Source organism: Curtobacterium sp. Leaf261, assembly GCF_001422205.1.
Taxonomy (GTDB): Bacteria; Actinomycetota; Actinomycetes; order Actinomycetales; family Microbacteriaceae; genus Curtobacterium.
In genome coordinates, this window is sequence record NZ_LMMJ01000008.1 from 1 (window position 1) to 55,283 (window position 55,283).

At 70.8% G+C, this 55,283-nt stretch carries 57 protein-coding genes (1 of these 57 running past the window's edge); 33 read left to right on the forward strand and 24 right to left on the reverse strand.

The genetic code is table 11. The features are described 5' to 3' along the window. Positions 1 to 278 precede the first annotated feature (278 nt). Entirely contained in the window at positions 279 to 695 is a 417-nt protein-coding gene (locus tag ASF23_RS08235; RefSeq protein WP_055953046.1) for a VOC family protein, read from the forward strand. A gap of 54 nt (positions 696 to 749) precedes the next feature. Further along, complete coding sequence (locus ASF23_RS08240; RefSeq protein ID WP_082473950.1) at positions 750 to 1,709, forward strand: amidase domain-containing protein; 960 nt, start codon at positions 750 to 752, stop codon at positions 1,707 to 1,709. Positions 1,710 to 1,924: 215 nt separating this feature from the next. Here the strand turns inward: ASF23_RS08240 and ASF23_RS08245 are convergent, their stop codons facing one another. Further along, positions 1,925 to 3,187, reverse strand: coding sequence for a hypothetical protein (locus tag ASF23_RS08245; protein ID WP_235510833.1), 1,263 nt, complete (start codon positions 3,185 to 3,187; stop codon positions 1,925 to 1,927). A 314-nt stretch (positions 3,188 to 3,501) separates the two neighbouring features. Between ASF23_RS08245 and ASF23_RS08250 the strand changes: the two genes are divergently transcribed. Together ASF23_RS08250 and ASF23_RS08255 are read left to right on the forward strand one after the other, a co-directional pair. Beyond that, complete coding sequence (locus ASF23_RS08250; RefSeq protein WP_055951714.1) at positions 3,502 to 4,359, forward strand: hypothetical protein; 858 nt, start codon at positions 3,502 to 3,504, stop codon at positions 4,357 to 4,359. A gap of 66 nt (positions 4,360 to 4,425) precedes the next feature. After that, positions 4,426 to 5,865 (forward strand): maltokinase N-terminal cap-like domain-containing protein, encoded by a 1,440-nt coding sequence (locus tag ASF23_RS08255; RefSeq protein ID WP_055951717.1) that lies wholly within the window; start codon positions 4,426 to 4,428, stop codon positions 5,863 to 5,865. A 24-nt stretch (positions 5,866 to 5,889) separates the two neighbouring features. On the opposite strand, the gene ASF23_RS08260 is transcribed toward ASF23_RS08255, so the two are convergent. Further along, positions 5,890 to 6,423 (reverse strand): DUF2510 domain-containing protein, encoded by a 534-nt coding sequence (locus ASF23_RS08260; RefSeq protein ID WP_055951720.1) that lies wholly within the window; start codon positions 6,421 to 6,423, stop codon positions 5,890 to 5,892. Between the two features lie 216 nt (positions 6,424 to 6,639). Then, positions 6,640 to 7,683: an LLM class flavin-dependent oxidoreductase gene (locus tag ASF23_RS08265; protein WP_055951721.1), complete on the reverse strand. Its 1,044-nt coding sequence runs from the start codon at positions 7,681 to 7,683 to the stop codon at positions 6,640 to 6,642. A gap of 68 nt (positions 7,684 to 7,751) precedes the next feature. On the opposite strand from ASF23_RS08265, the gene ASF23_RS08270 reads away from it, so the two are divergent. From ASF23_RS08270 to ASF23_RS17810, 3 genes are all read left to right on the forward strand, one after another. Beyond that, complete coding sequence (locus ASF23_RS08270; protein ID WP_162236739.1) at positions 7,752 to 8,456, forward strand: GAP family protein; 705 nt, start codon at positions 7,752 to 7,754, stop codon at positions 8,454 to 8,456. A gap of 65 nt (positions 8,457 to 8,521) precedes the next feature. After that, complete coding sequence (locus ASF23_RS08275; protein ID WP_055951727.1) at positions 8,522 to 8,881, forward strand: TraR/DksA family transcriptional regulator; 360 nt, start codon at positions 8,522 to 8,524, stop codon at positions 8,879 to 8,881. Positions 8,882 to 9,102: 221 nt separating this feature from the next. Continuing rightward, complete coding sequence (locus ASF23_RS17810) at positions 9,103 to 9,552, forward strand: TIGR02611 family protein (RefSeq protein ID WP_082473953.1); 450 nt, start codon at positions 9,103 to 9,105, stop codon at positions 9,550 to 9,552. Positions 9,553 to 9,703: 151 nt separating this feature from the next. Here the strand turns inward: ASF23_RS17810 and ASF23_RS08285 are convergent, their stop codons facing one another. Next, entirely contained in the window at positions 9,704 to 10,948 is a 1,245-nt protein-coding gene (locus ASF23_RS08285) for an MFS transporter (RefSeq protein WP_055951731.1), read from the reverse strand. A 115-nt stretch (positions 10,949 to 11,063) separates the two neighbouring features. Here ASF23_RS08285 and ASF23_RS08290 point away from each other — a divergent pair, with 115 nt between their 5' ends. Then, positions 11,064 to 11,495 (forward strand): ArsR/SmtB family transcription factor, encoded by a 432-nt coding sequence (locus ASF23_RS08290; RefSeq protein ID WP_200919329.1) that lies wholly within the window; start codon positions 11,064 to 11,066, stop codon positions 11,493 to 11,495. Then, the gene (locus ASF23_RS08295) at positions 11,492 to 13,048 is read left to right on the forward strand and encodes a DUF7059 domain-containing protein (protein ID WP_055951734.1); all 1,557 of its coding nucleotides are present in this window, start codon (positions 11,492 to 11,494) and stop codon (positions 13,046 to 13,048) included. The genes ASF23_RS08290 and ASF23_RS08295 overlap by 4 nt, the downstream gene beginning before the upstream one ends. A gap of 97 nt (positions 13,049 to 13,145) precedes the next feature. Here the strand turns inward: ASF23_RS08295 and ASF23_RS08300 are convergent, their stop codons facing one another. Both ASF23_RS08300 and ASF23_RS08305 read right to left on the reverse strand, forming a co-directional pair. Then, complete coding sequence (locus ASF23_RS08300) at positions 13,146 to 14,006, reverse strand: NAD-dependent epimerase/dehydratase family protein (protein WP_055951737.1); 861 nt, start codon at positions 14,004 to 14,006, stop codon at positions 13,146 to 13,148. Positions 14,007 to 14,607: 601 nt separating this feature from the next. Then, on the reverse strand, positions 14,608 to 15,651 hold the full coding sequence (locus ASF23_RS08305; protein WP_055951740.1) for an LLM class flavin-dependent oxidoreductase: 1,044 nt from the start codon (positions 15,649 to 15,651) through the stop codon (positions 14,608 to 14,610). 207 nt (positions 15,652 to 15,858) lie between these two features. Between ASF23_RS08305 and ASF23_RS08310 the strand changes: the two genes are divergently transcribed. The 3 genes from ASF23_RS08310 (at position 15,859) to ASF23_RS08320 (ending at position 19,229) form a co-directional block, all read left to right on the forward strand. After that, on the forward strand, positions 15,859 to 18,462 hold the full coding sequence (locus ASF23_RS08310; RefSeq protein ID WP_055951743.1) for a DEAD/DEAH box helicase: 2,604 nt from the start codon (positions 15,859 to 15,861) through the stop codon (positions 18,460 to 18,462). A gap of 35 nt (positions 18,463 to 18,497) precedes the next feature. Next, a complete protein-coding gene (locus ASF23_RS08315; RefSeq protein WP_055951746.1) occupies positions 18,498 to 18,914 on the forward strand; it encodes a GNAT family N-acetyltransferase in 417 nt (138 codons plus the stop codon). 63 nt (positions 18,915 to 18,977) lie between these two features. Next, positions 18,978 to 19,229 (forward strand): DUF6458 family protein, encoded by a 252-nt coding sequence (locus ASF23_RS08320; protein ID WP_055951749.1) that lies wholly within the window; start codon positions 18,978 to 18,980, stop codon positions 19,227 to 19,229. A 37-nt stretch (positions 19,230 to 19,266) separates the two neighbouring features. On the opposite strand, the gene ASF23_RS08325 is transcribed toward ASF23_RS08320, so the two are convergent. Beyond that, entirely contained in the window at positions 19,267 to 19,791 is a 525-nt protein-coding gene (locus ASF23_RS08325; protein WP_055951753.1) for a ribonuclease H family protein, read from the reverse strand. A gap of 173 nt (positions 19,792 to 19,964) precedes the next feature. Here ASF23_RS08325 and ASF23_RS08330 point away from each other — a divergent pair, with 173 nt between their 5' ends. Next, positions 19,965 to 20,279 carry a hypothetical protein gene (locus tag ASF23_RS08330; protein ID WP_156364385.1) on the forward strand — a complete coding sequence of 105 codons (315 nt, stop codon included), beginning with the start codon at positions 19,965 to 19,967 and terminating at the stop codon, positions 20,277 to 20,279. Positions 20,280 to 20,396: 117 nt separating this feature from the next. On the opposite strand, the gene ASF23_RS08335 is transcribed toward ASF23_RS08330, so the two are convergent. Together ASF23_RS08335 and ASF23_RS08340 are read right to left on the reverse strand one after the other, a co-directional pair. Next, entirely contained in the window at positions 20,397 to 21,230 is an 834-nt protein-coding gene (locus ASF23_RS08335) for an aldo/keto reductase (RefSeq protein WP_055953053.1), read from the reverse strand. Positions 21,231 to 21,375: 145 nt separating this feature from the next. After that, complete coding sequence (locus ASF23_RS08340) at positions 21,376 to 22,584, reverse strand: MFS transporter (protein ID WP_055951759.1); 1,209 nt, start codon at positions 22,582 to 22,584, stop codon at positions 21,376 to 21,378. Positions 22,585 to 23,049: 465 nt separating this feature from the next. Between ASF23_RS08340 and nrdH the strand changes: the two genes are divergently transcribed. From nrdH to nrdF, 4 genes are all read left to right on the forward strand, one after another. Next, positions 23,050 to 23,283 carry a glutaredoxin-like protein NrdH gene (gene nrdH, locus ASF23_RS08345; RefSeq protein ID WP_055951762.1) on the forward strand — a complete coding sequence of 78 codons (234 nt, stop codon included), beginning with the start codon at positions 23,050 to 23,052 and terminating at the stop codon, positions 23,281 to 23,283. Positions 23,284 to 23,416: 133 nt separating this feature from the next. After that, entirely contained in the window at positions 23,417 to 23,833 is a 417-nt protein-coding gene (gene nrdI, locus ASF23_RS08350; RefSeq protein WP_055951766.1) for a class Ib ribonucleoside-diphosphate reductase assembly flavoprotein NrdI, read from the forward strand. Positions 23,834 to 23,850: 17 nt separating this feature from the next. Next, positions 23,851 to 25,956, forward strand: coding sequence for a class 1b ribonucleoside-diphosphate reductase subunit alpha (gene nrdE, locus ASF23_RS08355; RefSeq protein WP_055951769.1), 2,106 nt, complete (start codon positions 23,851 to 23,853; stop codon positions 25,954 to 25,956). A gap of 140 nt (positions 25,957 to 26,096) precedes the next feature. Then, on the forward strand, positions 26,097 to 27,098 hold the full coding sequence (gene nrdF / locus ASF23_RS08360; protein ID WP_055951772.1) for a class 1b ribonucleoside-diphosphate reductase subunit beta: 1,002 nt from the start codon (positions 26,097 to 26,099) through the stop codon (positions 27,096 to 27,098). A 110-nt stretch (positions 27,099 to 27,208) separates the two neighbouring features. On the opposite strand, the gene ASF23_RS08365 is transcribed toward nrdF, so the two are convergent. Beyond that, positions 27,209 to 27,772, reverse strand: coding sequence for a TetR/AcrR family transcriptional regulator (locus tag ASF23_RS08365; RefSeq protein WP_055951774.1), 564 nt, complete (start codon positions 27,770 to 27,772; stop codon positions 27,209 to 27,211). A gap of 88 nt (positions 27,773 to 27,860) precedes the next feature. Between ASF23_RS08365 and ASF23_RS08370 the strand changes: the two genes are divergently transcribed. Both ASF23_RS08370 and ASF23_RS18280 read left to right on the forward strand, forming a co-directional pair. Beyond that, on the forward strand, positions 27,861 to 29,105 hold the full coding sequence (locus ASF23_RS08370) for an MFS transporter (RefSeq protein WP_055951778.1): 1,245 nt from the start codon (positions 27,861 to 27,863) through the stop codon (positions 29,103 to 29,105). Between the two features lie 45 nt (positions 29,106 to 29,150). Next, positions 29,151 to 29,378: a hypothetical protein gene (locus tag ASF23_RS18280; protein ID WP_055951781.1), complete on the forward strand. Its 228-nt coding sequence runs from the start codon at positions 29,151 to 29,153 to the stop codon at positions 29,376 to 29,378. A 7-nt stretch (positions 29,379 to 29,385) separates the two neighbouring features. On the opposite strand, the gene ASF23_RS08380 is transcribed toward ASF23_RS18280, so the two are convergent. From ASF23_RS08380 to ASF23_RS08390, 3 genes are all read right to left on the reverse strand, one after another. Beyond that, positions 29,386 to 30,060: a dihydrofolate reductase family protein gene (locus tag ASF23_RS08380; RefSeq protein WP_055951784.1), complete on the reverse strand. Its 675-nt coding sequence runs from the start codon at positions 30,058 to 30,060 to the stop codon at positions 29,386 to 29,388. 139 nt (positions 30,061 to 30,199) lie between these two features. After that, a complete protein-coding gene (locus tag ASF23_RS08385) occupies positions 30,200 to 30,679 on the reverse strand; it encodes a hypothetical protein (RefSeq protein ID WP_156364389.1) in 480 nt (159 codons plus the stop codon). A 173-nt stretch (positions 30,680 to 30,852) separates the two neighbouring features. Further along, on the reverse strand, positions 30,853 to 31,410 hold the full coding sequence (locus tag ASF23_RS08390) for an AAA family ATPase (protein WP_055951789.1): 558 nt from the start codon (positions 31,408 to 31,410) through the stop codon (positions 30,853 to 30,855). 104 nt (positions 31,411 to 31,514) lie between these two features. Between ASF23_RS08390 and hisD the strand changes: the two genes are divergently transcribed. From hisD to ASF23_RS08405, 3 genes are all read left to right on the forward strand, one after another. After that, positions 31,515 to 32,855 carry a histidinol dehydrogenase gene (hisD, locus tag ASF23_RS08395; RefSeq protein WP_055951793.1) on the forward strand — a complete coding sequence of 447 codons (1,341 nt, stop codon included), beginning with the start codon at positions 31,515 to 31,517 and terminating at the stop codon, positions 32,853 to 32,855. A 92-nt stretch (positions 32,856 to 32,947) separates the two neighbouring features. Further along, positions 32,948 to 34,483, forward strand: coding sequence for an APC family permease (locus ASF23_RS08400; RefSeq protein WP_055951796.1), 1,536 nt, complete (start codon positions 32,948 to 32,950; stop codon positions 34,481 to 34,483). After that, positions 34,480 to 35,295: a nitrilase-related carbon-nitrogen hydrolase gene (locus ASF23_RS08405; RefSeq protein WP_055951799.1), complete on the forward strand. Its 816-nt coding sequence runs from the start codon at positions 34,480 to 34,482 to the stop codon at positions 35,293 to 35,295. The genes ASF23_RS08400 and ASF23_RS08405 overlap by 4 nt, the downstream gene beginning before the upstream one ends. A gap of 104 nt (positions 35,296 to 35,399) precedes the next feature. On the opposite strand, the gene ASF23_RS08410 is transcribed toward ASF23_RS08405, so the two are convergent. The 4 genes from ASF23_RS08410 to ASF23_RS08425 form a co-directional block, all read right to left on the reverse strand. Beyond that, complete coding sequence (locus tag ASF23_RS08410) at positions 35,400 to 36,293, reverse strand: LysR family transcriptional regulator (RefSeq protein ID WP_055951801.1); 894 nt, start codon at positions 36,291 to 36,293, stop codon at positions 35,400 to 35,402. 81 nt (positions 36,294 to 36,374) lie between these two features. Further along, entirely contained in the window at positions 36,375 to 36,878 is a 504-nt protein-coding gene (locus ASF23_RS08415; protein WP_200919330.1) for an RbsD/FucU family protein, read from the reverse strand. 67 nt (positions 36,879 to 36,945) lie between these two features. Then, a complete protein-coding gene (locus ASF23_RS08420) occupies positions 36,946 to 37,326 on the reverse strand; it encodes a YsnF/AvaK domain-containing protein (protein ID WP_055951803.1) in 381 nt (126 codons plus the stop codon). A gap of 3 nt (positions 37,327 to 37,329) precedes the next feature. Beyond that, the gene (locus ASF23_RS08425; protein WP_055951806.1) at positions 37,330 to 38,172 is read right to left on the reverse strand and encodes a DUF2382 domain-containing protein; all 843 of its coding nucleotides are present in this window, start codon (positions 38,170 to 38,172) and stop codon (positions 37,330 to 37,332) included. Between the two features lie 264 nt (positions 38,173 to 38,436). On the opposite strand from ASF23_RS08425, the gene ASF23_RS08430 reads away from it, so the two are divergent. The 3 genes from ASF23_RS08430 to ASF23_RS08440 all read left to right on the forward strand — a co-directional run bounded on the left by ASF23_RS08430 (position 38,437) and on the right by ASF23_RS08440 (position 41,606). Next, a complete protein-coding gene (locus ASF23_RS08430) occupies positions 38,437 to 39,111 on the forward strand; it encodes a TetR/AcrR family transcriptional regulator C-terminal domain-containing protein (protein WP_235510834.1) in 675 nt (224 codons plus the stop codon). Between the two features lie 71 nt (positions 39,112 to 39,182). Further along, positions 39,183 to 40,061 carry a PHP domain-containing protein gene (locus tag ASF23_RS08435; protein ID WP_235510835.1) on the forward strand — a complete coding sequence of 293 codons (879 nt, stop codon included), beginning with the start codon at positions 39,183 to 39,185 and terminating at the stop codon, positions 40,059 to 40,061. A gap of 57 nt (positions 40,062 to 40,118) precedes the next feature. Next, positions 40,119 to 41,606, forward strand: coding sequence for a mannitol dehydrogenase family protein (locus tag ASF23_RS08440; RefSeq protein ID WP_055951814.1), 1,488 nt, complete (start codon positions 40,119 to 40,121; stop codon positions 41,604 to 41,606). A 102-nt stretch (positions 41,607 to 41,708) separates the two neighbouring features. Here ASF23_RS08440 and ASF23_RS08445 read toward each other — a convergent pair whose 3' ends face one another. The 3 genes from ASF23_RS08445 to ASF23_RS08455 are packed head-to-tail and all read right to left on the reverse strand — an operon-like array spanning position 41,709 to position 44,688. Then, positions 41,709 to 42,980 (reverse strand): ABC transporter permease, encoded by a 1,272-nt coding sequence (locus ASF23_RS08445; RefSeq protein ID WP_055951816.1) that lies wholly within the window; start codon positions 42,978 to 42,980, stop codon positions 41,709 to 41,711. Further along, positions 42,977 to 43,687, reverse strand: a complete 711-nt coding sequence (locus ASF23_RS08450) for an ABC transporter ATP-binding protein (protein WP_055951819.1) — start codon at positions 43,685 to 43,687, stop codon at positions 42,977 to 42,979. Before ASF23_RS08450 ends, ASF23_RS08445 begins: the two co-directional genes overlap by 4 nt. After that, positions 43,684 to 44,688 carry a hypothetical protein gene (locus tag ASF23_RS08455; protein ID WP_156364391.1) on the reverse strand — a complete coding sequence of 335 codons (1,005 nt, stop codon included), beginning with the start codon at positions 44,686 to 44,688 and terminating at the stop codon, positions 43,684 to 43,686. The genes ASF23_RS08450 and ASF23_RS08455 overlap by 4 nt, the downstream gene beginning before the upstream one ends. Positions 44,689 to 44,935: 247 nt before the next feature. On the opposite strand from ASF23_RS08455, the gene ASF23_RS08460 reads away from it, so the two are divergent. The 4 genes from ASF23_RS08460 to ASF23_RS08475 all read left to right on the forward strand — a co-directional run bounded on the left by ASF23_RS08460 (position 44,936) and on the right by ASF23_RS08475 (position 49,291). Then, positions 44,936 to 45,871 carry a sugar phosphate isomerase/epimerase family protein gene (locus ASF23_RS08460; RefSeq protein ID WP_055951825.1) on the forward strand — a complete coding sequence of 312 codons (936 nt, stop codon included), beginning with the start codon at positions 44,936 to 44,938 and terminating at the stop codon, positions 45,869 to 45,871. A gap of 12 nt (positions 45,872 to 45,883) precedes the next feature. After that, entirely contained in the window at positions 45,884 to 46,951 is a 1,068-nt protein-coding gene (locus tag ASF23_RS08465) for a 3-hydroxyacyl-CoA dehydrogenase family protein (RefSeq protein WP_082473955.1), read from the forward strand. After that, positions 46,948 to 47,715, forward strand: a complete 768-nt coding sequence (locus ASF23_RS08470) for an SDR family NAD(P)-dependent oxidoreductase (protein WP_055951827.1) — start codon at positions 46,948 to 46,950, stop codon at positions 47,713 to 47,715. The genes ASF23_RS08465 and ASF23_RS08470 overlap by 4 nt, the downstream gene beginning before the upstream one ends. A gap of 226 nt (positions 47,716 to 47,941) precedes the next feature. After that, a complete protein-coding gene (locus tag ASF23_RS08475; protein ID WP_055951830.1) occupies positions 47,942 to 49,291 on the forward strand; it encodes an MFS transporter in 1,350 nt (449 codons plus the stop codon). Between the two features lie 51 nt (positions 49,292 to 49,342). Here ASF23_RS08475 and ASF23_RS08480 read toward each other — a convergent pair whose 3' ends face one another. After that, positions 49,343 to 50,062, reverse strand: coding sequence for a GntR family transcriptional regulator (locus tag ASF23_RS08480; protein WP_055951833.1), 720 nt, complete (start codon positions 50,060 to 50,062; stop codon positions 49,343 to 49,345). 123 nt (positions 50,063 to 50,185) lie between these two features. On the opposite strand from ASF23_RS08480, the gene ASF23_RS08485 reads away from it, so the two are divergent. Further along, positions 50,186 to 50,662: a hypothetical protein gene (locus tag ASF23_RS08485; protein WP_055951836.1), complete on the forward strand. Its 477-nt coding sequence runs from the start codon at positions 50,186 to 50,188 to the stop codon at positions 50,660 to 50,662. On the opposite strand, the gene ASF23_RS08490 is transcribed toward ASF23_RS08485, so the two are convergent. Next, the gene (locus tag ASF23_RS08490) at positions 50,659 to 51,540 is read right to left on the reverse strand and encodes an aminoglycoside phosphotransferase family protein (RefSeq protein WP_055951839.1); all 882 of its coding nucleotides are present in this window, start codon (positions 51,538 to 51,540) and stop codon (positions 50,659 to 50,661) included. The genes ASF23_RS08485 and ASF23_RS08490 overlap by 4 nt on opposite strands. A gap of 68 nt (positions 51,541 to 51,608) precedes the next feature. Here ASF23_RS08490 and ASF23_RS08495 point away from each other — a divergent pair, with 68 nt between their 5' ends. Continuing rightward, entirely contained in the window at positions 51,609 to 52,259 is a 651-nt protein-coding gene (locus tag ASF23_RS08495; RefSeq protein ID WP_055951840.1) for a GNAT family N-acetyltransferase, read from the forward strand. 59 nt (positions 52,260 to 52,318) lie between these two features. Beyond that, positions 52,319 to 52,828 carry a hypothetical protein gene (locus ASF23_RS08500; RefSeq protein WP_055951843.1) on the forward strand — a complete coding sequence of 170 codons (510 nt, stop codon included), beginning with the start codon at positions 52,319 to 52,321 and terminating at the stop codon, positions 52,826 to 52,828. A gap of 163 nt (positions 52,829 to 52,991) precedes the next feature. On the opposite strand, the gene ASF23_RS08505 is transcribed toward ASF23_RS08500, so the two are convergent. After that, positions 52,992 to 53,408: a MarR family winged helix-turn-helix transcriptional regulator gene (locus ASF23_RS08505; RefSeq protein WP_055951846.1), complete on the reverse strand. Its 417-nt coding sequence runs from the start codon at positions 53,406 to 53,408 to the stop codon at positions 52,992 to 52,994. A gap of 66 nt (positions 53,409 to 53,474) precedes the next feature. Between ASF23_RS08505 and ASF23_RS08510 the strand changes: the two genes are divergently transcribed. After that, positions 53,475 to 54,431 (forward strand): quinone oxidoreductase family protein, encoded by a 957-nt coding sequence (locus tag ASF23_RS08510; RefSeq protein ID WP_055951849.1) that lies wholly within the window; start codon positions 53,475 to 53,477, stop codon positions 54,429 to 54,431. 8 nt (positions 54,432 to 54,439) lie between these two features. Here the strand turns inward: ASF23_RS08510 and ASF23_RS18285 are convergent, their stop codons facing one another. Continuing rightward, on the reverse strand, positions 54,440 to 55,283 hold the 3' portion of the coding sequence (locus ASF23_RS18285) for a hypothetical protein (protein WP_156364393.1). Its footprint extends 65 nt past the window's final position; 844 of the gene's 909 nt are visible here — the last part of the coding sequence; its start codon lies beyond the right edge, outside the window — the gene reads right to left on this strand; its stop codon occupies positions 54,440 to 54,442.

Consider the following 55,283-nt stretch of genomic DNA (forward strand, 5'->3'; position numbering starts at 1 on the left):
TTCCTGGTGGGTGTTCGGGGTGTTTGCCCGATGTACAAGTCATTCGGCACCCCCTCCGGAATGGTTTGGAGGGACTTCACCCCGTTACCCGACCGTGACCCACACCAGGGCCCGCCGCCCCGTACCGAACCCGCCACCCGGGCGCGAACCCGCCGACCCGCACCGAACCCGCCGATCACGCCGCCGGGCATCGTGTGCTCGCCGCGGGTCTGTCACCATGGTCGCGACGACGGCGGGACCGCTCGGCCTCGTCCGTGACCACGACGAAGGAGTCGATGATGCCCACGACACTGAACCCCTACCTCGGGTTCCGCGACACCGCCAGGACCGCGCTGGAGTTCTACCACTCGGTCTTCGGCGGCGAGCTGACCCTGAGCACGTTCGGCGACCTCCACGCGAGCGAGGATCCCGCCGAGCAGGACAAGATCATGCACGGGCAGCTCCGCACGGCCGGCGGTCTCGTGCTCATGGCGTCTGACACCCCGAGCGGCATGGGACTCCGCGAGGGCAGCAGCATCTCGGTCTCGCTGAGCGGTGAGGACGAGCCCGAGCTGCGGCGGTACTGGGATGGTCTCTCGGCGGGCGCGACGATCATCGAGCCGCTGACGGCAGCGCCGTGGGGCGACCAGTTCGGCATGCTGACGGACACGCACGGTGTGACGTGGCTCGTGAACATCACCCAGTCCGCGGCCTGACACCGCGGGGCGAGGGGTGATTCCCCCGGCGTGATCGCTTACCCTGGCTGAGCCATGACTCCTCCCGCACCCCTGACGCGCCGCACCTTGTTCTCCCTCGCCGGTGTCGCCGGCATCGGCCTCGCGGTCGCCGCGTGCTCGTCCGGCGACGGTGCGGACGGTGGGAAGGGCAGCGCCAAGGACGCCGGCGCGACGGACACGGCCACGGGCGGGTCGACCTCGACCTCGACCTCGACCCCGAAGGCCGGAGCGACGGCGGACACGCCGTCCACGAAGAAGATCGAGCCCGCAACGGTGCCGCTCGCCGGTGGCACGACGGTGACCATCAGCGGAACCGGTCTCGCCGCCGTGACGGCCGTGACCGTCGGGGGCGTTGCGGCGACCGACGTCCAGGCGTCCGACGCCACGGTTGCCTTCACGCTTCCGCACCAGGCCACCTACACACCGGGCGACGCCGACGTGGCGCTGGTCGGGTCGGGCGGCGACACCCTCACGACGTCCAAGCTCGCCTACGCCGTGCAGACCGACGTCGACCGGCAGCTGCAGTACGCCATGCAGTACGTGAAGGACTACAACCTCGCGGGCTACGGCGACATGAACCCGATCGGGGGCGACTGCGCGAACTTCGTCTCGCAGACGCTCATCGCCCGCGGGTGGCAGCAGCGCTCGGACTGGTACAGCCGGAACGCGGGGGCACAGCACTCCACGACATGGACCTACTGCCCGTCGATGGACCCGTGGCTCATCGCGAACGCAGCGACGTTCGGCCTGACCCGCAGGACGCTCGAGGACCGCGACAAGGTCAAGATCGGCGACATCGTGATGTGGGACTGGAACCACAACGGCTCGCCCGACCACGTGACGATCGTGTCCGAGGTGACGAAGGACGCGTCCGGCAAGGTCCTCATCCGGTCCGCGAGCCACAACGAGGACGGCCCGTACCGCGACCTCGACGAGATGATCACGGTGCAGCACCCCGGTGGGACGGCCTGGTTCCACACCTTCGACGCCTGAGGGGTCTGACGCGGGCCCGGCCGGCGGTGCTCTGACACCAGTGCAGGCGCATCGCACCGCTGATCACCATGGGTGCCATGCGTCAGGACCGGTGCCATGCGCAAGGACTGGTGCTATGCGTCCGGACTGGTGCCATGCGCAAGGACTGGTGCCATGCGCAAGGACCGGTGCCATGCGCAAGGACTGGTGCCATGCGCAAGGACCGGCCCCCGGCCTCACGGGTACCCCAGGAACCACAGGAACACGATCGCCACCGGCTGCAGGACGATCCCGACGGCGATCCACCCGACCGTCCGCCGCTGCGTCCGCACGAAGGCGTCCGACCCGAGCAGCGGTGCCATCGGCAGGAGCAGCCGGGCCAGGCTCTGTTGCGGCAGGAACACCGCCACGAGGTAGAGGCCGTAGCCCGCGACGAACCCCAGCACGTCCGGCCCGACCGCGCGGACACTCCGCCGCGTCAGGAACACCACGAAGCCGGCGAGCACCACGACCACGAGCACGATCCCCGCGACGCCGAGCCACCGACCGGCCATCACGAACCACGGCGTCAGCGGCGCGAACTCCCGCCGCCCGACGAACCCGACCCACCACGACAGCTCCGTCGCGAGGTAGGCGTCCGACCTCCCGGTGACGGCGCCGGCGACGAACGGCCACGCGAGTCCAGCGGCTGCGACGACGAGTCCCGATGCCGCGACGCCGATGCGGGAGGACCAAGGGAACACCGGCCCACCCCGGGCGTCCCGGACCCACCGCACGACGAGGTGCACCGCGAGGGCGACCGCCAGCGCGAGGATCCCCGGACGCGTGAACGCCGCCGTCACGCCGAGCAGTGTCACGAGCCAGTACCGCTGGCGGACGAGCGCGAGCAGGGCGCCGAACACGAGGAGCAGGAACATGCTCTCGGCGTACGAGACCTGCAGCAGGAACCCGAGCGGTCCGAACGCGAACAGTGCGACACCGCGGAGCGCACGCCGCGAGCAGCCCGTCACCCGGATGAGTCGGTGGAGGAGCACGCACGCGCCGGCCCCGCAGAGCAGCGCGACGAGGAAGCCGGCCACCCAGAACGAGAGCCCGGACGTCATCAGGGCGCGGACGACCCACGGGAACACCGGGAGGAACGCCCACGCGTTCGGCCGGACGTTCCCGTCGGCATCCACCGGGAGCGAGCGCGGGTACCCCGCAGTGGCGATCGTCCGGTACTGCCAGGCGTCCCACGAGCCGCTGAAGGTGAAGAACGTCGGGTCGGTCCGGTGGCTCGCGAACGTCCAGCCGCTCGCGGTCGCGACGACGAACATCGTCGCGAGGAACAGCGTGCTGACGAGTCGGGAACCGAGCCACACCAGGAGCGGGGCGGTCCACCCGCTGTGTCGTCCCTCCAGACCGATCCTGAGTCGACGGACGGCGCGACGCGCCTGGCGGACCGGTCTGGAGGCACGACCCGCGTCGTCGACGCGTCCGTCGGTCGGAGCGATGGTCACCGATCAGCCGTTCGCGGACCTGTGGCTGGCCGCGGCGAGGTCCTCGAGGCGGTGCGGCACGGACGTCAGTCTCGCACAGCGTCGGCGGGCGTTCCGGACCGTCGGGTGCGGGTCCGCGCAAGAACCCGACGTCCCCCTTGTGAGGGGTGTCGGCGGGCGGATACGTTCCTCACAATCGCCCGGAGCGCCACCCACGAACCGGTCGAGATCACGAACGAGAACTCGTGTCGGACCACCCATCCGGCACGCGGCGATCCGGCTCCGCCGGATGGTCGTTCCCGGAACGTCGCCCACCCATGAGGAACCCGAATCCCATGATCCCAGTCGACGATCGGCTGCGCCCGCGCGCGCTCGCCGGTCAGCCACGCCCGCTCCCCGTCCGACCGACACCACCCGCAGTCCCGCTCTCCGCCCCGCCCGGACCCGAACCGGTCGGGATCGGGACGCTCCCGACGCGGAGGCTCGCACCCGTGCGCCTCGTCGTCGAGGGCCTCGCACCGGTCGCCGCCCACCCGCGCATCAGCGTCGTCGACGGTCCGGGAGCACTCGCCCGAGCGGTCGCACTGGCCGCCGACGGTCTCGAGGTGCTCGTCATCGGCGATCGTCCCGAGCCGCTCGACCCGCGGGCGTCCGACGTCGTCGGGTTCGCGGCAGCCGCGGCGTCCGGGCGACTGCGCTGGACGCACTCGCTCGAGCAGGCGATCGCCTTCGCCGACGTGCACTTCGTGACCGCGGGCGGGACGACGGTCACCGGCGGTGCACGCGCTGGCGGGGTCGCGGCCGCCGCCGTCGCCGCCGAACTACGGTCCACCGTGCTCGACCTGGTCGCACGCGCCACCCGACGCACCCTGGTCGTCGGCTGCTCGGCGGTGCCGGTCGGGACCGCCGCCGACCTCGCGTCCATGGTGTCGACCGCTGCGCCGGTGCGCTCCGGCGTGGAGCTCGCCTGGGTCCCCGAGGCGACCGCGGTCGACCGGGCTGGTCGTGCCGACGGTCTGACCTTCGGGGTCGGGTCCCGCTGGGCCGAGGCGCAGCTCCGTGCCGTGTTCCGCCGACGCCTCGACGCGGGCACCCCGGTCGTCGTCACGGACCTCGAGACGGTGGAGCTCGCGGCCGCCGTCGGGTGGCGGGCGTTCCAGGACGGGACGAACGCGCTGCGCCGGAACGGCTGAGGCGCTACCGTCGCCGGTGCCGGGTCGCTCGGCCGGGGCAGAGGCCACGCGCGTACGATCCGCGGCATGAGCGCTGATGCCCGGACGCCCGGTCCGACCACCGACCAGAACCCCGACACCGCCGCCACAGCGAGGGCCGAGCAGATCGTGGCCTCGTGGATGTCCGGTCAGCGCTGGTACGCCGCGAAGGGCCTCGACCCCGCGCTCCGCGTGATCGACGCCGTCGAGGAGACCATCCAGGACGACGATGCCGACGTCCGCGTGCTCACGTGGCTCGTCATCGACGACGCTCCGGCCGTCCCCGTCCTGTACCAGGTCCCCTTCACGATCCGCACCGCCCCCGTGGACGCTCTGGCCCACGCACTCATCGCCACGGACGACGACCGTTGGCTCTACGACGGCCCGCACGACCCCGCCTACGCGCGGTGGCTCCTCGGGACGATCGCCGACGCACGGTCCCTCGACGGCACGGCGGTCGCCGGGACCCCCATGCACGTCGACGGTCAGGCGTTCATCGAGCCGGGCGCCGTGCGCACGGCCAAGGTGCTCCGCGGCGAGCAGTCGAACACCTCGATCATCTGCGAGGTCGACGGGCCCGCCGTGCCACGGGTCATCGTCAAGGTCTTCCGGGTGCTGCACCACGGGGAGAACCCCGACGTCACGACGCAGGCAGCGCTCTCCGCCGGAGGTTCGCTGCGCGTGCCGAAGTCGGTCGGGGCACTCGCGGGCTCCTGGAGCGACGTCGGTCGGAGCGAGGGCACGGCGCACGGGCACCTCGCGTTCGCGCAGGAGTTCCTGCCCGGCCTCGACGACGCGTGGCGGGTGGCACTCGCGGCGGCGACCGACGGGGTGGAGTTCACCGATCAGGCCCGGGCGCTCGGTGCGGCCGTGGCCGAGGTCCACGCGACGCTCGCCACGGCGCTCCCGACGGTTGAGGCCGGCCCGGACGAGGTCGGCTCGATGCTCGGGTCCATGCGGCAGCGGCTCGACACGGCGGCCACCGAGGTCCCCGCGATCGCGGAGCACGCCGACGCCGTCCGCGCCCTCTACGCCATGACCGAGGAGCTCGACTGGCCCCGGCTGCAGCGCATCCACGGGGACCTGCACCTCGGGCAGGCGCTGCTGTCGCCGGAGCGCGGCTGGATCCTGCTCGACTTCGAGGGCGAGCCGCTCCGCCCGATGCCCGAGCGGTCCCGCCCCGACGTCCCGCTCCGCGACGTCGCCGGCATGCTCCGCTCGTTCGACTACGTCGCCGGGGCCCTCGCGCACGCCGACGAGCCGGTGGACTCGGGGTCGTGGGCGCACGACGCTCGGCAGGCGTTCCTCGACGGGTACGTCGCTGCGTCGGGGGAGGACCTCCGGGCGGCACGGGCGCTCCTCGACGCCTTCGAGGTCGACAAGGCCGTGTACGAAGCCGTGTACGAGGCCCGGAACCGGCCGGACTGGGTCGGCATCCCGGTCGCGGCGGTCGGCAGGCTCGTGGACCGGAGCGCGCCCGCCGCATGACCCGGCTGGGCGGGGCGCGCCCCCCTAGATGCCGGCGTACTGGTGCAGCAGGTGCCCGAACGCCGTCATGAAGACGAGCCCGGTGGTGACCGCGAGCACGAGCGCCGACACCGCGATGCTCCGACCGACGATCCGCCACGACCCGGTGCCGTTCGGCCGGGCGATCCCGACGACGGCGAGCAGGACGGCGAGGACGCTGAACATGCCGATGGGGTTGACGACCGCGGAGAGCAGCGCAACGACGAGGGATCCCCAGCCGAACAGGCAGAAGCGTCGGACCCCGGACGTCTGACCGGCGACGATGCTCGCGCCGGTGTTCACGGCGGTCGACGCGGCGACCCCGGTCCCGCACGCCCACGCGGCGGTCGCGACGGCAGCGGGCCGGACGGAGAACTGCGGCTCGGCGTGCGTCTCGTGCGCCTCGCCCTGTCCGGGGGCCGACGATCGGGCGGCACTCGGTGCGGGTTGCGTCGCGCTGCCCCACGTGCGCCCGTCCCACCACCGCAGACGGCGGGTGTCCTGCGGATCGGGGAAGAAGCCGGCGGCCGGCAGTGTCACGACGGTCTCCTGTGCTCGGGGCTGATGGGTCTCTCCGAGGCTACGCAGCACCGGGGGACGACCACAGTCCCAGCACGGGTGTCGGCACAAGGGGGGACCCCGGTTGACCCCTCGCAGTTGCGATGCGAACGGGGTGCGGACACGAGCAGTGCCCATCCGTCGGCAGCGCGGGCTGCGGCGACGGACGGGCACCGGTCATCGGACGGGAGGCGCGGCTCAGCCCACCGGGGCCGGCTCCCGGTCCCAGCCCAGTTCCGCACCGACGGCCCTGACGCCGGCGAGGAGCCGCGCGTTGAAGTCCACGCCGAGCTGGTTCGGCACCGTGATGAGCACGGTGTCCGCCGCCGCGACCGCGGCGTCCGTCGCGAGCTGCTCGACGAGCTGCTCCGGCTCGCCGATGTAGCTCCGCCCGAACCGGGCGAGCCCGCCGTCGAGGTGTCCGACCTGGTCCTGACCCTCGACCTGCGCGCGGACCCCGAAGTAGTGGCGCGACTCGTCGTCGGTGATCGGGATGATGCTGCGGCTCACGCTGACCCGGGGCGTCCGCTCCCACCCGGACTCGGCCCACACCCGACGGAAGCGCTCGATCTGCTCGAGCTGGAGCTGGTCGAACGGCACGCCGGTGTCCTCGGTGAGGAGCGTCGACGACATCAGGTTCATGCCCTGCTCGGCGGTCCACTCCGCCGTGGCGCGGGTCCCTGCGCCCCACCAGATGCGCTCGCCGAGGCCGTCGGACAACGGGGACATCGGGAGCACGCCGTCGCGTCCGGTCATCTGCGGGTTGGCGGCCGCGATCCCCGCGCCGTCGATCGCCTGGCGGAAGAGGGCGGTGTGCTGCCGGGCCATGTCGGCATCGGTCTCTCCGGGCGCGGGGACGTACCCGAACGCCTCGTACCCGGCCAGCGAGGTCTCGGGTGACCCCCGGCTCACGCCGAGCTGCAGCCGTCCGTCGGCGATGAGGTCCGTCATCGCGGCCTCCTCCGCCATGTACAGGGGGTTCTCGTAGCGCATGTCGATCACGCCGGTGCCGATCTCGATCCGCGAGGTCCTGGCCGCGACGGCGGCGAGCAACGGGAACGGCGAGGCCTGCTGCGGCGCGAAGTGGTGGACGCGGAAGTAGGCGCCGTCGATGCCGATCTCCTCGGCGGCGACGGCGAGGTCGATCGCCTGGGTCAGCGACTCGCGGGCGGACCGCACGCGGGAGCCGGGGACGTTCTGCCAGTGCCCGAAGGAGAGGAAGCCGATCTTGGTCATGTTCATGCGAACGCACTGACGCGGTGGTGCATTCCGTCTCGCCGCGCGTGCCGCGATGCACGATGCGGGATACGGTGAGCGCGGGACGAGAGGGCTGGGCTGTGGACGGTGGTGCGCTGATCGGCACGCTCCTCCCGACGGGGGTCGCCGTGACCCTCAGCCCGCTGCCGATCGCCGCGGTGGTCATGCTGCTCCTCTCAGCGAACGGGCATCGATCGGCCGTGGCCTTCGCCTGGGGATGGGTGACCGGGATCGTCCTCGGGGTGCTCGTCCTCGCGGTGGCGGCCGAGGCGCTCCCGTCGCCCGACGCCACGGGCCACGATCCGGTCAGCGGAGTCCTCACGATCGTGTCCGGCGTCGTCCTCCTGGTCCTCGCCGCGTGGCAGTGGACCCGGCGGAGACTGCCGGACGGTCGGCCCGCGAGTGCGCGCTGGGTACGGGTCCTCGACGGCATCGGCGTCCGTCGGGCAGCGCTCCTCGGGGTGCTGTCCGTCGTCGCCAACCCGAAGAACCTCGTCCTGTCCCTCGCCGCCGGCGTGGCGATCGGCGAGTCTCGCGACGGTGTCCCGGACATCGTCGTCGCGATCGTCGTGTACGTGCTCGTCGGCGCCGTCGCGATCGTGGTCCCCGTGGCCGCCGTCGCGATCGCCCCGGTGCGGAGCGCGAGGCCGCTCGACCTGGTCCGTCGGGCGCTGCTCCGGCACGGCGTCGTGGTCCTGGTCGTCGTCCTCGTGGTGCTCGGCGTCGTCGAGGTCGTCGAGGGCCTCCGTCAGGTCTGAGGGCCCCGGTCAGGTCTGAGGCCCGCCGTCAGGTCTGACCGTGGCGCCGCGCGTAGCCTGCCGGGATGACATCGGCGGAGGACGGGACCGGGTTCGACCCCCGGGCGGCACTGCTGGCCGAACGCGCGCGGACCACGAGGCTCCTCGCCGACGTCGGCCAGAGCATGCGCGACGTCAGCGATGCCCGCGACGGCGCGAACGTCGACGACGAGCACGATCCCGAGGGCGCGACGCTCGCGTACGAGCGGGGTTCCCTCGGCGCGGTCCGTGACGACGCGGTGGAACGTCTCGCCGCGGTGGACGCCGCGCTGACCCGGCTCGACGAGGGACGGTACGGGCGGTGCTTCGTCGACGGTGAGCCGATTCCCGAGGCCCGGCTCGAGGCCAAACCGTGGGCGACGACCTGCATCGTGCACGCCGCCTGAGCCCTCGACGCCCGGGGCGCGACGCCCGGGGCTCGGGACGAGCGCTGCTCGCGTGGACGACAGCTACGCGGTCCGCCGCACGTGCAGCAGTCGTTGGGACGTGCACGACCGAGCACGGGGCGGGCCGCGGCGGTCGACGGGCGGTGATCCGTGCCTCCCGGCCGGTGGATGGTCAGCGGCATCGCCGCTGTTTCCCAGCCGGTGTTCCTACGCTCGGGCGCATGGACGACGACCGGACCGAGCGCGAGCGGACCGCCGGGTCCGACGCGCCCGCCACCTCGCCCGACCAGGAACGGGCCGCCGGACCGCACCGGCGGTTCCGCTGGTTCCACGACGCCCGCGCCTGGATCCGCGCCCGCCCGCACGTGCACCTGCCCTACCGGATCCTCGTCGGGATCGTCGGTGGACTCGTCATCATCATCGGCCTCATCCTCGTGCCGCTCCCCGGGCCCGGATGGCTCGTGGTGTTCATCGGCCTGACGATCCTCGCGAGCGAGTTCGCGTTCTTCCACCGCATCTCGACCTGGCTCCGCGCTCGGCTGCACCGCTTCTGGGACTGGGTCCGTCAGCACGGGTCGGCCCGTATGCGCGCGGCGGCCGACCGGGGCAAGGACTCGGTCGACGACGCCCACGCGGATGCCAACCGGTCGCTCGGCACACAGACGCGCTGACGGGGCGCCAGGCGGGCCGGACCCACGGACGGGCCGGACCCACGGACGGGCCGGACCCACGGACGGGCCGGACCCACGGACGGACCGGACCCACAGGAGGGCCGGACCCCCGGCAGGGCTGGATCGGACGGGCCTGCTCAGACAGCCCTGCTCAGACGGTCCGGATCGACCCCGATGCAGTGCACTCGAGGCGCTCCGCAGCGACCTCCTCGATCGCGGCCGCGCGGCGCGACCCGAGCTGCATGACGAGGGCGACCGCCGCGGCGACGACCACGAACGCCCCGTAGCCCACGACGACCGGGACGAGGCCGACCGTCGGCTCGAACAGTCCGGCCACGACGCTCGGCACACCGAACGCCAGGTAGCTCACCACGTAGATCGTCGACAGGATCCCCGCGCGGTGGGTCGGAGCGGCCGTCGCCAGCAGCATCCGGAGCGCGGCCTGGAACCCAGCGCCGAAGCCGACACCAGCGATGACGGTACCGACGACGAGGCCCGGGAGCGACGCCGTGACGACGAAGGCCAGCGTCACGACGGGCCCGACGACGAGCGCGACGAGGCCGATCAGCATGCCGCGTCGGGCGTCCATCCGCTGGATCGCGAGGCCGGTGAGAGCACCGGCACCCGTGAAGACCCCGATGAGCGCACCCGCACCGAAGTGGTTCGTCACGCCGAACACGCCCCCGAGCACCGACGGCACGAGGGACAGGTAGAGCCCGCCGAGCGCCCAGCTCGACACGAGCGCACCGGCGACGCTCCGGAACAACGGCCGGGAGGCCCGGGGCAGGCTGATCGTCGGAGCCAGCGACCGCAGGGCGCCCGGGCGGCGCTGCACGCGTTCCGGGACGACCACCAGGGCTGCGGCCACCAGCACGAGCAGCGACCCGAACACCAGGTACACGAGTCGTTCCGGCAGCGGACCCCACTCGACGAACGCGCCGCTCGACATCGCGCCGACCGCGAGGGCGATCGGCGGCGTGACCCCGTTCAGCACGGACGCGAGACCCGGATGCCGCTCGAGTGAGTGGTCGAGCAGCGCTGCGCCGAGGGTGCCGAGCAGCAGCCCGACGGAGACGCCCTGCACGATCCGCGCGACGATGAGCGAGCCGAGGCCGTCCGCCACCGAGAAGAGCCCCATCGCGGCGACGACCCCGACGGCTCCGGCGAACAGCACGGGCTTCCGGCCGACGTGGTCCGAGAGGGACCCAGCAGTCAACAGGCTGGCGAGCAGTCCGAGCACGTAGATCGCGAACACCCCGGTGAGCATGATCGGGGTGAGATGCCACTCCGCCGCGTACACCGGGTAGATCGGCGAGGGGACGGCGGACGACGCGACGGACACCAGGAGCATCGCGGCGATGATCCAGAACCCGGCGACGGAACGGGAAGACTGCATGGCGATCCCTCTCGGTTGACTGGCGCCTCGGATGCGCTGTACGGGTTCATTCGTACAGCACCTGTCAGTACGACGCAAGTCGTACAAGGTGTCCGATCGTGGTACCGTCCCGTACATGTCGGAGATCCTGCCGCAGCCGGCCCGCGACGAGCTCGAGCTGCCCGTCGTCATGGCGGCCCTGTCCGACCCGATCCGGCTGACGATCCTGCACCGGTACCTGGTCGACGGCGGGGGTGCGGAGATCGCGTGCGGATGGGTCGGCATCGACCGCCCGAAGTCGACGCTCACCCACCACTTCCGCACGCTGCGCGAGGCCGGACTCCTCGAGCAGCGCGTGCACGGGCTCGAGCGCCGCGGACGGATCCGGACCGAGGACGTCAGCGCCCGCTTCCCGGGGCTCATCGACATGGTGCTCGACTGGGACGTCCCCGCGGGCGTGCTGCTCGACGAGCTGCCGGCGACCCCGGTCCCCGTGGCACAGGTCCCGACGGCCGTGGCCTCGACGGCCGTGGCCTCGACGGCGCCGGCGCCGGCCGCCGCCCGATGATCCCGATCATCCCCGACGCGGACGTCGCGCGCGCCCTGGCGGCCGACCTCGACGCGGCGGGCTACACCGTCGAGGCGGTCGACGCGCTCTGGGGGAGCGACGCCGCCGACGCCCTCCACCGCGGCACCCGGGTCCCAGCGGTCCGCGAGCTCGACGCGCGACTCGTCGGCGGCCTGCCCTCACCCGTCGCGACACTCGCCCGACTCTTCCTGCTCGGTCTCCCGGCCGATCTGACGGACGCGGCCACGGCCCTCCCGTCCGTCGGCGTGCCGGCGCTCGTCGATGCCGGTCTCGTCTCCGTCGAGGGAGGGGACGTCCGGCCGAACGTCGACCTCCGTCCCTACGCGTACGTCGACGACGCCGGCGCCGGGAGCTGGTGGGTCATGTCCGACCTCGGGGAGCTCGCCCTCGGACGGGCGCTCGGCGAGGAGCACGTGCTCGGCATCGGCGGCGCGTCGATGACCCTGAGCGGACTGATGGTGCCCGTGCCGGTCCGACGGGTCCTCGACCTCGGGACGGGCTGCGGCATCCAGGCGATGCACGCGAGTCGGTTCGCCGAGACCGTCGTGGCGACCGACATCTCGGCGCGGGCACTCGACATCGCCCGGTTCAACGTGGCGATGAACGGCATCGAGAACGTCGAGTTCCGGCTCGGGTCGCTCTACGAGCCGGTCGCGGGGGAGCGGTTCGACCGCATCGTGTCGAACCCGCCGTTCGTGATCACCCCGCGGCGGGACGGCGTCCCGGCGTACGAGTACCGCGACGGCGGCATGGTCGGCGACGCGCTCGTCGAGACGGTGCTCACCGGGCTCGCCGCGCACCTGGAACCCGGTGGGACGGCGCAGCTCCTCGGCAACTGGGAGCACCGGTGGGGCCGGGAGGGGCTCGACCGTGTGGCGTCCTGGTTCGGGGAGCGGCCCGACGACGGACCGGCGCTCGACGTGTGGGTGGTCGAGCGGGAGCGCCAGGACCCCGCGACCTACGCCGAGACGTGGATCCGCGACGGAGGGACCCGCCAGGGCACACCCGCGTTCGAGGAGCTCGTCGGCTACTGGCTCGACGACTTCGCCGAGCGGCACGTGCTCGGCGTCGGGTTCGGGTACGTCGTGGTGCGACGTCCAGCCTCCGACGGACTGACGACGACCCGGCGGTTCGAGCGTGTGCCGGAGTCGCTCGGGTCGAACCCCGCGGGCCTCGGGGCGACGGTCGCGCGGACCCTCGACGCCATCGACTGGCTCCGGTCGCACGACGATGCGGCGCTGGACCGGGCGCACCTCGTGGTCGCCGGCGACGTCACCGAGGAACGGCACTACTGGCCGGGCAACGACGACCCGACGGTGATCACGCTCGTGCAGGGCGGGGGCTTCGGCCGACGCGTGGACGCCGACACGGCACTCGCCGCGTTCGTCGGGGCCTGCGACGGGGACCTCGGCGTCGGCGCGATCGTCGGCGCGATCGCCCAGCTGTTGCGCGTCGACGAGGACGCGCTCGCGGCGGAGCTCCGGCCGCGCATCCGCGAGCTCCTCACCGACGGCCTGCTCCGCCCGGCGTAGCCCTTCCTTCCGCAAAACACGAGGTTGGCCGCTCCTCGCAGGGAAATACCTCTGCGAGGAGCGGCCAACCTGGTGTTCTGCGGGCGGGCCGGGACTGCTACCGGCCGTCGCGCCAGCTGTACTGCGGGGCGTACCCGAGGAGCTCGCGCGCCTTCTCGCTCGACAGGAGGCTGGACACGCCGTCGATCGCGGCGTTCCGGGGCACGTCGGGCAGGAACCGGTCGGCGAGCTCGATCGTGGGCGTGTCCATGACGGTGTCCGGGCTCGCGATGATGAACGCCTCGAAGCCCGTGAGGTCGCTCTCCACCGCACGTCGAACGGCCTGGGCGCCGTCCCGCGAGTCGATGTACGACCACAGGTTGAACGTCTTCGCCTCGGGGGTGGCGTCCCACGGGAACGCCGGGTAGTCCGTCTCGTCCATCACGTTCGAGAACCGCAGACCGATCATCTTGAGCTGCGGGTCCCACTGCGTGAAGTGGCGGGCCATCTCCTCCTCAACGGCCTTGCCGAGGGAGTACGACGACTTCGGGCGGACCGCGAAGTCCTCGTCGACGGGGATGTAGGGCGGGTGGTGTTCACCCATCGGGATGCCGAGGAGGGTCTCGCTCGACGCCCACACGACGTTCTGGATCCGGGCCGCCCGTGCCGCGTGGAACACGTTGATCGACGCCGTGACGTTGTTCGTGATGAGCGCGACGTCGGGGATCTGGCCGGGTGCCGGCACGGCGGCGAGGTGCACGACCGCGTCGACCCGGTCGTACCGGTCGTCGACCCCGAGCAGGCAGTTCAGCACCTGCCCGTAGTCGGTGAGGTCGGTCCGGACGAACGCGACGCCGTCCGGCAGGTCGGGGGAGGGGACCCGGTCCAGCAGGACCACGTCGTACCCGGAGCTCGCGAACTCGCGCACCACGGCCCTCCCGAGCTTGCCGCTGCCACCGGTCACCACTACGCGCGTCATCGCGCCTCCTCGTATCGATTCGGGTCCGCGGCCATCGGCCGCCCCATCATCATGCTCGGTCACGGCCGTCCGCGCGGGAACCCGCATGCATGACCCCCGAACGGGGTACAAAGCTGCGGATTCGCGCGAAAACGGGGGACCCTCGGACTGGGACGCTGTTTTCGATGCGTTCGCACTCGCTACGATGGACGATGTGCCTGTCGGCTGGTTACCGACGACACGCGCGCCACGTCAGAGTCGGGCGGCGCGCGCTGCAGCCTCCTGATCCGGCTGTCGGTGCCCCACCCGTCTCGGTGCGTCCCGATGCGCCCCCGCGGTATCCGCGGGGGCGCATCCCCATGTTCGGCGGTCGTCCCGTCGACCCGAACCGGCGCCCTGCGCACCTGACGCGAGCATTCCCGACACGCGTCGGGTGACAAACAGACCGGTTGGTGCGACGATGGTCGGACCATCCCGTCGGGATCAGGGACGGGATGGTCGCGCGGCGAGTGGCGGGGGACTCACCACACCCCGCCCCGCCGGGCGTCCTCCGCCTCGGCCGGTGCGACACCGGGGCCTCGCCTCGGCCGGTGCGACACCGGGGCCGCAGGGCCGCAGACGGTCAGTGCGCGGGGCTCCAGCCGAGTTCCGGTGCGATCTTCTCCGCGATCGTCGTGAGGATCCGACGGTGTGACTCCGCGTCGCCGTTGGCAGGCAGGGTGATCACCAGCTGGTCCGTCGCCGCGACCGCAGGATCCGCACGCAGCGCGTCGACGATGGTCGCCGGATCGCCGGAGAGCACCTTGCTGAACCGGAACGGCGGGTTCCCCGAGAGCGGCCTCCCCTCGTCGTCCATGCCTGCGGCGTAGCTCTCGATGAACTCGCGGTGCGTCTCGTGGTCCTCGGCGGTCTCGAGCGGCACGACGATCCGTCCGACCGCGACCCGCCCACGCCTCGCTCCAGCCGGGTCCGGGGCGCCGTGCACCTCGGCCCATCGCTGTCGGTACGCACGGATCTGGTCGGCCTGCGCCTCTGCGAACGGCGCTCCGGTGTCCTCGGTGTTGAGGGTCGACATGTGGATGTTCAGGCCGCGCTCCGCCGTGCGGACCGCGGTGCCCCTGCTCCCGCCGCCCCACCACACCCGGTCGAGGAGCCCGGCGCTGTGCGGCTCGACGAACAGGTCCTTGCCGGCCGGGATGCTCTCGTAGCCCGAGCCGGAACTGCCGAGGGTGTCGCCGCGGAGTGCCTCGAGCAGGCGCTCGCCGCGCGCCTCGGCCTCCTCGCGGAAGGGGCGGTCGACGGCGCCGAACAGCGGGTCGAGGACGGGTCCGGACTGCGGGATGCCCGTGCTGATGCCGAGTGCGACCCGGCCGCCGCTCAGCAGGTCGACCGTGGCGGCGTCCTCGGCGAGCCGGATCGGGTCCTCGTACCGCATGCCGAGGACCGCCGTCCCGAAGCCGATGCGCGACGTCCGCTGGGACGCCGCCGCGAAGAACGTCATCGGGCTCGTCAGGAACGGCTCGAAGTGGCGGCCGCGCACCCACCCGGTCCGGAACCCGAGTTGCTCGGCGTGCTCGAACAGCCGGATGCCGTCCTCGAGGGCGGCGGCGGAGCCGTCGCGCCCGCCGTGGTTCGGGACGAACGAGAGGAAGCCGAGTTCGAGCATGCCGTCATCCTAGCGAGCGTTTCGTTGCGTACGCATGGAAGTGCCGGACCCGACGTGCGTCGGACGGGAGGGACGGGTCGGCCCCGCACCGTGCCTCCCGTCCGTCTCCCGGTCACCCCGGCACCGCACGTTCGGGCGGTTCCGACGGCGTCGTCCCGCTCGTTCGTGCAGTTCGGCAGAACTGCGGCCTGCGAGGATGGATGCACCATGACCGACTCCGCCGCTGCCCCGCTCGCCGCCGCCCTCCCACCCGCGGGCGACCCCGACGCGGTCTACCTGGCCTTCGCGGAGTGGGCGGCGGAGTCCGGGCGTCCGCTCTACCCCGCACAGGACGAAGCCGTCATCGAGCTCGTCTCCGGCGCGAACGTCGTCCTCAGCACGCCGACCGGCACGGGCAAGAGCCTCGTCGCGGCCGGGGCACACTTCGCCGCGATGGCCGAGGGCAAGCGCTCGTTCTACACGGCCCCGATCAAGGCCCTGGTGTCGGAGAAGTTCTTCCAGCTCGTCGAGCTGTTCGGCCCCGCGAACGTCGGCATGGTCACGGGGGACTCCGCGGTGAACGCCGATGCCCCGATCATCTGCTGCACGGCCGAGATCCTCGCGAACCTGGCACTCCGCGAGGGTCCGTCCGCGGACGTCGACGTCGTCGTGATGGACGAGTTCCACTTCTACGGCGACCAGGACCGCGGCTGGGCGTGGCAGGTGCCGCTGCTCATCCTCGATCGAGCGCAGTTCCTCCTCATGTCGGCGACCCTCGGCGACGTCACGACCATCGCCGACGACCTGTCCGAGCGGACCGGGCGACCGACCGCGCGCGTGACCGGGGTGTCCCGCCCCGTGCCGCTCGACTACGAGTACGTGACGACCCCCGTGCAGGAGACCGTCGAGTCGCTCCTCAGCGACGGCAAGCGGCCGATCTACATCGTGCACTTCGCCCAGGCCGCGGCACTCGAGCGGGCGCAGTCCCTGACGAGCATCACCATCGCGTCCCGTGAGCGCCGCGACGACATCGGTGCCGCGATCGCCGGGTTCCGGTTCTCGGCGGGGTTCGGCCAGACGCTCAACCGGCTCGTCCGGGCGGGCATCGGCGTGCACCACGCGGGGATGCTGCCGAAGTACCGCCGCCTCGTCGAGCAGCTCGCCCAGCGGGGACTCCTGCCGGTCATCTGCGGGACGGACACCCTGGGTGTCGGGATCAACGTGCCGATCCGCACCGTGCTCCTGACCGGTCTGACGAAGTACGACGGCATGCGGATGCGACAGCTCGGGGCGCGTGAGTTCCACCAGATCGCCGGTCGTGCCGGGCGTGCCGGGTACGACACCGAGGGCACGGTCGTCGCCGAGGCGCCGGAGCACGACATCGAGAACGCACGGGCGGTCGCGAAGGCCGGCGACGACCCGAAGAAGAAGAAGAACATCAAGCGGAAGCGGGCTCCGGAGGGGTTCGTGTCCTGGGGGCAGCCGTCGTTCGAGCGGCTCATCGGTGCCGAACCGGAGCCGCTCGTGTCGCACCTCACGATGACGCACGCGATGGTGCTGTCCGTGATCGCACGTGGCGGCGACGTGTTCGAGAACGTCCGGTCCCTCGTGTTCGAGAACCACGAACCCCGCGCGCGGCAGCTCGCGCTCGCGCGACGTGCGCTCGAGATCGGACGGACGCTGCTGACCGCAGGCGTGATCGAGCGGGTGCCCGGGGCCGCGTCCGGTACGGACGGTCCCGTCCGGACGGCACTGCCGGGAGGCACGGGGCCGGCTCCGACGGTCCGGCTCACGATGGACCTGCCGGCCAACTTCGCACTCAACCAGCCGCTCTCGCCGTTCGCGTTCGCCGCCTTCGAACTCCTCGACCCTGAGTCGCCGTCCTACGCGCTCGACATGGTGTCGATCGTCGAGTCCACGCTGGACGACCCCCGGCAGATCATCGGTGCCCAGCAGTTCAAGGAGCGCGGCGAGGCCGTGGCTCGGATGAAGCAGGAGGGAATCGAGTACGAGGAGCGGATGGAGCTGCTCGAGGACGTCACGCACCCCAAGCCGCTCGACGAGCTCCTGACCGCGGCGTACGAGGCCTACGCCGCGGAACAGCCCTGGGTCCTCGACTTCCGCCTGTCGCCGAAGTCCGTCGTCCGCGACATGTACGAGCGTGCGATGACCTTCGGCGAGTTCGTGAAGTTCTACGGGCTCACCCGGTCCGAGGGGCTCGTGCTCCGCTACCTGTCCGACGCGTACCGGACCATGCGGCAGACGATCCCGTCGGAGTCACGGTCGGACGAGCTCGACGACCTCATCGAGTGGCTCGGCGAGCTCGTCCGGCAGGTCGACTCGTCGCTCGTCGACGAATGGGAGGCGATGATCTCCGGGGCCGGTTCCGTCGCCGGACCGGACGAGACCGAGATCCTCCCGCCGGCACCGCCACGGCTCACCTCGAACGTCCGGGCCTTCCGGGTGCTCGTCCGCAACGAGCTGTTCCGCCGGGTGCAGCTCGCCGCGCTCGACGACGTGGAGGCACTCGGCGCACTCGACAGCGAGGCGGGGTTCGACGCGGACGCATGGGACACCGTGCTCGAGGAGTACTACGCCGAGCACGACACCATCGGCACGGACGCCGATGCCCGGTCGATGCAGTACCTGATCCTCACCGAGTCGGGCCGGACGTGGCACGCGCGGCAGATCTTCGCGGATCCGTCGGACGACAAGGACTTCGGCATCATCGCGTCGATCGACCTCGACGCGTCGGACGAGGCGGGGGAGGCCGTCGTGCACGTCCGCGAGATCGGCCGGTTCGACGGGTGGACCGAGGTCGACGTCGACTGAGCGGGTGCACGCTCGCGGGCCGCTAGCGTTGGCGGATGCCCTGGGACGTCCTGCACGATGGTCCGCTCGAGCGCGCTGAGCTGCTCGACCTCTACGCGTCGGTCGGATGGTCCGCGTACACCCGCGATCCGGAGCTGCTGGTCCGCGCGCTCGACGGTTCCTCGGCGGTGTTCACGGTCCGCGATGGTGACGTGCTCGTCGGCCTCGCTCGGGTCCTGACCGACGGGGCGACGATCGTGTACCTCCAGGACGTGCTCGTCCGCCCGTCGCACCATCGTCGTGGCGTCGGCGCCAGGCTCGTCGACGCGGTCCTCGCGGAGTACTCCCACGTCCGTCAGCTGGTGCTGATCACCGACGCCGAGCCGGGGCAGCGGTCGTTCTACGAGTCGCGCGGCCTCGTCGAGGTGCACGATGCGGACCCGGCCCTGCGGGCGTTCGTCCGGCTCGGGTGAACTGACCGGCCCTCGATCTGCCGCGACGTGTACCGTCCTGAGCAGTCTTCGAAGGGACTCCCCATGCGCATCGGCTCCAGCATCGCCCTCATCGTGATCGGCGCGATCGTCGCGTTCGCCCTCGACATCCAGGTCTCCGGCATCGACCTCCGCCTCATCGGGTACATCCTGATGGCCGCGGGCATCGTGCTCCTCATCATCAGCCTCGCCGTCGGGTTCGGCGGCCGCCGGACCTCCACCACGACGCGCTCGGGCATCGACCCGGCGTCCGGTGAGCAGATCACGCGCCAGGAACGCCGCGACGGCACCTACTGATCGCGCTGGCGAGGCTGTGGTCCTCGCCTGGGGTTGATCAGAACAGGGTTGCCGGCGGCGGGGTCGGTGCTGCCGGTTCTGCAGGTTCGCTGACCTCGACGCCCGGCCACCCGGGACCGCTCGGAACCTCGGTGCGCTGCTGGTACGCGGTCGCTGCTCCGCGTGCCCGGACGTCGGCGGCCTCGTTCATCTCGTGGCCGACGTGTCCGCGGACCCACTCGAACCGGACCTGACGACCCTGGAGCTCGGCGTCGAGCTCCTTGATGATCTCGACGTTCAGCACCGGCTTGCCGTCGGCCTTCCGCCAGCCCTTGCGCTTCCAGCCGGCGAGCCACTCGGTGCACGCCTTGATCGCGTACTGGCTGTCGCAGAGGATGTGCAGGGGTTCGCCGGTGTCCTTCGTGGCGCGGAGGAGCTGCAGCACCGCCGTGAGCTCGCCCTGGTTGTTCGTGGCGTTCGGCCAGCCGCCGGCAGCCCAGCGGTCGTCGTCCACGTACCAGGCCCAGCCTGCGGGGCCGGGGTTGCCGAGGGCGGATCCGTCAGCGGCGGCAAGGATCGTCACGGAGTACCTCCAGGTGTTCGCGAGTGCCGGACAACGGTACCGGACCCCACGGAGTGGAGATCGCCGATGCCGGCCGGCTGTGGACGAGACTCCCCGTCGCCGCCATGGACGCAGCTGTGAACCAGGACCTGCCGAGCGCATACCGTCCAGGCAAGACCGACGAGAGGACCACCATGACCGACGAACGAGGACCCGCCGAGCGCCTGCAGGACGCAGCCACGGAGCACGACCCGCACGGCGAGAGCGCCACGGAGCAGCGCGAGGACGCCACGAGCTACAGCCCGTCGAGCGAGCGGGAGACCGAGGCCTCGCAGACCCTGCAGCGTGACGACGACGACCTCAGCGCCGACGGCATCGACCCCTCGCGGGTGGTCGCGGCACCCGGCACGGGCGGCGCGGACGACGCCGGTGACGTCGAGCCGGAGCCCGGGGACCTCAACCTGCCGTGGCAGTCCGAGTCCGACCGCGAGGACACCGCCCGCTCCTGAGGCCGGGTCCGACCGGTTCGCTGACCAGTCCGACCGGTTCTGCCCCAGGGGGCGTCATCTGTGCCAGGGAGTCCCTGGGCCAGTTGACGCTCCCTGGGGCAGGACCGATCCGGGCCCCTACGACACCTCGTCCGGGTGCGACCCCGTCCGGTCGCCCGTCTCCAGCTCGGCGATGGCGTCGATGTCGTCCACGGAGAGCTCGAACCCGGCGACGTCGATGTTCTCCGCGATGCGCGAGGGCGTCACGGACTTCGGCAGCACGACGACCCCCTGCTGCACGTTCCAGCGCACGAGCACCTGGGCGACCGAGACGCCGTGCCGGTGGGCGATGCGCTCGAGCACCGGCTCCGCCACGAGCCGCCCCCGACCGAGCGGCGACCACGCCGAGGTGACGATCCCGAGGGTGGCGTGGAACTCCATCAGCGAGCGCTGCGGCAGCCACGGGTGCCGTTCGACCTGGTTCACGACCGGCACGACCCCGGTCTCGTCGACGAGCCGCTGCAGGTGCGGGACCTGGAAGTTCGAGACGCCGATCGAGGTCGCGCGCCCCTCCTCGTACAGCCGACCGAGCGCACGCCATGTGTCGACGTAGCGGTCGTTCGCGGCGGCGGGCCAGTGGATGAGGTACAGGTCGACCCGATCGAGGCCGAGCCGATCGAGCGATCCGTCGAACGCCCGCAGTGTCTCGTCCTGACCCTGGTGCGTGTTCCACACCTTGGTGGTGACGAACAGCTCGTCGCGCGGTACTCCGGACGCCCGGACCGCACGGCCGACCCCGGCCTCGTTCCCGTACATCTCGGCGGTGTCGACGTGGCGGTAGCCGCTCGCGATCGCCGTCTGCACCGCGGTCTCGGCCGACTCGTCGTCGACCTTGTAGACACCGAACCCGATCGACGGGATCGCCCCGCCGTCGAGGAGCGCGACCGACGGGACTGCGGTGGGATCGACCATGTCCCCATGCTGCCGTGCCGCGGCGGCCTGCGCACGCCGACCCGTGCCTCCCGTCCGGCAGGCGGTCGCGACCGCACCGGTTCGGGACACCCGGTCGTGTTCGTTCGTGGGCCCGATGTCCCGAACCGGTGGGGGAGGCCGGGTGTCAGGTGGTGGGGATGTTCACCGGCTCGGTGTCTGGGATCGGGCTCGCGTCACGCCCTCGGAGGTCGGGCAGCCAGCGCCGCGCACCGAACGGCACCACCACGCCGATGAGTGCCGCTGCCGCTGCCACCAGGAGTCCACCGGTGGGGCCGTTCGCGTCGATGAGGAACCCGGCGAACGCGGACCCGAGTGCGGCGCCCATGAGCTGGCCGGTCCCCATCCAGCCGTACGCCTCCGCCGTGTCGCTGAACTTGACCGTTGCGGAGACCGACCCGAACATCACCGCGAGCGCCGGAGCGATCCCGACGCCGGCGATGACGAGCGCGAAGCTCAGCCAGAAGAAGCCGGTGTTGCCGGTCGCCAGGACGAGGCCGACGAACACGACGCCCATCCGGAGCCACAGTGCGTTCGGGGTGATCGGACGGTGGCCGAACGTGAGTCCGCCCGCGAGCGAGCCGATCGCGAAGACGGCGAGCACGATGCCGGCGTTCGGGCTGCCTTCGCCGAAGACGCTCGTGACCGCCGCCTCGACCGCGGCACACGCCCCGATGAGCAGGAAGCCGGTGAAGGTGGTGACGAGGACGGCCGGGCGGCGGAGCACCACGCCGAACCGCCGCTTGGACCGGGGGATGCGCACCCGGCCGAGCTCGGGGGAGGCGATGAACCACACGCCGCCGATGAGCAGGAACACCATCGCGAGGACGATCGCCTGGACGGTGCCGATCTGGGTGGCCACGAACGTGGTGATGACCGGGCCCGCGACCCAGATGAGCTCCTGCGCGGACGCGTCGAGGGAGAACAGGGGCGTCAGCTGCCCGGACGTCACCATCTTCGGGTAGATCGTCCGGACCGCGGGCTGGACGGGCGGCACCGCGAGGCCCCCGACGAACCCGATGACGATGTACAGCCAGAGCGGCATGAGCACGAACGCGATGACGCCCATGGTCACGAAGGCCACGACGCTCGTCAGGATGAGGACCGGGCGCATGCCCCACTGCCCCATCCAGCGGCTCGTCAGCGGCCCCGAGATCGCCTGCCCGATGCTCGACACCGCGAGCACGGTGCCCGCTGCTCCGTACGAGTGGAAGATGTGCTCGACGTGCAGCAGGTAGGCGAGCGAGAGCATGCCGAACGGGAAGCGTGCGGTGAGCTGGGCGGCGATCACACGACCGACGCCGGGGGTCCGTAGCAGGCTGCCGTATGCGCTCACCCGCCAAGTGTACGGACCGGGCGGACCGCTCCGGGAGGGGGTGTGGACTGCCACGTCGCGCGCGGTTCGACCACCTCCAGAACGGGGGTCGGCGCGTCGTTCCGCGCCGCGTCGCGACACGCCGGGGCGTCAATCCCACACCCTGTGGAACCGGACCTCCACAGCTGTGCAGAAGTGTCGGTGGTGCGCGCGACAATGGCGGAAACACGGGGCTTCGCGGCCGTCGTGCGACTGTCCACACTGTGGGAACGGTTGTGGAGAACTACAGGGGTGTAACACTTCCTCTTGTGGTCGCTTCCGGTGGCAGGCACAAGATGTAGTATCGACAAGCCGAACGAGCACAGCCCGCTTCGGCCCCCTCGGGCTCCTCGGGAGCGCCGACACGGACACACAGAAGCACCCACCACAACACCGCATCACCACACGGACGAGCGCGACGCGTTCGACCGAGATTCAGGGGAGATCATGGCCGTCACCGTCTACACCAAGCCGTCCTGCGTCCAGTGCACCGCGACCTACCGCGCGCTCGACAACAAGGGCATCGAGTACGAGATCCACGACGTCTCCACCGACGACGCGGCACTCGAGCACGTCAAGAGCCTCGGGTACCTCCAGGCCCCCGTCGTCGTGACGGATGACGACCACTGGTCCGGCTTCCGTCCGGACAAGATCGCCGGCCTCGCCGCCGAGCTCGCCTGACCTCTCCGGCAACTGACCTCTCGGGCAACTGACCCTTCCGGTCACTGACCCTTCCGGCGATGCGTGCGGGTCGCACTCCGTCCCGAGTGCGGCTCCGCACGACAGCAGCAGGAACAGCACCAGGAGGCACGGCATGAGCAACCTCGTGTTCTTCTCGAGCGTCTCCGAGAACACCGCGCGCTTCGTGGCGAAGCTCGGGCGACCGGCTGACCGGATCCCGCTCTACCCGAAGGAACCGCCCCTGGTGGTCGACGAGCCGTACGTGCTCGTCCTCCCGACCTACGGCGGCGGGAACGGCGACGGCGCCGTCCCCAAGCAGGTCATCACCTTCCTCAACAACGAGCACAACCGGTCGTTGATCCGCGGCGTCATCGTCGGCGGCAACACCAACTTCGGCGCGGCCTACGGGTTGGCCGGCGACGTCGTGGCACGCAAGTGCCACGTGCCGGTGCTCTACAGATTCGAACTCTTCGGAACGCCTGACGACGTGCAGGCGGTCAACACAGGATTGGAAGCATTTTGGACGCAGCAGTTGCAGACGTCGATCTGACGACGTCGGCGACGGGGATGGACTACCACTCCCTGAACGCCATGCTGAACCTCTACGGGCCGAACGGGGAGATCCAGTTCGACAAGGACCGGGAGGCGGCCAAGGAGTACTTCCTGCAGCACGTCAACCAGAACACCGTCTTCTTCCACAACCTGAAGGAGCGGCTCGACTACCTGGTGGAGAACGAGTACTACGAGAGTGCGGTCATCGACCAGTACCCGTTCGCGTTCGTCGAGCAGCTGAACGACCTGGCGTACTCCAAGAAGTTCCGGTTCCAGACGTTCCTCGGTGCGTTCAAGTACTACACGAGCTACACACTCAAGACGTTCGACGGCAAGCGGTACCTCGAGCGCTTCGAGGATCGGGTCGTGATGACCGCGCTCGGGCTCGCGCAGGGTGACCAGGACCTCGCGGTCGCCCTGGTCGAGGAGATCATCGGCGGCCGCTTCCAGCCCGCCACCCCGACGTTCCTCAACACGGGCAAGGCGCAGCGCGGCGAACTCGTCTCCTGCTTCCTCCTCCGCATCGAGGACAACATGGAGTCGATCTCCCGCGGGATCAACTCGGCGCTGCAGCTCTCCAAGCGCGGCGGCGGCGTGGCACTCAGCCTGTCGAACATCCGCGAGGCCGGTGCCCCGATCAAGCAGATCGAGAACCAGTCCTCCGGCATCATCCCCGTGATGAAGCTGCTGGAAGACTCCTTCTCGTACGCCAACCAGCTCGGTGCGCGTCAGGGCGCCGGTGCGGTGTACCTCTCCGCGCACCACCCGGACATCATGCGGTTCCTCGACACCAAGCGCGAGAACGCCGACGAGAAGATCCGCATCAAGACGCTGTCGCTCGGCGTCGTCGTGCCGGACATCACGTTCGAGCTCGCCAAGAACAACGAGGACATGTACCTCTTCTCGCCGTACGACGTCGAGAAGGTCTACGGCATCCCGTTCGGTGACGTCGCGATCTCGGACAAGTACCGCGAGATGGTCGACGACTCCCGCATCAAGAAGACCAAGATCAAGGCCCGCGAGTTCTTCCAGACCATCGCGGAGATCCAGTTCGAGTCCGGCTACCCGTACATCGTGTTCGAGGACACGGTGAACAACGCGAACCCGATCAAGGGCCGCATCAACATGTCGAACCTGTGCTCGGAGATCCTGCAGGTCAACACCCCGACGTCGTACAACGAGGACCTCTCGTACAACGAGATCGGCAAGGACATCTCCTGCAACCTCGGCTCGCTGAACATCGCGCTGACGATGGACTCGCCGGACTTCGGCAAGACCATCGAGACGGCGATCCGCGGCCTCACCGCCGTGTCGCAGATGTCGCACATCGCGTCGGTCCGTTCGATCGAGGCCGGCAACGACAAGTCGCACGCCATCGGCCTCGGCCAGATGAACCTGCACGGGTACCTCGCCCGCGAGCACGTGCACTACGGCTCGGACGTCGGCATCGACTTCACGAACATCTACTTCTACTCGGTGCTGTTCCACGCCCTGCGCGCCTCGAACAAGATCGCGATCGAGACCGGCACGACGTTCGACGGCTTCCGCGATTCCAAGTACGCGTCGGGGGAGTTCTTCGACAAGTACACCGACCAGGAGTGGGTGCCGGCGACGGCCCGCACGGCGGAGCTCTTCGCAACGTCCGGCATCGCCATCCCGACCCAGGACGACTGGAAGGCGCTCAAGGCGTCGATCCAGGAGCACGGCATCTACAACCAGAACCTGCAGGCCGTGCCGCCGACCGGGTCGATCTCGTACATCAACCACTCGACGTCGTCGATCCACCCGATCGCGTCGAAGATCGAGATCCGCAAGGAAGGCAAGCTCGGCCGCGTGTACTACCCGGCGCCGTTCATGACGAACGACAACCTGGAGTACTACACCGACGCGTACGAGGTCGGCCCCGAGAAGATCATCGACACCTACGCCGCGGCGACGCAGCACGTGGACCAGGGCCTGTCCCTGACGCTGTTCTTCAAGGACACCGCCACCACGCGCGACATCAACAAGTCGCAGATCTACGCATGGCGCAAGGGCATCAAGACGATCTACTACATCCGCCTCCGGCAGATGGCCCTCGAGGGCACCGAGGTCGAGGGCTGCGTCTCGTGCATGTTGTGACGCCTTCGGCGTCGTGCATGCTGTAGTCGCCCCGGCGACAGGTCGCGACGCGACTGCCTCCGGACTGGAGGGACGGTGCCAGCCCGCACCGTTCCTCCCGTCCGGCCCCACTCACCATCTCGACAACGCAGGAAGAAGTCATGACGCTCACCGATCCGGTCCACGCGACTGGCAAGTCCATCCCGCTGATCCGCCAGGTCAGCGCGATCAACTGGAACCGCATCCAGGACGACAAGGACGTCGAGGTCTGGAACCGTCTCGTCAACAACTTCTGGCTGCCGGAGAAGGTGCCGCTGTCGAACGACGTCCAGTCGTGGAACACCCTGACGCACGACGAGCAGCAGCTCACCATGCGCGTGTTCACCGGGTTGACGCTGCTCGACACGATCCAGGGCACCGTCGGCGCGATCTCGCTGATCCCCGACGCGATCACCCCGCACGAAGAAGCCGTCTACACGAACATCGCGTTCATGGAGTCGGTGCACGCCAAGAGCTACTCGTCGATCTTCTCGACCCTCGCGTCGACCCCCGAGATCGACGATGCCTTCCGCTGGTCGGTCGAGAACCCGAACCTGCAGAAGAAGGCGCAGATCGTCCTCGACTACTACACCGGCGACGACCCCCTGAAGCGCAAGGTCGCCTCGACGCTGCTCGAGTCGTTCCTGTTCTACTCGGGCTTCTACCTGCCGATGTACTGGTCCTCGCGCGCCAAGCTGACGAACACGGCCGACCTCGTCCGCCTCATCATCCGCGACGAGGCCGTGCACGGGTACTACATCGGCTACAAGTTCCAGAAGGGGCTCGAGGGCCTCTCGGACGAGCGCAAGCAGGAGATCAAGGACTACACGTTCACCCTGCTGTACGAGCTCTACGAGAACGAGATCCAGTACACGCAGGACCTCTACGACGGTGTCGGCCTGACCGAGGACGTCAAGAAGTTCCTGCACTACAACGCCAACAAGGCGCTGATGAACCTGGGCTACGAGCCGATGTTCCCGAAGGAGACGACGGACGTGAACCCGGCGATCCTGTCGGCACTGTCCCCGAACGCCGACGAGAACCACGACTTCTTCTCCGGCAGCGGTTCGTCGTACGTCATCGGCAAGGCGGAGAGCACCGAGGACGAGGACTGGGACTTCTAGCCCGTCGTCTTCCATGAGGATGCAGAAACGCCCAGTCCCGAACATCGGGGACTGGGCATTTCCGCATTCTCGGTGGCGGTGGCGGCGGGGCCCGGGCCGGGCGGGTCCGGTCAGCGTCGCATCGACAGGACGTCGCGGACCAGGTGCCTGGCGTAGTCGTCGTCGATCGCCAGCGCCACGATCACCCGGTAGTACAGCGGTGCGACGACGTGGTCGAGGATCTGCTGCGCGGTCGGTGCCGACTCCCCGCGTCCCTCGGCACGCGTCACGATCTCGGCTGCCTGCTCGAGCCGACAATCGGTGACCGGGCACTCCGCGACGAGGTCGACGCGCGCGGACGCCATGGCCCGCAGGTACCGCGTCCGCTCCGGGCGCCTGATGTCTCGAGCAATGACGGTGGCCCACTCCGTGAGGTCGCCGTCGAGCGACCCGGTGTCCGGCAGGGATTCGCCGTCGCGGGTGAGCGCAGCGACGGTGACCTCCTCGAGGAGCGCGTTGACGTCGTCCCAGCGCCGGTAGAGCGTCGTCGGGTTGACCCCCGCGCGCTCGGCGATGACGGGGAAGCTGATCCGCTCAGCGCCCTCGCCGACGAGCTCGCCGACCGCGGTGTACACGGCCCCGAGGACCCGACTGCTCCGTCCGCCGGGACGGGTGGCTGCTGGCTGTGCGGACATGACTTCGTTATAGCACAAGGGTTTGCTTTACTGAGAACGGGTGCTAGCGTCGTTAACGCAAAGACCATTGCGTTACGTCGGAGGTCCCGTGTTCAGCCGCCCCATCTCGTTCGTCGTCGCCGGAGCCGCGGGTGCCGCGACCCTGACGGCCGCGTCGGCACCCTCACCGCTCTACCCCGTGTACCAGCAGCTCTGGGGGTTTTCCTCCTTCACGCTGACGGTCGTGTTCGCCGTGTACGTCGCGGCACTGCTCGTGGCGCTCCTGACCGTCGGTTCGCTGTCCGACCGGATCGGACGGCGGCCCGTCGCCTCGGCCGCGCTGGTGCTGCTCGCGGTCGGCATGCTGCTCTTCACCGTCGCGGGCGGGACGGGCGGTCTCATCGCTGCGAGGGTCGTGCAGGGGTTCGCCGTCGGTGCGGCCACCGGCACGGTCACGGCGATGATCATGGACGCCGGACCGAACCGGCGATGGAGCTCGATCGTGAGCAGTGCGGTCCCGTCGCTCGGCATCGCGATCGGAGCCGTGCTGGCCGGCACCCTCGTGGAGTTCGCGCCGCTCCCGCGACAGCTCGTGTTCTGGGTGCTCGCCGCGGCGTACCTGGTGCTCGCGACGCTGGTGTGGTTCGTGCCCGAGCACGGCGACTCCGGGGCACCAGGGCGTCACGACGAGGCGAAGCGCTCGACGACCGTGTCGATCTGGCGGACCCTCCTGCCGAGCGCCGGGGTCCCGCCCGAGATGCGACCGGTCTTCCTCGCCCTCGTGCCGTCGATCGCCGCGACGTGGGCGCTGTCCGGGCTCTACCTGTCCCTCGGCTCCTCGATCGTCGGTACGGTCCTCGGCGTGCACAGCCACTTCGCCGTCGGCCTCGTGCTCGGGGTGTTCTTCGTCGCGGGCACGGCGGGGACGGCCGCCTCGGCACTCCTGCCCGTCCAGCTCCGCGAGTGGTTCGGCTCCGCCGCCCTCGTCGTCGGGGTCCTCGCGACGATCGCTGCACTGCCGTCGGGCGCACTGCCGCTCTACCTGGTCGGGTCTGCGATCGCGGGGATCGGGTTCGGTGCAGCGTTCCGGTTCGTGGTCGATGCCCTCGGAGACGCGTCGCCGGCGGATCGTCGAGGGCAGGTCTTCGCGACGATGTACATCGTCAGCTACGTCGCGTTCAGCGTCCCCGCGCTCGTGGCCGGACTCGCGGTGGGGCGGTTCGGGCTCGAGGCGACCGCGGTCGGGTACGGGGTGTTCGACGTGGCGCTCGTCGTCGTGGCGGTCGGCGCGGGACTCACGCGCGCCCGTCGTCAGCGCAGAGCGGACAGCGAACGGGTTCCGGCAGGGCTGTGAGGACCTGCGTTTGCCCCGGGGCGCATCGCACGCCACGATGGTCCCGTGCGCTGGAGAGCCGGATACGAGCAGGACGACGGTGATGCACCGGCGTACGCCCTGATCGAGGCTGCCACCCGGGACGAGGCATTCGAGCGGCTCCGCGAGGTGGTCGGTTCCGCGACGCCCGTGGTGTTCATGGTGCCGGACGAGCAGGTCGCCGACGTGCTGCAGGGGGAGACGTACGAGCACTTCCTGCACGACCCCGGGTCGGACCGCGACCCGACAGCCTGACGCACGCTCAGCCCGCGTCGGCACCGTCCGCGGCGGCCGCCCGCCGCTCGAACACCAGGTGCACCACCCCGGACGGTGACGAGGTCGTCGTGATGTCGAAGCGGTCCTCGACCCCCTCGAGTCCGTCCCAGAGGCGCTCCCCGCGGCCGAGGACGATCGGCACGACGACGACGTGCAGGTGGTCGATGAGGTCCGCCGCCAGGAACTCCCGGACCGTTGCGACACCACCGCCGATCCGGACGTCCGCGCCGGGAGCGGCCTCCTGAGCACGGGTGAGCGCCTCGGCCGGGGTGGCGTCGACGAAGTGGAACGTGGTCCCGCCCGCCATCGTCAGCGGCTCCCGGGGGTGGTGGGTCAGCACGATGACGGGGGTGTGGAACGGCGGCTCGTCGCCCCACCAGCCCTGCCAGTCGTCATCGGTCCACGGACCCCGCTGCGGTCCGAACTTGTTGCGCCCCATGATCTCGACGCCGATCCCGGGGGTCCACTCGGACGCGAACGAGTCGTCGAGCTCGGCCGTCCCGCCGTCGGCGCCCTGCATGCTGCGGAACGTGGCGGTCGCTGCGAACCAGGCCATGAGCCGGCCGTCGGCATGGCCGAACGGATGCTCGAGCGACTGGTCCGCACCGGCACCGAACCCGTCGAGCGACACCGCGAAGTTGTGCACCCTGACCTTGGACATGTCGCTCCCGTCGTCTGTGCGGCCGCTGCCGCGGCGCCTCCCGGAAACCCTAGGGACGCGTCCGTCGCGCGTCCAGATGAGGAACCACCGGACGGGAGGGACGGTGCCGACCCGCCCCGTCCCTCCCGTCCGATCTGCGTCAGCGACTGATCTTCGTCACGGTGACGGGGTTCCCCCCAGTAGTTGACCGTGTTCGAGGGGACGCGGACGGTGCGAACGGGGTGCCTGCGGTGTTCTTCAGGCATGCACTGTTGGACGTGCAACCTGGCGCGACCGGTGTGAGCGTGCGGAGGTCGATCGGCAGGACGACGGCGGCGACGACCTCGGCGGTCTCCGGGTCGGTCATCATGGCTGCGGCGACGTTGGACTCGAGGATGTGGGCGATCTCGCGGCGGGGCTGCTTCCCGGCAAGGCTCTCCAGCTGCGCTGCGACCTCGTCCTCGGGCAGTCGATCGCCGACGACGGCCTCCGCCGGGTTCGTCACCGGGCCGAGCTCATCGGTCGACGCTGTGGGCGCCCCGGTCTCTGCGTGATCCGCGAACGCCGGCGAGGCGAACGTCAGCGCGACGGCCGTCGCCAACGCTGTCCCGGCGACCAGGGCGAGGCGAGGAGCGATCATGAGCATGTTCCCATCTGCACATCAATCTGAAGTGTGGGACATTGGTAGCACAGCGCTGTTGCCGCCCGCAATCGCGGTCCGGTCGCTCCGGTCGGTCGGTCCGGTCCGGAACGGCGCCGTCACCGGACGGGAGGGACGGTGCCGACCCGCCCCGTCCCTCCCGTCCGTCGGCTTCAGGACCGGGTGAGGGTCCGGAGCCACGCCTCGACGTCGCGCTGGGAGCGGAGACGGACGATCCGCAGGTGCGGGTACGCCGCCGGCACCGTCGCGACCCGGTCGCGGACCGTCCGGCGCCCGCGCCAGCCCCACCGGATGATGTGCTCCGGGTCGGTGAGGACCGTGTGGAGCGGCGGCTCGACGTTGCCGTTCCAGAGCGTCTCGCGCCGGAGCCGTCGGCGGAGGGTCCGTCGCACGAGTCGACCCATGTGCACCCGGGCGGGTAGGTCGATCCAGACGACCGTGTCCGCGCGAGAGGGGAGGAGCGGGCCGAGCTGCCCGGTGTACTGCCACTCGGTCGTCCAGCGGTCCTCGCTGCTGAACGCGTCGACGTCCTCCGCGAATCCCGGGAGCTCGGTCCAGTCCGGGCCGTGGAAGAGCGCGTCGATCTCGGTGTGCCGCAGCCCGGCCACCCGGGCGATGCTCGCGGCCAGGGTCGTCTTGCCGGAACCGGACGGCCCGGCGACCAGCACGCGTCGCGGCGGCGGATCGAGGACGTCTGCGGGACCGAACATCGCGCCAGCCTACGACGCCAGTGTAAGAGCCACAGGGAAACCCTGTGGATGGGGTCGGAAAGTACCGCGTTGTCCTCTGTGCACGGGGAGGCCAGGCTGTCGCCATGCAACTCTCGTCCCGTTTCGTCACCGCCAACGCGGACCGCTTCCGGTTCGTCAAGTCACCGGGGGTCACCGCGCCGCCGGCCCAGCGCGACCCCGCCGTCGTCGAGACGGTGAGCCGCATGCTCTCCGACATCGAGCGGAACGGTGTCGATGCGATCCGCCGGTACGCCCGTGACCTCGACCGACAGGAGGACGGGGCGATCGAGCTCGACGCACGGGCGATCGCGACGAGCGGCGACCGGATCGCGCCCGAGCTCCGCGCCGCGATCGACCTCGGCTCGGCCCGCACGAAGGAGTTCGCGGGACTGCAGCGGGCGCACCTGACGGACTTCGAGGCCGAGATCGCACCGGGGCTCGTGACCGGGCAGCGCTACGTGCCGGTCGGCCGGGTCGGCGCCTACCTGCCGGCCGGCCGGTTCCCGCTGACCGCGAGCGCGTTCATGACCGTCGGCGTCGCGAAGGTGGCCGGTGTGCCGAACGTCGTGGCGTGCACCCCGCCGCAGCCGGACGGCCGCGCGAACGACGCCGTGACCTACACCGCGCACGTGTCCGGCGTCGACCGGCTCTTCGTGCTCGGCGGTGTGCAGGCCCTGGCTGCGATGGCGTTCGGCCTCCTCGACGAGGACGAGCTCCCCGTCGACATGCTCGTCGGCGCCGGGAACGCATTCGTCGCCGAGGCCAAGCGGCAGCTCTTCGGGACGGTGGCGATCGACCTGCTCGCCGGCCCGAGCGAGGTCGCGGTCATCGCCGACGACAGCGCCGACGCGGAGATCGTGGCCGCCGACCTGCTGGGCCAGGCGGAGCACGGACCGAACTCCCCGGCTGCGCTCGTCACCACGTCGGAACGGCTCGCGACCGCCGTCGTCGATGCGGTCGAGCGGCAGCTCCCGACCCTGTCCACGCGCGACATCTGCGGCCCGGCATGGCGCGACCACGGCTCGGTGATCCTGGTGGACTCGCGCGAGGACGCCGTGGCGGTGATGGACGAGCTCGCCCCGGAGCACCTCGAGGTCCTGACGACCGAGGACGCCTGGTACCACGACACGCTCACGAACTACGGCTCGCTGTTCCTCGGACACTGGAGCACCGTGGCGTACTCGGACAAGGGCATGGCGGGGACGAACCACACGCTGCCGACGGCCGGCGGCGCGAAGCACAGCGCCGGGCTCTCCGTGTCCCGGTACCTGAAGCCCCTCACCTACCAGCGGATCGACCGCGCCGCGACACCGACCCTCGCCGAGGCGGTCGACGTGATCTCCGCGAGCGAGGGGATGAGCGCGCACCGGGCGACCGCGACGATGCGCCTGGCGACGTACCAGGAGACCGTCCCGGCGGGCTGAGCGGACCCCGACCCGACCCGACCCCGACCCCGACCCGACCCCGACCCCGACCCTGACCCGACACCGAACGACCGACCCGAACGACCGGAGCGATGATGACCACCGATCAGCACGGAACCACCGACAGCACCAGCACGAGCCACTCCGGCCACGACGCACCCGGCCTCCGGCGCGAACTCCGGGTGGTCGACGCCGCGGCGTTCTCCGTCGGGCTCATCGGCCCCGTCGGCGTGATGGCCCTGCTCGGCGCCGGGGCGGCCGGGATACTCGGCCGCGGCGCGACCTGGGCGTTCGTGTTCGCCCTGGTCGCCGTGTCGCTCGTGGCCTACGGGTTCGTGAAGCTGTCACGGCACATCTCGCACACGGGCTCGGTGTACGCCACCGTCGGCATCACGCTCGGGCCGCGCGCCGGGTTCATCGCCGGCTGGGCGCTGTTCTTCGCCTACGTGACGATCGGTGCCGGCTCGGGGATCGAGATCGGCCTGTTCTTCTCGCAGCTGCTCCAGGACCTCGGGATGCGGGTCGATCCCGACTGGATCTGGGCGACCCTCGTGGCACTCGTCCTCGTCGTGCTGCTCGGCCGACGCGAGGTGCACGTCATCACGCGGTCGCTGCTGTACGCGGAGCTGATCGGCGCCGTGCTCGTCACCGTGCTGAACGTCGTGGTCCTCGTCCGCCTGGCCGTCGGTGCCGCCCCGGCCGGACGGCACCTGTCCTGGGACTTCCTCGCGCTGCCGAGCGGCACGGACGTGAGCCTCATCGCGGGAGCGGCGGTCTTCGGGTTCCTGGCGTTCGCCGGGTTCGAGGGTGCCGCGACGCTCGGCGAGGAGACGAGCCAGCCGAAGAAGGACATCCCGCGCGCCCTGAAGATCGCGATCGTCGTCGTCGGGGCGTTCTACCTGTTGACGATCGTGGCGCAGACCCTCGGGTACGGCACCACCGCCGGTGACGTCAAGCGCTTCGCCGGCTCCGCGGCACCGTACGGGGACCTCGCCCGGACCTACGTCGGGGTTTGGCTCGCGGACCTCCTGACCCTCGCCGCGGTCGTCAGCCTCTTCGCGATCTTCCTCGGCACACTGTCCGGTGCCTCGCGGGTCCTCTACGCCCTGTCCCGCGACACTGGCCTCGGTCGCCCGGTCACGAAGCTCTCCAAGCAGGGTTCCCCCGTCACGGCGCTCACCGTCGTCGCGGTGCTCGCGCTCCTCGTGATCGTCGGCGAGCGACTGACCGGCGCGGCCGTCCTCGACGCGACGTACTGGGCGCTCACGGTGGGCACGATCGCACTCCTCGTGGCCTACGTCCTCGCCACGGTGGGGGCCGTCAAGTTCCTCTTCTTCTCGAAGCGGCTCCGGACACCGCGGTGGGAGATCGTCGTCCCGGTCCTCGCTCTGGTGCTCGTCCTGTACACGATCTACAAGAACGCCGTCGGGCTCGACGCCCCGTACAGCTGGTTCCCCTACATCGTCGCCGCGTGGCTCCTCATCGGGCTGGCGATCACGTTCCGTCGGGGGCTGGTCGAGCGGGTCCGTGCCGCGCTCGCCGCGTCCAACGCCACGGACGACGCGTCCCCTGCACCCGCCGACGAACCCTCCGGCGAGCCCGACCCGGTCGGCGGGGTCCGCCCGTGACCCGGGTCGCCGCGGTCCAGCTCGCGCCCGTCGTCGGGGACCTCGACGGGAACGTCGAGCGGGCGCAGCAGGCACTCGACACGGTCGACGCCGACGTCGTCGTCCTGCCGGAGCTCACCACGAGCGGCTACGTGTTCCGCGACGCAGACGAGGCGCGGTCGCTCGCGATCACCCCGTCGCACCCGCTGTTCGCCGGCTGGGTGGACGCGGCCCGAAGGATCGGCGGGGTGGTCGTCGGCGGGTTCGCGGAGCTCGGCGACGACGGGAACGTGTACAACAGCGCGGCGCTCGTCACGGGGGAGGGCGTGCAGGGCGTCTACCGCAAGGTGCACCTCTGGGACCGGGAGAAAGAGGTCTTCACGCCCGGGTCGGACCGGCCGCTCGTGGTCGACACCCCGCACGGACGCATCGGCGTGATGATCTGCTTCGACCTGGAGTTCCCGGAGTGGACGCGGATCGCCGCACTCGACGGCGTGGAGCTCCTCGCCGTACCGACGAACTGGCCCCTGGTCGAGCGGCCGGACGGCGAGCGGGCGCCGGAGGTGCAGATCGCGATCGGCGCCGCCCGGGTGAACCGGATGGCGATCGCGTGCGCCGACCGCAGCGGCACCGAGCGTGGCGTGGATTGGAACGAGGGCACCTCGCTCGTGGACCCCGACGGATGGGTCGTCGCCGAGGTCGGACCCGGGACCGGCGTGGTGGTGGCGGACCTCGACCTCGCCGCGACCCGGGACAAGACCGCCACGAGCCTCGTCGACCTGCTCGGCGACCGTCGGCCCGATCTCTACGGAGCGCTCACCGAGCGTCGCTGACGCCAGCGGGCGTGCACCGCGACCACCGGACGGACTGGAGGGGCGGTGCGGGGCCGCCCCGTCCCTCCAGACCGTCGAAGCGCGCGTCCGGCAGCGCGGCTCCGTCAGCCGCCGGCGACCAGGTCGCGCGCCAACCGGAGCAGCTCCGCGGTTGCCGGCGACAGCACGGCCCCGTCGCGCTCGACCAGTGCGATCGTGTCGTGCAGCGGCTCCGCGAACGTCGTCCACCCGAGTGCCGACGGCCACTGTCCGCCCTCGGCGACGGCCCGCGCGACGAAGGTGTCCCCGACACCGGCGGCCGCGAGCGCGATGGCGGTCTCGACCTGCTCCACCTCGACCTGCACGTCGATGACGACCCCGGCGAGCTGCGCCCGTTCGGCGAGCTGTCGACGCGTCGGGTCGCGCCAGCCGTAGTGCGCGTCGTAGAGGACCATCGCGCGTCCGGCCAGGTCCTGGATCCGGACGGGTTCCGCGACGCGCGTGGGATCGGCGCTGACGTAGACGACCTCGTCGCGGCGGAGGGGCGTGACCCGGAGCCCCTCGGCGTCGATCGGGAGCACGACGAGCCCGGCCTCCAGGTCGCCGCTCGCGACGGCGCTCGCCACCTCGACCGAGTTGAGCCCGATCACCCGGAGCTTCACCGCGGGGTGCTCGCGGTGGAAGCTCGCCAGGAGCGCGTCGAGGGCGTAGTACTTGGCGTTCCGGAGCAGACCGAACGACGCGACCCCACCCTGCAGCGAGGTGATCGCCCGGAGTGCCCGATCGGCCTCGTCGGCGTCGGCGACGATCCGCTCGGCGAGTGGCTGGAGCATCGCTCCGGCCGCGGTGAGCACGAGGCGCCGGGTGCCGCGGACGAACAGCTCGGTCTCGTAGGCGCGCTCGAGCCGTCGGACCAGCTCGGACACCGACGGCTGCGACATGTGCATCGCCTCGGCCGCCGCGGTGAAGGACCCGAGGCGCGCCGCGAGCAGGAACACGCGGAGCTGCACCAGGGTCATGCGGCCACGATACGGGTGGACCCGGGCGGCGCGGACCGAGTCGGGCCCGTCGGGCCCGTCGGGTCAGTCGGGTCAGTCGGGTCAGTCGGGCACGACGGCGCCCATCGTGACGCCCTTCGTGAGGACGAAGCAGGCGTACCCGCTCAGCTCACCGGTGAGGACGACCGCGAAGGCGCCCTTCGCCCGGGCGTAGAAGTCGTGCCGGGGGACGGGTTCGATCGGGACCTCGCGCCCCTCGGCCGCGGCGAGCGCCCGGGCGACGACGTCGTGGGAGGCGATCGGAGCCGTCGCACCGCCCTCGGGGACCATCGCCGCGACGGCCGGCTCGACCGAGGTGTCCACGGGGAACACGCTCGCGATCGCCCGGACCGCCGCACCCATGTCGGCACCCGCGGTCGTGATGACACGGTCGTGCAGGGCATGCGCGGGGTAGTTCGCGTCGACCACGGCGAGCGTGTCGCCGTGGCCCATCGCCGACAGGGCCCAGAGCAGGTCGGGGGTGAGCAGCGGGTCGAGTCCCTTGAGCATCGTCGCCCTCTCGGTGGTCGTGCGGTGGTCGATCGGTCCGGACAGCAGTGTACGCATGAGAGCGACCGACACGACTTCGGGTGGGGTGTCGGTCGCTCTCGTGCGCATGTGTCCAGGTGCCCCGTCACTCCGGGCTCTGGGTCCGTTCGACGTCCACGTCCTCGTACCGGAGGTCCTCCGCGACGAGCACGTCCTCGGTGACCGAGCGCGTGGTCATGGTGACGCGTTCCACGGGGACGACGGTCCGCACGAGGGCGATGCGTTCCTCGTGCAGGACCACCACGACCGGTCCGCGAGCGGCCGGTGCGTCGGCGGGGACGGGGCCCCCGCCGACGATCGGCTCCCGCGTGAGTCGGATCTCCTCGTGGCTGACGTCGACGGTGATCGTCCGCTGCTCCGTCACGACGACCCGCTCGAGCCGGACCCGTTCGGTCGCGACCACGTCCGTCGAGACGCGGAGCTGTTCCTCGTGCCGGACCACTGCGACGTCCCGCGCGTCGGTCACGGCCTAGACGCGGTCGTCACGATCGACGGCGGTGTCGTCGGCCGTGCGGGTGCCGGTGGCCGCGTCGTCGAGCTCGATCTCCTCGTGCGCGACGTCCTCCTCGACCGTGTGCTGCTCGGTCACGGTCTCGGTGCCGAGGCTCACGCGCTCGACGGGCACCGTCTCCTTCGCGGTGACGACGCGCTCCTCGGTCAGGACGACCTCGTGCTCCTCCTCGCTGAGCGCCGGGCCGTCGAGGGCGTCGGCGGCGTTCGCGTCGGTGATGGGCTCGCGCTGGAGCGTGACCTCGTCGTGGCTGACCGGGACGGTCTGCTGGACGTGCTCGGTGACCACGTGCTTGCGGAGCCGGGCGCGGCCGGCCTCGACGCGCTCGGTGCCGACGTGCAGTCGCTCCTCGGACCGCGTCATCGCGTCGTCCGTCGTCGGGCCGGACGTGTCGTGTCCGACGGTGCCGTCGTCGGCACGGTCGTCGTGGCGGTCGGCGTCCTGGTCGTACAGCGGCGCCTCGGACGGAGCGGCCGACGCGGAGCCGTTGCCGTTGCCGTAGTAGTCGTAGAGCGCCTGCTCTTCGTCCTCGCTCAGGGCGCCGTCGCTCTCGATCCGCGGTGCGTCCTTCACGAAGGACTTCTCGTGCGCGACGTGGACGGCCCCGGACACGAAGTCCGCGTCGTCGAGGGGCGCGAACGACTCCGAGGTGCCGAACAGCCCGGTGCGGACCGTCACCCACGTCGGGGTCTGGGTGTCGGTGTCGACGTAGACCTGGCCGACGGTTCCGATCTTGCCGCCGTCGCTGCCGAGGACGTCCGCACCGACGAGGTCGTTCGGGTTGGTGTTCGTGCCGATCATGGTGATGCTCCTTGTCCTCGGCGGGAAGTCCGAGGGTCGAGTCGATCGAGAAGGCGATCGACGTGGAGGCGGGACCTGCCCGCCAATCGACTTACGGTGTAAGTCACGGCCGACCTTACAGTGTAAGTCGCGCTAGGGTGAGCGGGCTGCGGAAGTTCGATCGCGGTCTACCCGTCGTCGCGGCGGGGACCGGGCCCCAGCGGAGGGGAGCCCGCTGTGACGGACGCCGAGCGAACCGGTCGCGGGAGTCCCTCCGGCCCCCGGTTGAGTCGCGATCTCATCGTCTCCACCGCACTCGCGCAGGTCGACCGCTCCGGCACGCAGGGTCTGTCGATGCGGTCGCTCGCGCAGGAACTCGGCGTCGAGGCGATGTCCCTCTACCGCTACGTGCACGGCAAGGAAGACCTCCTCGAGGGGATCATCGCGTCGCTCATGACCGACCTCACAGCACGGCTCGAGGCTGCCGAGCCGGAGGCGGAGCACTGGCAGGGGTTCCTGCAGACGGTCGCACAGGAGGTCCGACGCATCGCCACCGACCATCCGCTGGCGTTCCCGCTCGTGGCGACGCGGCACCCCGCGGCACCCTGGCTCAGACCGCCGCTCCGGAGCATCGAGGTCGTCGACACGTTCCTCGGCGCCCTGACTCGGAACGGGTTCACCGATCAGCAGGCGGTCGACGCGTACCGCGCGTTCAGCAGCTTCCTCCTCGGACAGCTCCTGCTGGAGTCCGTCATCCGAGGTGCGGAGATGTCGCCGCCAGAGGAGCCGCTCGACGAGGGCAGTGCGGCGATCCCCGAGGGCGACGGCGTCACGCCGCTCGACGTCGCGCCCGAGGTGCGTCGACTCCGTGCGCTCCTGAGCGAGGACCGCACGGACGAGGAGTTCGAGATCTCCCTCGAGGCGCTCCTCGACCGCCTCGAGCGCGCGCTGTCGCAATGAGTCGCGCCCCGTCGCAGTGAGTCGCGCCCCGTCGCGGCGCGCACGGGGTCCCGAGTGGGAGCATGGTCGTCATGCTCCCCGCCGATGCGCACGTCCACAGCGAATGGTCATGGGATGCGGGCTCCGACCCCGCGTCACACGGGAGCATGGCCCGCACCTGCGAACGTGCGGTCCGGAACGGTCTGCCGGTCGTCGTGTTCACCGAGCACCTCGACCTCGAGGACCGGTGGCGGGTCGACCCCGGTGACATGGGCGGCCACGCCGAGGCGCTGGTCGACGACGACGGGTACGTCCGGCTCCCGCCGTTCGACCTCGACGGCTACCTCGAGGCGATCGATCGCTGCCGGCACGCCCACCCCGACCTGCGGATCCTGACCGGCGTCGAGTTCGGCCAGCCGCACCTGTGGGACGACGAGGCCGCGGGCGTCGTCCGCGGCGGCTCGATCGACCGGGTGAACGGGTCGCTCCACATGCTGCCCCTCGGCGACCCCGCGGCCGGGGCCACCGCCGGCACGGACGTCGACCGCACCGAGCCCGCGACGCTCTACAACCACCACGCACCGGACGCCGTGATGCGGGCGTACCTCGAGGAGATCCCGCGGATGGTCGCCGGATCCGACTCGTTCGCGGTGTTCACGCACATCGACTACGCCGTGCGGGCGTGGCCGACGACGGAGGTCGGCCCGTTCGACCCGCGCCGCTTCGAGGACGGCTTCCGCTCGGCGATGCGCGCCATCGCGGGGTCCGGGCGTGCTCTCGAGATGAACACCCGTCGGCTCTGGTCGTGGATCCCCGAGTGGTGGGCCGAGGAGGGCGGCCGCGCCGTCACGTTCGGGAGCGACGCGCACGTCCCGGAGAACCTCGCCGCGAACTTCCCGGAGGCGACGGCGATGCTCGAGCACTTCGGGTTCCGCCCCGGCAGCCGCCCCGAGGACCCCTGGACGCGCTGACCGCCGCCCCGACCCGACCAGCCCGACCCGACCGACCCGACCACCAGGAGGAACACCATGCCGACGCTGTCCAGTGCCACCCTCGCCACCATCACCGGAGTCCCCACACCCGACTACGACCGGTCCGCCGTGACCACCGGCATCGTGCACTTCGGTCTCGGGAACTTCCACCGCGCCCACCAGGCGATGTACCTCGACCGGTTGATGTCCGCCGGCGAGGCGCTCGACTTCGGCATCTGCGGGGTCGGGGTGATGCCGTCCGACATCCGGATGCGCGACGCACTCCGGGCACAGGACCACCTCTACACACTCGTGCTGAAGCACCCGGACGGTTCGCTCGAGCCCCGGGTCATCGGCTCGGTGCACGACTTCCGGTACGCACCGGACGACCCCGAGGCGGTGCTCGACGTGATGACCGCGCCGACCACGAGGATCGTCTCGCTCACCGTCACCGAGGGCGGCTACAACATCGACCACGTCACCGGGCAGTTCGTCCTCGACGCGCCGTCGGTGGCCGCCGACCTGCGGGACGGCGCCGTCCCGACGACGATGTTCGGGTTCGTGACGGAGGCGCTCCGGCGTCGTCGTGCGGCCGGGATCGAACCGTTCACCGTGATGTCGTGCGACAACATCCAGGGCAACGGCGACACGGCCCGTCAGACGATCGGCGCCTTCGCGACCGCGAAGGACCCCGAGCTCGGCGCGTGGATCGACGAGCACGTGGCGTTCCCGAACTCGATGGTCGACCGGATCACCCCCGTGACGACCGACGCCGACCGGGCGATGGTCCGCGACGAGTTCGGGATCGACGACGCGTGGCCGGTCGTCGCGGAACCGTTCGAGCAGTGGGTGCTCGAGGACCACTTCACCCTCGGTCGGCCGCGGTACGAGGACGTCGGCGTGCAGGTCGTCGACGACGTCGTGCCGTACGAGCTGATGAAGCTCCGGCTCCTCAACGCGAGCCACCAGACGATGGCGTACTTCGGGATCCTGTCCGGGCACACGTACGCGCACGAGGCGACGGCCGACCCGCGCATCGCGACGATCCTCCGCCGGTACATGGACGAGGAGGGCACCCCGACGCTCGGCCCGGTCCCGGGGATCGACCTCGACGACTACAAGGCCACGCTCATGGAACGCTTCGGGAACCCGGCGATCGCGGACACGCTGGCCCGTCTCGCGGCGGAGTCGTCCGACCGCATCCCGAAGTGGCTGCTGCCCGTCGTCCGGAGCAACCTGGAGGCCGGTCGTCAGGTCGCGCTCTCCGCTGCCGTCGTCGCGAGCTGGGCCCGGTACGACGAGGGCGTGGACGAGCACGGCGATGTCATCGAGCCGGTCGACCAGCTCCGCGACGTCCTGATGGCCGCGGCCCGGGAGCAGCACGCTGACCCGCTCGCGTTCCTGCGCAACCGCGAGGTCTTCGGGGACCTCGTCGACGACGCGCGGTTCACCGAGCCCTACCTCGCGACGCTCGCCAGGCTGCACGAGCACGGCGCGCAGCAGACGCTCGCCGACGTGCTGGACGCCGCGGGCGCCGATCGCTGACGCGACCGCCTGACGGACTGACGGACTGACGGACGGACGGACTGACGGACTGGAGGGACGGTGCCAGCTGGCACCGTCCCTCCAGTCCGTCCTGCGGTCGCGTCAGAACCGGATCGCGTCGATCGGTCGGACCCGGACCGCGATGATCGCCGGCAGCAGTCCGGCCAGTGCGCCGACGGCCACCGCGACGGCGAGGCCGAGGAGCGAGGCGGACAGTGGGAACCCGGGGACGTCGACGATCCCGCGGTCGTGGAGCCAGTCCGTCACGAGCGGGTTCTTCAGCGCGAGGATCGACAGCGCGACGCCCGCGAACCCGGCCGCCGTCGTCGCGACGACGCTCTCGAGCATGATCGCGACGAACACCCTGGCCGCCGTGGCACCGAAGCTCCGCCGGATGCCGATCTCGCGGACACGGGTCCGGATCGTGACGAGCGAGATGTTCACGAGTCCCAGCGCGCCGAGCACGAGGATGAGTCCCGCGGCGCCACCGACCACGATGCGGAGCAGCAGGAGCGGATCCGGGCCGCCGAACGCCTTGTAGTCCTGGCGGTTGACGTCGACCTGCCAGCCGTCGCCCGCGGCCTTCGTGAGGTCGCTGCTGATGTGTCGCGTGAGCGCACGCGACGACGACGGCGGTACCCACGCCTCGTACTGGGTGTTCGACGAGAGGTCCGTCGCCGCCGTGGTCCCGGTGACGATGCGCTGGACGGCGTCGGTGAGCATGATCGCGCTCGGTGACCCCGCGTACCCGCCCGGTGTCACGCCGATGACGACCGCGGTGGTCGCCGCGGACGTGGTCAGGGTGATCGTCGGGTGGGTGCGGAGGTCGGGGGAGCCGAGGTCCTTCCAGAACGCGGCGTCGATGATCACCGCCGGGGCGAGGCGGTCCCGGTCGTTCGGTCCGAACCAGGATCCCTCGGCGAGTCGGACTCGGTGCATGGTGCCGTAGTCGCGGTCGACCGCCTGGAGCGACACGTACGTGGACGCACCGTACAGGGGGGTCTCCGCCTGGATGTTCGCGTTGCGGCTCCACCAGCGGATGTCGTAGCGGCGCATCTCCTGCGCGACCTCGTCCCCGAAGTCGTCCGGGATCGCCGGAGGGACCACGGCGGTGGACTCCGGCTGGTACGGATTGCCGATCGAGAGCAGCGCCGGGCGGCCGCTCTGCCGCTCGAACGACTCGGTGATCGCCTGCTGCGCGACACCGCTGACGGCCGCCACGGACGTCAGTGCGAGCACGGCGAGGCCGACGCCGATGAGGCTCATGAACACCCGTGCACGGTGGGACCGGAACTCGCTCCAGGCCTCGATCACGGCCCCGACCACGAACGTCACCGCGCGCATCGGCAGACCGGGGGTCGTCTCGCGGGTCATGCGTGCACCCCGTCGACGAGGGCTCGACGGTCGGAGCGGAGCACCCCGGCGTCGAGCCGGTAGTGCCGCCGGGCGAGCGCCGCGATGTTCGGGTCGTGGGTGATCGTGATGAGCGCGGCACCGGAGGACTCGACCGCCTCGTCGAGGAGCTCCATGATGACGTTGCCGGTCTCCACGTCGAGCGCTCCGGTCGGCTCGTCGGCGAGGATCAGCCGCGGACGGCGGACGAGTGCCCGCGCGATCGCGACGCGCTGCTGCTCGCCGCCGGACATCCGACTCGGGATCGACTCCGCACGGGCGGTCAGCCCGACGCGGTCGAGCATCTCCATCGCGACGCGCTCACGGCGCCAGAAGTCCCGTCCGGCGCTGAACAGCAGCGGCGTCATCACGTTCTCGAGCGCCGTCCGGCCCGGCAGCAGGTTGAACTGCTGGAACACGAACCCGACGTCGCGGCCCCGGCGGACGTCGCGCTGCCTGCTGCTCATCCGTTCGAGCGGCACGTCGTCGAACACGAGCCGACCCGACGTCGGCTCGTCGAGGAGTCCGAGCAGGTTGAGGAGCGTCGACTTGCCGCTGCCCGATCGTCCGACGATGCTGACGTGGTCGCCCGCGCCGACCTCGAGGTCGATGCCGCGGAGGATGTGGAGCGGCTCGGCGTCCGGCAGCGTCACAGTGCGGGTGACCTGCTCGAGCCGGAGGAGGCTCACTGGCCGCTGCCGTTCGCGCTACCGTCGCTGCTGCTCGAGCCGGGGACGAACTCCAGGACGTCCTCGCCCTCGCTGAGCCCCTTCGTCACCTCGACGACCTTGCCGTCGGTGACGCCGAGCGTGACGTCGTGCGACTCCGGCTTGCCCTTCGACCCCGCCGTGTACACGACGCCGTCGCCGCCCGGGGCGCCCTCGACCGCGGTGACCGGCACGGTGAGGGCGTTCTCCGCGACACCGCCCGACACCGTGAGCTTCGCGGCGATCCCGCTGAACACGGTCGTGTCCGCGGGCACGGCGCACCGGACCGTCGTGGTGGCCGCGCTGCCGGAGCCGCCCGAGTCACCCGAGGTGTCGGCGGAACCGGAGCCGGAGCCGGAGTCCGAGCCGGATCCGGATCCGGCGAGCGGGGTCGTGATCGTCAGGTTCGTGCAGGTGAACGGTCTCGGTCCGCCGGTCACGGTCACCGAGCCCTCGGTCGGACGGTTCACCAGGCGGTACTGCTGCTCCGGCGGCATCGAGCCGACGATGCTGAAGGTCGGCGGGGCCACCTGCGCCAGGACGTCCCCGACGGCGAGGTCCTGCCCAGCGAGCACCGGGACGTCGCTCACGGTGCCAGCGGTCGTGGTGGTCAGGGTGACGATGCGCGCCGCGCCGGGCGTGCCGTCCGCGGCGACCGGCTGGACCCGGATGGTCGCGACAGCCCCGTTCGCGGCGATCGCCTGCCCGGGTGTCACGAGGACCTTGACGACCTGGCCCGCTGCCGTCGCGCGGACGGCGGTCGCGGCGTCGGCGGTGACGCTGGCGTCGATGACCACGTCGCTCTTCACCGTCCCCTTGGACACCTGCACGGTCTGGTCCACGACGGAGCCGGTGGGCACCGCGGCGTCCGATGCCTGCGTGAGTCCGCCGAAGAACGCGAGCTTCACGAGGGCGGCGGCGATCACGGCGAAGAGCAGGAGCCGGAGCACCGGGAGGATCCATCGGCGGCGGGTGGTGTGCATCGGTGGTCCCCTGTCGTTCGGGCGGACGGTCTCCCCGTCGGCCGGCACTCTGAGCGTAGTGAACGGCGAGGATCCATCAGGTCAATCAAGAGGATGATCTGTGGCTGCCGTGACCGGGACTCGGTGCCGTGTGCGGCCACTGGATGGAGGTTGCGCAGCCGCTGATCGTCGGTAGCATCTCCTATAGGATCTATGTCTCGAAGCCGAGGCCGCGATCGACCCTCTCGAACGACTGCAACGGAGCAAGATGCCGCAGAGCGCTGCCTTCACCGCCGACACGTGGCCGATCGCCACCTGCATGCACGGGTTCACGCCCATCGCCCCCGACGGCGTGGCGATGCACGACGCCGCCCCGGAGGTCTGGGACGACATGTTCACCCAGATCGAGGACGTCGGGTTCACCCTCGCGGAGCTGGCGGACAGCCACGTCCGTCCCGCCGACCTCGAGGCCTCGCGCCGCGACGAGTTCCTCGCCATCGCGAAGTCGCACGGCGTCGGCGTCCCGTCCGTGCACCTGCAGCGTCGGAGCATCATCATGCCGGGGCACGAGGAGAGCAACCTCGACTACGCGCACCGCACGATCGACGCGTGCGCCGAGTGGGGCATGCAGGTGTTCTCAACGGGCCTCCACCAGCCGTTCAACGACGCCCAGAAGCAGGCGCTGTGGTTCTGGACGGCGCAGGGCCCGAAGGACCCCGACGACCCGGACGTGTGGAACGCCGCCGTCACCCGACTCCGCGAGCTCGGTCGGCACGCCGGGGACCTCGGGCTCCGGATGTCCCTCGAGATGTACGAGGACACCTACCTCGGCACGGCCGACAGCGCCGTCCGGCTCGTCGAGGAGATCGGCCTCGACAACGTCGGCCTGAACCCCGACGTGGCGAACCTGATCCGCCTGCACCGCCCGGTCGAGAACTGGCGCGAGCTGTTCGCCAAGACGCTGCCGTACGCGAACTACATGCACGTCAAGAACTACACGCGCGACGAGGCTGCCGACCAGAGCTGGGCGACCTCGGTCCCGTCGACGATGGAGACCGGGCTCATCAACTACCGGCAGGTGTTCCGCGACGCCGTGGACGCCGGGTTCGACGGGATCATCATGACCGAGCAGTACGGCGGGGACAGCCTCGGCGTCTGCGCGACCAACCAGCGCTACATCCGCACACTGCTCCCCAAGGGCTGAGGAAGAAGCACCATGAGCATCGAGATCAAGACCATCGCCATCGTCGGGTCCGGGTACATGGGCGGCGGGATCGCCCAGGTCCTCGCGCTCTCCGGCGCCACCGTCCGGATCGCCGACATCTCCGAGGAGATCGCGCGGAAGAACTACGACCGGCTCCTCGAGGAGGCGGCGCAGTTCGTCGCCGACGACCTGTTCCCGGCCGACGCCGTCGAGCGCATCCGCGCGAACGTCAGTCCCGCCGCCTCGATCGAGGAGGCCGTCGCGGACGCCGACTTCATCGAGGAGGCGGTCCCGGAGAAGCTCGAGATCAAGCACGCGACCCTCGCCCGGATCAGCGCTGCGGCCCGGCCGGACGCGGTGATCGGCTCGAACACCTCCACGATCCTCATCGGGTCGTTGGCCGAGGCGGTGACGAACCCCGAGCGGTTCCTCGGGGTGCACTTCTCGAACCCCGCGCCGTTCATCCCCGGTGTCGAGGTCATCCCGCACGCCACCACGGCCGAGTCCGCGATCGCCGCCGCCGAGCAGGTCGTCGCCGCGACGGGCAAGGAGACCGCGCGCGTCAAGGACTCGACCGGCTTCGTGCTCAACCGCCTGCAGTACGCGCTCTTCGCCGAGGCGACGCAGATCGCCGACGAGGGCATCGCGAGCCCGTCGGACATCGACACGATCGTCCGCACCACCTTTGGCTTCCGACTGCCGGTGTTCGGTCCGTTCGCGATCGCCGACATGGCCGGGCTCGACGTCTACGCCTTCTGCTACGAGTCCCTGCAGACCCGCTGGCCGGAACGGTTCGCGACGCCGGACTCCCTGCAGAAGCTCGTCGACGCCGGCAAGTTCGGGACGAAGTCCGGCGCCGGGTACCTCGACGTCCCGGCCGACCGGACGCCGGAGCTCGTGGCGTACCGGAACCGGGCCTACGTGGCGATCAAGAAGCTCATGGACGAGCTCGGTCCGGCACCGATCGGGCCCGCGAGCACGGAAGCGCCCGCGACGAGCACGGAGGCAGCCGCAATCAGCACGGAGGCAGCAGGAAGCAGCACGGAGGCAGCCGCGAGCAGCACGGAGGCACACGGATGAGCGCCTTCCCGGAGCACCGCAGCGTCGTCCTGACCGGTGCCGCCTCGCCGCGGGGCATCGGCCGCGCGACCGCACACCACCTCGCCGAGCTCGGCTGGGACATCGGCATCATCGACCTCGACGACGCCGCGGCGAAGGCCGTCGCCGCGGAGATCGCCGCGCAGCACGGGGTCACCGCGGCCGGAGCCGGGGCCGACGTCGCGGACGAGGCCCAGGTGCGCACCGCCTTCGACGAGCTCGAGGCAGCGCTCCCGCAGCTCGTCGCACTCGTCAACCTCGCCGGGGTCTCGTCGCCCGTGCCGTACCTCGAGGTGACGGCGGGCGAGTGGCAGCGCGTCATGGACATCAACCTCGGCGGGGTGCACCACGCCACCCGCCGCGCCGTCGAGTCCATGGTCCCGAACGGCGTCGGACGTGTCGTCAGCCTGTCCTCCGTCTCCGCCCAGCGCGGCGGCGGGACCTTCAGCAAGACCGCCTACTCCGCGGCGAAGGCCGGCGTCATCGGCTTCTCCCGGAGCGTCGCCCGCGAGCTCGGGCACGACGGCATCACCGTCAACGTCGTCTCGCCCGGTCCCATCGACACGGACATCATGGGCGGCACGCTGACCGAGGAGCGCAAGACGGCGATGGCTGCCGACGGCGTGCTCACCCGGATCGGCACCCCGCGCGACATCGCAGCCGCGATCGCGTACCTGATCAGCGAGGACGCCGGATTCGTGACGGGCCAGACCCTGAACGTCGACGGCGGCCTCTACATGCACTGATCGATCCATCGTGCACGGTCCCTGGTCGAAGTCCCGCATCCTCATCCTCGCGCTCGGCGTCGTCCTCGTCGGCGTCGGCGTGTGGATGATCCTGCCCGGTCTCACCGGCTGAGGCGGAGCACACCACCCGGCGCCGTCCAGCACCACCCGGCGCCGTCCAGCACCACCCGCGTGACGTGCAACTCAAAGGAGAGTTCCCGTGTCAGTCCACAACCCGGCGCCGTCGATGGCATCGCTCGACAACCCAGACCTCAAGTCGGCGATCGCCAAGGCGGCGAAGCACCTCATGCCGATGCTCGTCATCCTGTACTTCGTCGCGTTCCTCGACCGCACGAACGTCGGGTTCGCCGAGAACGCGCTCAAGGTCGACCGCGGTGTCTCGGACGGCGCGTTCGCCCTCGGCGCCGGCATCTTCTTCATCGGGTACGCACTGTTCGAGATCCCGAGCAACCTGCTGCTCAAGAAGTTCGGCGCACGGTTCTGGCTCGCCCGCATCGCGATCACCTGGGGCATCGTCGCCGCGATCTTCGCCTTCACGACGAACGACACGATGTTCATCATCCTGCGCTTCGCCCTGGGGGTGACCGAGGCCGGACTCTTCCCGGGCGTCATCATGTTCCTGTCCGAGTGGTTCCCGAACAAGGTCCGCGTGCAGATGATCGCGATCTTCTACCTGGCGCAGCCGTTCTCGCAGATGATCGGTGCGCCGCTCAGCGGCGGGCTCATCAGCTTCGGGGACGCCGTGACGCCGTGGCACGGATGGCAGGTGATGTTCTTCGGCGAGGGCATCCTCGCCGTCCTCGCGGGGATCGCATCGCTCCTGCTCCTGACGAACAGTCCGCAGCAGGCGAAGTTCCTCGACGACCGACAGAAGCAGGCGCTCGCCGCGACGATGGCCCGCGAGGACGCCGCCCGCTCGGAGGACGGTCCGACCGGTGTCTGGAAGGCGATGTCGAGCTGGAAGGTCTGGTACTTCACGGTCATCTACTTCTGCCTGCAGATCGCCGTGTACGGCACGACGTTCTACCTGCCGCAGCAGGTGAGTGCGCTCATCGGGCAGGACATCGGCTGGCAGGTCGGCCTCGTCTCCGGCATCCCGTGGTTCGTCGGGCTCATCGCCTGCTACCTCATCGGGCGCCATGCGAACAGCGTCTCGCGGCGGCGCAACTGGGGCACGTTCTTCTACGTCACGACCGGCTTGTCGATCATCGCGTCGGCATGGGCCGGAGCGGTCGGACAGCCGGTGGTCGGCATCCTCTTCATCTCCCTGGCCGTGGCGAGCTTCCTGTCCGCGGGTCCGATCACCTGGGCCTACCCGACGGCGTTCCTCACCGGGGCCGCGGCCGCCGCGGGCATCGGACTCATCAACTCGCTCGGCAACCTCGGCGGGTTCGTCGCACCGCTCATGCGCACGGCCTTCAACGCGAGCGCACCGACCGAGAGCGGCGTCTGGGGCGTGGTCTCACTCGGGGTGTTCGCGTTCCTCGCGGCGCTCATGGTGTTCTGCACGAAGTTCTTCCACCGCCCGAAGTCGGACGAGTACCTCGACACGACGGCGGTGCCGGTCCCGCACTAGGAGACCGGCTCGCCTCGAGAGACGGGCGCGGTCCAGGCCGGGAGGCACGGGTCAGGACCCGTGGACCGCATCCCGTCGCGAGCGCTCCCGCACCTTTTCGACGTGCTCCCGCATCGCCGCCGCGGCAGCCTCCGGCCCGATCCGGACCGCGTCGATGACGGCCCGGTGCTCGGCCACGGCGTCCTCGGCGTCGCTGACCCCGGTGCGGACCGTCTGTCGCATCCGGTGCACCCGGGTCGAGATGGCCTCGGACATGTCGGTGAGGAACGGGTTCCGTGCCTCCTCGAAGATCCGGTGGTGGAAGGCCCAGTCGACCACGAAGTACTCGCGGATCAGGTCGACGGGCATCTCGCGGTCGTGGCCGGCCTCCCGGACGCGTCTGGTCATCGCGACGTGCTCCGCGAGGGCGCGCTCGAGGACGGGGACGACTCGCTCGGGGTCACGCGCGGCGAGGGCGGTCGCGCCGCCCTCGAGCACGATCCGTGCGTCGAAGAGCGCTTCCAACTGCTCGCCTGCGATCGGTGGGGCGACGCGATAGCCCTTGTGGGCCTCCCGTGTGACGAGACCGGTCCGTTCCAACTGGACCAGTGCCTCCCGGACCGGGGTGGGGGAGACGTGGAGGTCGCGCGCGACCGCCTCGATCGACAGGCGGGTGCCCGGCTCGATGCCGGAGTCCAGGAGCAGGTCGAGCACGAGGTCGTAGACGCGGTCGCGCAGTCCTCGTCGCTCCGGCCGCGACGACGCGTCGTGGAAGAAGGTGGTGTCCGCCATGCGGTCTCCGGGGGTCGGGCGCCTGGGCGCGATCGGCGCGATCCAGGGGGCCCGGGTCCCGCACTGCCACCGTAGATCACCGACCGGTCGAGGACCGTCGGGCCCGCGGCGTAGGCTCCCCGGATGGACACCACGACGACCGGTCCAGGGCGGTACGCGATCCACCTCGTCATCGCGGCGGTCATCGCGTTCCCGCTCGGCTTCCTGTTCTTCGCGCTCGGACTCGGGCTCGCGATGTCCGGGGCACTCGTCGCCGCGCCGCTCGCGCTGGTGGTGCCCTGGCTGGCGTTCTGGGGCCTCGACGCCGTGCTCGTCCGGCGGCGGCGGTCCTGGGCCCGCGCACTCGGGGTCACCGTCGTGTTCATGCTCGGTGCGGTGATCGGCGCGACCGCCCGGCAGTCCACCGGCGGTGACGCGACCGTGCCGCTCCTCGTCGGGTCGGTCGTCGGCGCGGTGCTCGGCGTCGTGCTGTCGCGCCTGCCGATGCAGCTGACGGGGGAATCGGACACCGACCGGGCCCTCGACATCGCACGGACCGACGAGGCATCCGCGGCGGATGCCGCCGCGGAGGTCCCCGAGGACACGCTCCCGCGGCCCTAGACCGTCCGGTGCTCCGCGAGCACCCGCTCGAGGATGTCCCACGCCCGACCGGGCGGCGGCGACACCGTCCCGGACACCCCCGTCGCCACGACCATCGCCTTCCAGAGCGCCCATCCGCGTGCCCTGGCCCAGGTGTCGGCGTCGAGGTCGACCGCCTCGCGGAACACCCGCCGGGCGTCGTCGTCGAACAGCTGCCACGCGATGACCAGGTCGCACGCCGGATCGCCGACCGCGCACCCGCCGAAGTCGATCACCGCCGAGAGTGCCCCGGCGTCGTCGACGAGCAGGTTCCCGGTCGCGACGTCCCCGTGGATCCACACCGGGTCCGCCGTCCACGTCGAGCCGAGCGCCGCGTCCCACACCCGCCGGGCGGTGTCGGTGTCGATCCGTCCCTCGAGCGCCGTCAGCGCGGTGCGCGCCTGGTCGTCGTAGACCGAGAGCGACCCGCCACGGTGGAAGTTGTGCTCGCCGGCGGGTGGGGCATCCGTCGTGTCGGCGGACCGCAGGGCGCCGAGGAACCCCGCGAGGTCGACGGCGAACCGTTCCAGGTCTGCGATCACCGGCGCAGACGACGGACGTCCGGGACGCCACGCGTACACCGCCCACGGGAACGGGTAGCCGGACCCCGGACGCCCGAGCGCGAGTTGCTCGGGGATCGGGAGCGGGAGCTGCGGCGCGAGGACCGGCAGCCACCGTCGCTCCTTCTGGACCTGGTCGACGTACCAGGGCGCGCTCGGCAGCCGGACGCTCATCGTGTCGCCGAGCCGGTACGTCCGGTTGTCCCAGCCCTGCAGGTCCGGTTCCCGGAGCGGCAGGTCCGCCCACGCCGGGAACTGCTCGGCGACGAGTGCCCGCGCGAGGTCGACGTCGATGTCCATGCGCCCACTCTGCCGGGCCGCTCCGTCACAGTCGAGCACCCGGCGCCGCCACTTCGTACGATCGACGCATGACGACGACCATCGCGGACGTCTGGCCGCTCTTCGCCCTCCGCCTCCGGACCCCGCGCCTCGAGCTCCGACCGGCGCGCGACGAGGACCTTCCGGGCCTCGTCGACGCCGCGCTCGCCGGGGTGCACGACCCGGCGACGATGCCGTTCGGTGTGCCGTGGACGGATGCGTCGCCCGAGGACCTGCCCGCGGCGTTCGCGAAGCACCTCTGGGACCAGCGCGTGCGGGTGGCGCCAGAGTCCTGGACGGTCGAGTTCGCGGTCCTCGAGGACGGCGCCCCGATCGGGGTGCAGGAGCTGAGCGCGCAGGCGTTCGCGGTCCGGCGGACGGTGACGAGCGGGTCCTGGCTCACCCTGGACCGTCACGGTCGTGGACTGGGGACCGAGATGCGCGCGGCACTCCTGTTGTTCGCGTTCGATCACCTGGAGGCGGAGTTCGCCGAGTCCGGCGCGCTCGTCTGGAACGCCGCGTCGCTCGGGGTGTCCCGGAAGCTCGGCTACCGCGACAACGGCACGGCGCGGGTGCAGACCCGGCCCGGACACCTCGACGAGGAGCAGCTCGTCCGGCTCGCCCGCCAGGACTTCGTCCGCCCGACCTGGCAGCTCCGCGTCGACGGCCTCGACGCAGCACGACAGGCGCTGGTCCGCTGAACGCACTGCCGGCGGGACACTGACCGGGCGCCACCTCGCCGCCGAGTACCGTCCGAGGCATGCACACACCACGCCGTCCCGGAGCCGTCCTCGTCACCGCGATCGCCGCGGCGCTCCTGCTGGCCGGGTGCAGCAACGGCGGTGCACAGAGCCAGGGCGACGCCAAGCAGCCGGGGGACGACGTCAAGGCATCGGCGGACAGCTCGACGTGCGCCCAGGCGAGCCAGGACGTGGTGAAGGCCATCGACTCCGCGAACACCAGCGGGACGAACATCATCCTGGCCGACGTGGTGTCGTCCGGCGGCGTCTGGTACGTCTCCACGAACCTGAGCGGCTCCGACGTCGACGAGAACGGCAGCCCGGTCATCGGTCTCTGGGGCACCAGCACCGACCCCACGAAGGACTCGTTCTCCGGGACGCTCACCCCGGTGAACGCGGCGGCGAAGAAGTTCACCGACGCCTCGGCGTCCTCGATGGCGACCACCGGCGCATCCGACTACTCAGCGTCCGGCGCCGCCGCGAAGCGTGTCGTCGCCTGCGCGAAGACGGACGCGGCGACCGTCCAGTAGCGCGGTCTGCCGGACTCCGGCGTGACGGACGGGAGGGACGGTGCCAGATCTGTACCCACCGGACCAGGTCCGGCGCAGTACCGCGNTGACGGACGGGAGGGACGGTGCCAGCTGGCACCGTCCCTCCCGTCCGTCACGCCGTCACCACGCGAGCCGCTCCCGATCAGGTCCCGACGATCCGACCCAGGAATGCGGCGAGCCGGTCGCGGTCGGCGGTCGGGAGGTCGCGGAGCAGCGGCTCGAGGGTCGCGAAGGTCCGTTCCTCGACCTCCGCCGCGAAAGCGTGTCCCTGTGCTGAGAGCGCCACCGTGAAGCCGCGCCCGTCGCCGACCGCCGGTTCGCGCACGACCAGGCCACGTCGTTCGGCGCGGCCGATCAGCCCGGACGTGCTCGAGCGGTCCGTGCCGAGCGCCGCCGCCAGCTCGGCCATCCGCAACTGTCGGTCCCGGAGGATCGCGAGCATCCGCAGTTGCGTCAGGGACATGTCCTCCTCGGCGGACAGCCTCGTGAGTCGGCCGATCACCTCGAACGACAGGCGTGCGAGCAGCTCGGGGAGTTCGCGTTCCTCCGGCGTTGACATGGTTGGGGTTCCCCACTAATTTGATTGGTGTCCCCAACCATATCGTCCGCAGACCGGAAGGCCGCCATGCACGCCGCAGTCGTCACCTCGTTCGACGCCGCCCCCGAGTACCGCGAGGTACCCACGCCCGTGCCGGACTCCGGCCAGGAACTCGTCACCGTGCTCGCCTCGGCCGTCCATCCCCGCGTCCGGTCGCAGGCCGGCGGCACGCACTACACGAGTACCGAAGAGCTCCCGCTCGTCCCCGGCATCGACGGCGTCGGCCGCACGGCGGACGGTGCGCTCCGGTACTTCGTCCTGCCCGACACCACGATCGGTGCCATGGCCGAGCAGACGCTCATCGACCCGCGTCGGAGCGTCGTCCTCCCCGACGGCGTCGACCCGGTCCTCATCGCCGCCGCGATGAACCCCGCGATGTCCTCGTGGATCGCGTTCCGCCGCCGGATCGACTTCCGGCCGGGGTCCCGCGTCCTCGTGATGGGCGCCACCGGTAACGCGGGGCGGATGGCGGTCCAGATCGCCAAGCGTCTCGGAGCCGGCCACGTGACGGCTGCCGGCCGGAACCCGGCAGCGCTCGCACAGCTGCCGGCGCTCGGCGCAGACCGCGTCGTCGACCTCGGGCGGGACGCATCGCTCGTGTCGGCGGACCTCGCCGCGGTCGGCAGGGACGTCGACGTCGTGCTCGACTACCTCTGGGGCGACTGGGCAGCGACCGCCCTCACTGCGATCGTCCCCGCACGGGACGACGACTCGCAGCCGTTGACGTGGATCCAGATCGGGTCGGTCACCGGTCCGACGGCACCGATCCCGTCCGCGGCACTCCGCGCCGCGGACCTGCGCATCATCGGGAGCGGCCAGGGCTCGGTCTCGCCCCGGGACATCCTGGCCGAGCTCCCCGGGCTCGCCACCGAGGTCAGTTCCGGGGTGTACGACATCGCCGCGCGGTCCGTCCCGCTCCGCGACGTCACCGCAGCGTGGACCGAGGACACGAACGACCGGATCGTGATCACGCCGTCGCGGTGATCGATCGGTCAGCGGGCACGGAAAGCAGGCTCAGTCAGATCGACTCGCCAACCCGTGTCCTGGTCGTTGCGACGTGCTCGCACGTGGCCAGAACGCCCTTCGCTGTCCCAGATTCGCGTAGCAACGCCCGCGAGACTCGCCTGTGCGCGCCGGAGTGATTTTGGAGATGCCGGAGGTTTGGTCGACGCGGTCTGAAACACGCGGCCAGACCGGATGGCGATACGACTTATGTCGGCATCCGTGGGCAGGGGCTTACGGCCTGGCCGGTACGGCGCGATGAGTGCGACCGCGTCATCCGCGACAAGCCGGTCCCAAGTCGGTTCGTAGTGAGCATTATCGCTCCCATGGTGAGGCACCTTGAACAAGGTGGCGAGACCATCAGGATGGTGCGTGAGGTCCACAGCCTTCCAGCCACAGCCGCTCGGGCCGATGATCAGATCCGCACCGAGAAGGGCAGAGATATCGCCGACTGTGATCCAAAGGGCAATTGCACACTCGTTGGGATCAGTCGCCGAGAGCTTCCTCCGTGCACCCGCTTGACCGAGCCCCATCGCAAACCGCTGACGCGCACGTTCAGTGGCCTGGTCCGACGGAGAGAGCGCAATGACTTTCGCTGACGGGGCGGAAGCTGAACCGGCACGGGAATAGAGCACCCGTTGTTCAACTGCTCGGGTGAATGGCAGAACCCCGGCACTCTTAGAGCGCCTTTGCGCTTCCTCCATGACGCGACGATACTCGCTGCGAACGGACTTCTTCAGGAGCTTCTCTATCTCTTCATCAGCTCCAACATCAGCCAGGAACTCTTCGGCAATCAGGGCGGAGGAGGCGACGAATCGGGCGGAGTGGGAAGCC

Coding starts and splice junctions, on each gene's coding strand:
- ASF23_RS08310 (WP_055951743.1), top strand. CDS start 15,859: ATGACCGACTCCGCCGCTGCCCCGCTCGCCGCCGCCCTCCCACCCGCG.
- ASF23_RS08385 (WP_156364389.1), bottom strand. CDS start 30,679: ATGATCGCTCCTCGCCTCGCCCTGGTCGCCGGGACAGCGTTGGCGACG.
- ASF23_RS08500 (WP_055951843.1), top strand. CDS start 52,319: ATGCACACACCACGCCGTCCCGGAGCCGTCCTCGTCACCGCGATCGCC.
- ASF23_RS08305 (WP_055951740.1), bottom strand. CDS start 15,651: ATGCTCGAACTCGGCTTCCTCTCGTTCGTCCCGAACCACGGCGGGCGC.
- ASF23_RS08300 (WP_055951737.1), bottom strand. CDS start 14,006: ATGACGCGCGTAGTGGTGACCGGTGGCAGCGGCAAGCTCGGGAGGGCC.
- ASF23_RS08380 (WP_055951784.1), bottom strand. CDS start 30,060: ATGTCCAAGGTCAGGGTGCACAACTTCGCGGTGTCGCTCGACGGGTTC.
- hisD (WP_055951793.1), top strand. CDS start 31,515: ATGCAACTCTCGTCCCGTTTCGTCACCGCCAACGCGGACCGCTTCCGG.
- ASF23_RS08440 (WP_055951814.1), top strand. CDS start 40,119: ATGCCGACGCTGTCCAGTGCCACCCTCGCCACCATCACCGGAGTCCCC.
- ASF23_RS08445 (WP_055951816.1), bottom strand. CDS start 42,980: ATGACCCGCGAGACGACCCCCGGTCTGCCGATGCGCGCGGTGACGTTC.
- ASF23_RS08480 (WP_055951833.1), bottom strand. CDS start 50,062: ATGGCGGACACCACCTTCTTCCACGACGCGTCGTCGCGGCCGGAGCGA.
- ASF23_RS08285 (WP_055951731.1), bottom strand. CDS start 10,948: ATGCAGTCTTCCCGTTCCGTCGCCGGGTTCTGGATCATCGCCGCGATG.
- ASF23_RS08415 (WP_200919330.1), bottom strand. CDS start 36,878: ATGCGTACACTGCTGTCCGGACCGATCGACCACCGCACGACCACCGAG.
- ASF23_RS08460 (WP_055951825.1), top strand. CDS start 44,936: ATGCCGCAGAGCGCTGCCTTCACCGCCGACACGTGGCCGATCGCCACC.
- ASF23_RS08320 (WP_055951749.1), top strand. CDS start 18,978: ATGCGCATCGGCTCCAGCATCGCCCTCATCGTGATCGGCGCGATCGTC.
- ASF23_RS08485 (WP_055951836.1), top strand. CDS start 50,186: ATGGACACCACGACGACCGGTCCAGGGCGGTACGCGATCCACCTCGTC.
- ASF23_RS08235 (WP_055953046.1), top strand. CDS start 279: ATGCCCACGACACTGAACCCCTACCTCGGGTTCCGCGACACCGCCAGG.
- ASF23_RS08455 (WP_156364391.1), bottom strand. CDS start 44,688: ATGCACACCACCCGCCGCCGATGGATCCTCCCGGTGCTCCGGCTCCTG.
- ASF23_RS08495 (WP_055951840.1), top strand. CDS start 51,609: ATGACGACGACCATCGCGGACGTCTGGCCGCTCTTCGCCCTCCGCCTC.
- ASF23_RS08510 (WP_055951849.1), top strand. CDS start 53,475: ATGCACGCCGCAGTCGTCACCTCGTTCGACGCCGCCCCCGAGTACCGC.
- ASF23_RS08265 (WP_055951721.1), bottom strand. CDS start 7,683: ATGAACATGACCAAGATCGGCTTCCTCTCCTTCGGGCACTGGCAGAAC.
- nrdH (WP_055951762.1), top strand. CDS start 23,050: ATGGCCGTCACCGTCTACACCAAGCCGTCCTGCGTCCAGTGCACCGCG.
- ASF23_RS08490 (WP_055951839.1), bottom strand. CDS start 51,540: ATGGACATCGACGTCGACCTCGCGCGGGCACTCGTCGCCGAGCAGTTC.
- ASF23_RS08365 (WP_055951774.1), bottom strand. CDS start 27,772: ATGTCCGCACAGCCAGCAGCCACCCGTCCCGGCGGACGGAGCAGTCGG.
- ASF23_RS08330 (WP_156364385.1), top strand. CDS start 19,965: ATGACCGACGAACGAGGACCCGCCGAGCGCCTGCAGGACGCAGCCACG.
- nrdF (WP_055951772.1), top strand. CDS start 26,097: ATGACGCTCACCGATCCGGTCCACGCGACTGGCAAGTCCATCCCGCTG.
- ASF23_RS08470 (WP_055951827.1), top strand. CDS start 46,948: ATGAGCGCCTTCCCGGAGCACCGCAGCGTCGTCCTGACCGGTGCCGCC.
- ASF23_RS08435 (WP_235510835.1), top strand. CDS start 39,183: ATGCTCCCCGCCGATGCGCACGTCCACAGCGAATGGTCATGGGATGCG.
- ASF23_RS08240 (WP_082473950.1), top strand. CDS start 750: ATGACTCCTCCCGCACCCCTGACGCGCCGCACCTTGTTCTCCCTCGCC.
- ASF23_RS08425 (WP_055951806.1), bottom strand. CDS start 38,172: ATGATCGGCACGAACACCAACCCGAACGACCTCGTCGGTGCGGACGTC.
- ASF23_RS08410 (WP_055951801.1), bottom strand. CDS start 36,293: ATGACCCTGGTGCAGCTCCGCGTGTTCCTGCTCGCGGCGCGCCTCGGG.
- ASF23_RS08400 (WP_055951796.1), top strand. CDS start 32,948: ATGATGACCACCGATCAGCACGGAACCACCGACAGCACCAGCACGAGC.
- ASF23_RS08315 (WP_055951746.1), top strand. CDS start 18,498: ATGCCCTGGGACGTCCTGCACGATGGTCCGCTCGAGCGCGCTGAGCTG.
- ASF23_RS17810 (WP_082473953.1), top strand. CDS start 9,103: ATGGACGACGACCGGACCGAGCGCGAGCGGACCGCCGGGTCCGACGCG.
- ASF23_RS08250 (WP_055951714.1), top strand. CDS start 3,502: ATGATCCCAGTCGACGATCGGCTGCGCCCGCGCGCGCTCGCCGGTCAG.
- nrdI (WP_055951766.1), top strand. CDS start 23,417: ATGAGCAACCTCGTGTTCTTCTCGAGCGTCTCCGAGAACACCGCGCGC.
- ASF23_RS08505 (WP_055951846.1), bottom strand. CDS start 53,408: ATGTCAACGCCGGAGGAACGCGAACTCCCCGAGCTGCTCGCACGCCTG.
- ASF23_RS08335 (WP_055953053.1), bottom strand. CDS start 21,230: ATGGTCGATCCCACCGCAGTCCCGTCGGTCGCGCTCCTCGACGGCGGG.
- ASF23_RS08295 (WP_055951734.1), top strand. CDS start 11,492: ATGATCCCGATCATCCCCGACGCGGACGTCGCGCGCGCCCTGGCGGCC.
- nrdE (WP_055951769.1), top strand. CDS start 23,851: ATGGACTACCACTCCCTGAACGCCATGCTGAACCTCTACGGGCCGAAC.
- ASF23_RS08475 (WP_055951830.1), top strand. CDS start 47,942: ATGGCATCGCTCGACAACCCAGACCTCAAGTCGGCGATCGCCAAGGCG.
- ASF23_RS08390 (WP_055951789.1), bottom strand. CDS start 31,410: ATGTTCGGTCCCGCAGACGTCCTCGATCCGCCGCCGCGACGCGTGCTG.
- ASF23_RS08255 (WP_055951717.1), top strand. CDS start 4,426: ATGAGCGCTGATGCCCGGACGCCCGGTCCGACCACCGACCAGAACCCC.
- ASF23_RS08275 (WP_055951727.1), top strand. CDS start 8,522: ATGACATCGGCGGAGGACGGGACCGGGTTCGACCCCCGGGCGGCACTG.
- ASF23_RS08290 (WP_200919329.1), top strand. CDS start 11,064: ATGTCGGAGATCCTGCCGCAGCCGGCCCGCGACGAGCTCGAGCTGCCC.
- ASF23_RS08465 (WP_082473955.1), top strand. CDS start 45,884: ATGAGCATCGAGATCAAGACCATCGCCATCGTCGGGTCCGGGTACATG.